Source organism: Amycolatopsis kentuckyensis (assembly GCF_002155975.1).
GTDB lineage: Bacteria > Actinomycetota > Actinomycetes > Mycobacteriales > Pseudonocardiaceae > Amycolatopsis > Amycolatopsis kentuckyensis.
Window position 1 is genome coordinate 1 of sequence record NZ_MUMI01000060.1, and the last position, 40,566, is coordinate 40,566.

The following is a 40,566-nucleotide window of genomic DNA, read 5'->3' on the forward strand; positions in this document are numbered from 1 at the left end:
CGGCGCCGGCGCCGACGTGGTCACCGGATCGTCGTAGTACGTCTCGAGGTTGTTCGGGTCCGGCCCTTCGCAGCCCGTGAGGCCGACCAACGCGACCGCGGCCAACGCGATCGCCTGCCGATGACGCACCGCGGCTCCTGTCATCCGGTTCTCGTGCTTGCGCAGAGTAGTGCAGCGCCTCAGTCCCACCGCAACGAGGACCGGTGTCGCCAGTACTGCTCCGGATCCTCCGCCAGGGCCCCGAGTGCTGCCTCCTCTTCCGCGCTCGGCGAGAGCTGGGCACCCCGCAGGTTCGCCGCCAGCTGCGCCGGGCTCGCCGGGCCGATGACCACCCGGTCCACCCAGTCGTTGGCCAGCACCGCGGCCACCGCGACCGCGTCCGGCCCGGTCCCGTGCGCGGCCGCGATCTCGCGCACCGCGGCCGGCGCTTCCACCGCCAGCCTGCCGTTGGCCAGGGTTTCCTTGACCAGCACCCGGTTCCCGGCCGCGTGCGCGGCGGCCAGGGCCGGCCCCGCGGACGGTTCCAGGACGTTCCACGTCGACTGCACCGCCGAAAACACCGGCCGCCCGGCCACTTCCAGCGCGAACGCCCGCTCGATCGCGGCCGCCTGAGCCGGCCCGGACGTCGAAAACCCGACCGCGACCCCGTTCGCGGACAGCTCCGCGAGCGCTTCGAGCAACGGCTCGTCGGTGAACAGCGGACTGTCCACAGTGAGCGAATGGACCTGGTAGAGCCCGACCCGATCCCCCAGCAGCGCCAGGGTTTCCGGCCACTGGGCCGCGAACCGCGCCGCCGAGTGCTCCTTCACCTCGTGGACGTCGGCGTCGAGCCGCCACTCCCCGACGTAGGAGTAGCCCCACTTGCTGGAGATCTCGATCCCCCGGTGGCCGCGCTCGGCGAGCCAGCCGGCCAGGAACTCCTCGGAGCGCCCGTAGGAGCGGGCGACGTCGACGTGCCGGATGCCCGCGGCGTACGCGTCGTCGAGCACCGCGAACGTCGCCGCGCGCATCGAAGCGACGTCCCGCACCGGCGGCAACGCCCCTTCGCTGCCCAGGTTGATGTACGCGGGGCGGCCCAGTGCCGCCAGGCCGAGCGCGATGCGGTCCACGCTCATGCCGTCTGCTTGTGCCGCAGGATGGCCAGCCACTGACCCGCGGTCTGCGCCTGGCGGTGCAGCTTCTCGAGGCGCGCCGCCGGGGCCCGCACGTAGCCCTTGCCGAAGACGGGCGCGATCTGACGCAGGCTCGCGCCGCCTTCGCGGGCCGCGAGCAGCAGCCAGTCCGAGGCGTCGGCGCAGGCCGCGGACGCGCGGCGCAGCTCGCCGAGCAGGTCGATGAGTTCCTGGGCGCCCACCTCCCCCGCTTCGACGGCGGCGGCCGTCGTCTCCAGCCAGGCCAGGACGTCGGCTTCGGTGATCGGTGCGCGGGGCCGGGTTTCTTCGGTCACGACCACGAGTATAGGTCGTTATACGCGCGGCGCCGGGGTGTACACGCCGGGAGCGGTTATGCTGATCTCGAAGCTCATGACCACACACACCGAACCCGGATCCGACGTCGAGCAGCTGCTCGACGTGTTCAAGGCGCTCGCGAACCCGGTGCGGCTGCAGGTGCTGCGGTGGCTGCGGGAGCCGGTGCGGCACTTCCCGGTCGAGCGGGCGATCGCCGATCCGGTCGAGGTCGGCGTGTGCGTGACGCACATCCAGGAGAAGACCGGGCTCGCACAGTCGACGGTCTCGGCGTACATGGCCGAGCTGCAGCGCGCCGGGCTGGTCCGGGCGACGCGCGTCGGCAAGTGGACGCACTACAAGCGGGACGAAGCCCGGATCGCCGAGCTCGTCGCCACCCTCGGCCACACCCTCTGACCAGCCCCTCCCCCGGCACAGCCACCCCCGCCACCCCTTCATATCGAAAATCTGCGATACTTCGATTTATGGGTATGATCGAGAACATGCGGCTCGGCCGCTACGGGATCTGGACGTTCGACTTCGAGGGCCAGCCGGCCGCCCTGATCCGGGACTCGGTGCAGGAGCTGGAAGAACTCGGCTGGCCGGCGATCTGGATCCCGGAGACCGAGGGACGGGAGGCCCTGACGCACGCCGGATTCCTGCTCTCCGCCACCGAACGCCTCACCGTCGTCAACGGCATCGCGCAGATCTGGTCCCGCGAGGCCCGGTGGACCCACGCAGCGGCCCTGCTGCTGGCCGACGCCTACCCGGACCGCCACCTGCTGGGCCTGGGGTTCGGCGCCGGAAAGCCCGGCGCGAAGCCGCTCCGGGCGATGAACGACTACCTCGACGCCCTGGACGCCGCCCCGAAGGTCGCCCCGGCACCCTCCTCACCGATGCGACGGCTGCTCGCGGCGTACGGCCCGAAGATGCTGGAGCTGGCCCGCGACCGGTCGGCGGGCGCGCACACCTACCACGTGACGCCGGAGCACACGGCCCAGGCGCGGGAAATCCTCGGAGCGGAACCGTTCCTCGGCGTCGAGCACGCGGTGCTGTTCGAGACGGACGCGGCCCAGGCGCGCGAGATCGCCCGCAAGCACCTGCACCCGTACCTCACCACGCCGTACAACATCGCGAAGTTCCTCCGGCTCGGCTATTCGCCAGAAGAGATCGACGGTGCCGGCGACCGGCTCGTCGACGACCTCGTGTTCTGGGGCGACCTCGAGACGATCACGGCGAAGCTGCAGGCGCACCTCGACGCGGGCGCCGACCACGTCGGCGTCCAGGTCATCGGCGTCGAGCCGGGCACCTCGGCCATGCCGCACTGGCGCCGGCTGGCCGAGGCGCTGCTACCCGCGTAGGCCGAACCGCGCGGTGCAGTGCCACACCCGCTTGAGCACCTGGGGGTCGTGCCGGCCGGCGCGGACGGCGTCCCCGATGACGCGGGCGTCCAGCCACCCGTCCTCGGCGATGTCTTCGCCGGCCCGCACGGCGTCCTCGCCGCGGTAGTCCGCGTGCTCGGCGAGCGTCGTCACGGAGAGCCGGAACCCGTGGTGCCAGAAGGTCGGGAAGCGGAACTCCGCGGCCGCCGCTTCGACGTCGGTGCCCCGGAAGGAGGGGTCCAGCACCAGGGCCGCGACGTCGCCCGGCAGCCGGAGCGGGCCGTGGACGTGGGCTTCGATGTAGTCGTCGAGTTCGTCGGGCGCGTCCGCTTCGACGAGGGGGATCAGCGGCATGTGCGCGAGCGTGCCGAAGTGCGCCGGCTCCGCGAAGCTGTCCGGGTAGCAGAAGGTCGTGCGGGCCAGCACCTCGCGCTTGAGCCGGAAGTGCGCCGAACCGAACCGCACCGAGCCCCCGGCCGCCCGGCGGCGGTGGTCGAGCGAGCCGTACTTCGGGCGGGCGGACGGCGGCAGCTCGTCGTAGACACCGCCGAACATCCGGTGCTCCCAGCGCCACCGGTCCCCGCCCGGGTGCGCGGTCAGGCCGCCGTTGCCCGTGCCCGTCTCGAACTGGGAGCGGTAGACCCCGTCGGTCAGCCAGTGCCGCAGCAGCGGCACCGACCCGACCAGCCGATCCGGATGGAAGTGGATCGTGACCTCCAGCCCCTCCGGCAGCGGCGGCCCCTCGGCCCGGGCCGCGACGTAGTCGACCGCTGCCTGCCATTCCCGTCCCATGGTATAGGTCGTTATACACAACACGGCGTCGGAAAACCACTGGCTTCGCGGCCCGTCCGCCGGTTTGACTGCGGCCATGCGACTGGCGGAGTTCGGGGTCACGGTGCGGTTCGCGCTGCTGGCGATCGTGTGGGGTGCGAGTTTCCTGTTCATCAAGGTGGGGCTCGGCGGGCTCTCCCCCGGCCAGGTGGCGCTCGCCCGCGTCGCGCTGGGGGCGCTGGCGCTGGCCGTGCTCCTGGTGGTGCGCCGGCGGCCGCTCCCGCGTGATCCGGTGCTGTGGGGGCACCTCGCGGTCGTGTCGGTGCTGCTGTGCGTCGTTCCGTTCCTGCTGTTCTCGTGGGCGGAACAGTACATTTCGTCCGGGCTGGCGAGCATCTTCAACGCGACGACGCCGCTGGTCACGATGCTGCTGGCGGCCGCCGCGCTGCCCGAGGAGCGGTTCACGCCGCCGCGGGTGCTCGGGCTGCTGCTCGGGTTCGCCGGGGTGCTCACGATCGTCGGGGTGTGGCACGGCATCGACGTGTCCCACCAGCTGACGGCCCAGCTCGCCTGCCTCGGCGCGACGACGTGCTACGGCGCGTGTTTCGTCTACCTGCGCCGGTTCGTCTCACCCCGTGGGACGGATCCGGTGGTCGTCGCGTTCGGGCAGACGGCGTCGGCGACGGTGATCCTCGGCCTGCTGACCCCGGTGATCGCGGCGACACCGGTGCACCTCGACCCGGCGGTGGTGGCGAGCATGGTCGCCCTCGGCGTCTTCGGCACCGGTATCGCGTACGCCTGGAACACCCGGATCATCGCGGCGTGGGGCGCGGCCAACGCCTCCGCGGTGACGTACCTGACGCCGGTGGTGGGCGTGCTGCTCGGCGTGCTCGTGCTGGGTGAGCCGGTGAGCTGGAACCAGCCGGCCGGGGCGCTGCTCGTCGTGCTGGGGATCCTCGCCGCCCACGGGCGGGTGCGCCTGCGCAGGAGAGAACCCGAGCTCGTCCGGAGCTAGACACGCCGGTGGGGCGGCCACCGAAGTGACCGCCCCACCGCGTGTTCGGGTTACAGGTACTGACCGGTGTTCGTGGCGGTGTCGATCGCCCGCCCCGAGTCCTGGTTCTTGCCGGTGACGAGCGTGCGGATGTAGACGATCCGCTCGCCCTTCTTGCCGGAGATCCGGGCCCAGTCGTCCGGGTTGGTGGTATTGGGCAGGTCCTCGTTCTCCGCGAACTCGTCGACGATCGCGTCGAGCAGGTGCTGCACGCGGAGACCCGGCTGCTTGGTCTCCAGCACCGACTTGATCGCCGACTTCTTCGCCCGGTCCACGATGTTCTGGATCATCGCGCCCGAGTTGAAGTCGCGGAAGTACAGGACTTCCTTGTCCCCGTTGGCGTAGGTCACCTCGAGGAACCGGTTCTCGTCGCTCTCCTCGTACATCCGCTCGACGGTGTGCTGGATCATCGCGTCGAACGTCGCCTTCGGGTCCCCGCCGAACTCGGCGAGGTCGTCGGCGTGGATCGGCAGGCCTTCGGCCAGGTACTTGGAGAAGATGTCCTTCGCGCCTTCGGCGTCCGGACGCTCGATCTTGATCTTGACGTCGAGCCGGCCCGGCCGCAGGATCGCCGGGTCGATCATGTCTTCGCGGTTGGAGGCGCCGATGACGATGACGTTCTCCAGGCCTTCGACACCGTCGATCTCCGACAGCAGCTGCGGCACGATCGTGGTCTCCACGTCGGACGACACGCCCGACCCACGGGTCCGGAAGATCGAGTCCATCTCGTCGAAGAACACGATCACCGGGGTGCCCTCGGAGGCCTTCTCCCGCGCCCGCTGGAAGATCAGGCGGATGTGCCGCTCGGTCTCCCCGACGAACTTGTTGAGCAGCTCGGGACCCTTGATGTTCAGGAAGTAGGACTTCCCGTCCTCGTTGTCGCCCCGTGCCGCCGCCACCTTCTTGGCCAGCGAGTTCGCCACCGCCTTGGCGATGAGCGTCTTGCCGCAGCCCGGCGGGCCGTAGAGCAGGACACCCTTGGGCGGCCGCAGCTGGTACTCCTGGTACAGGTCGGCGTGCAGGAACGGCAGCTCGACCGCGTCCCTGATCTGCTCGATCTGCCGGGTGAGGCCACCGATGTCCTCGTAGCGGACGTCGGGCACCTCCTCCAGCACCAGGTCCTCGACCTCCGCCTTCGGCACGCGCTCGTACGCGTAGCCGGCCTTGGAGTCGACCAGCAGCGAGTCGCCCGGCTTGAGCGGCTGCTCGGCCAGCAGGTCGGAGAGCAGGACCACCCGCTCTTCGTCCGCGTGCCCGACCACCAGCGCACGGGGGCTGCCGCCCTCGACGTCGGCGGCGAGCACCTCACGCAGCGCGCACACCTCACCGGTGCGTTCGAAACCGCCGCCCTCGACCACGGTGAGCGCCTCGTTGAGCCGCAGCGCCTGGCCGCGGCGCAGGGACGAGATCTCGACCGCGGGCGAAACCGACACCCGCATCTTCCGGCCGGCCGTGAAGACGTCCACCGTGTTGTCCTCGTAGGCCTCGACGAAGACGCCGTACCCGGACGGTGGCTGGGCCAGCCTGTCGACCTCTTCGCGGAGAGCGAGGAGCTGTCCTCGCGCTTCGCGCAGGGTTTCGACCAGTTTCGTGTTGCGCTCGGTGAGCTGGCTCACCCTTTCCGAGGCCTCGGCGAGCCGCTGTTCGAGAACGCGGTTCTGCCGTGGCGAGTCCGTCAGTTTGCGGCGCAGCAGCGCCACTTCTTCCTCGAGAAAACGGATCTGCCGAGCCTGCTCGTCCGCCGTCGTCCCAGCTCCGGATGTTGCTGAAGGGTCGGCCTCCTCGCGCCGACCTCCGGGAAGGTCATGATGCATCGGGCACCTCCTCGGAGTGCTTTTCATTCCACGGTACCGGCGATCACCGACAAGAAAAGGCCTTTCCGGATCACAAGATCGGCGCGTCGCGGTTCGCCCACCCCCTCCAGCACGGACATTCCCGCAGCGCAAGCGGCCATTTCGGTGCCGTGGCGCCGGTGTGTCGCGGGTTCGTCCGGGCCGGGACGAAGCAAGCACGTCGGGAGTACCCCGCCCGCGAGACGGCCAACCACCGCCCGGGATCCGGGCAATTCCGACCAGTTCCGCCCTAACCGCGCGGCGGCCCGGCCCGGTGGCTAGCATCGGGCGACGCTGTACCGGCCGCGACGGCCGGGCGCCACCGAAGACCGCTAGGGGGCACCACTCATGACCTACCCGCCGCAGCAACCGGGCGGCTACGGCCAGCAGCCCGGGCCGTACGGCCAGCCCCAGCAGGGCGGCTACCCCCAGAGCGGCCCCCAGCCCCAGCCCGGCTACGGCGGGACCCAGCAGTACGGCCAGCCCGGCGGGTACGACGGCACGCAGCAGTACGGGCAGCCCGGCGGGTACGACGGCACGCAGCAGTACGGCCAGCCCGGCGGAACCCAGCAGTACGGGCAGGGCGGCTACGACGGCACCCAGCAGTACGGGCAGGGCGGCTACCAGCCCCAGACCGGCCCTCAGCCCCAGCAGGGCTACCCGCAGTATGGCCAGCAGGACCAGTGGGGCCAGCAGCAGCCTCAGTCCTTCGGCGGCTACGACTCCTACGGCGGCTTCGGCGAAGCGCCCCCGCCCCCGAAGAAGAAAACCGGCCTGATCGTCGGCATCGCCGTGGCCGCGGTGGTGCTCGTCGGCGGCGGCGTGACCGCGGTGGTCCTCATGAACCGCGACGACCAGCAGACCGCCGCACCGCCCGCGAGCAGCAGCTCGGCGGCGCCGACCGCGCCCTCGACGGTGCCGAAGGCGTCCACCCCGAAGCCCCGGAGCACCACGCCGACGAGCCCGACGTCGAAGAGCAGCAAGCCCGCGGGCGGGCCCGCGCCCGGCGGCAAGGCCAGCTCCCAGGAGCTGTTCGACTCGACCATCTCGGCCTACAACGCCAGCGACGAGACCGCACTCGGCGACACGATCTGCCGCAGCGTCTACGAGGGCACCACGGGCGACATCCCGAAGGTCACGGTGAAGCTGACCGGCACCCCGGAGGAAACCGGCGACAAGGCCACGGTCCGCTACTCCGCCACCGACGGCAGCAAGACCAAGGTCGGCACGATGACGGCGCAGAAGGAATCCGGGCTCTGGTGCCTGTCCAACGTCAAGGCGGACGGCTCGTGAGCACCCGGCGGCGGTGAACCGCGCGTTCGCCGCCGGGCTGGTCCTGCTCGGCGTGGCCGGGGCGGGCGTGGTCCTGGGGCTGCTGCTGGTGGCCCCGGCCGGCTCCCCGCCGCCGGCTTCGGCCACGCCGTCGCCGCCGACCCGCCCGACGGTGCCTCCGGCCCCGGACGAAGGCGACACGGCAGCGGTCGCGGTCCTGGCCCGGGCGATCGTCGACGCGATCGCCCGGCACGACTCGGCGGCGTTCGGGAAGCTCACCTGCCGCCCGCAGACCGCGGAGGCCCTCGCCGGCCTCCAGCGGATGTGGGACGCGGCCGGCCCGGTCACGGCCGAGCTGATGGCGCCCCCGGAGCTGCGCGGCGAGTCGGCGACGGCGAAGGTGCACGTCGAAGCGGCGGGCGGGGTCAAGGACACGCCCTTCCCGCTGCACAAGGAGAACGGCCGGTGGTGCGTGCCGGGCTAGGCGGGCGGGGTGAAGCCACCGGGCCAGCGCGTGGCCGAGTCGGTGCGCACCCCGGTCAGGTCCGCGTCCGCCAGGTCGGCCGTGGTGAGGTCGGCCCCGCGCAGATCCGCGTCCCGGAGGAGCGCGCCGGTCAGGGTCGCGCCGTCGAGGTGCGCGTTCCGCAGCACCGCACCCTCCAGGTTCGCCCCCGCGAAACAGATCCGCGGGATGGCCAGGCCGGTCAGGTCGGCGCCCCGCAGGTCCACCCGCTCGAGCTCGGACGCCGCGCCCGGTTCGATCATCCCGCCGCGGCCCAGCGCGGCGAGCGCGGCCGCGACGTCGTCGGCCGGACCGCCTTCGCGGCGCCGGGTCCCGGGCGGCCAGGGCGCCCGGGTGCAGATGAACGACGTGAGCAGCGCGTGGACGTGCCCGCGGTACCGGGGATCGAGCTCCGCGAGCTGTTCCAGCGCGTAGACGGCGCCCTGCCGGGTGGGCTCCTGCTCCGCGCCGAGCTGGTCGATCGCCTTGGTGAACAGGTCGATCGACCGGCTCTCGCGGTTGAGCAGCAGCTGCCGGGAGGTGAGGACGGCACCCAGCCCGACCCCGGCCAGCGCCAGGAGGCCGCCGAGCGCCTGCAGCAGCGTGGCGCGGACGTCGTTCACGGCCTTCAGCCGGTCCGCCGCGCCGAGCCCGGGTGCGTGACCGACCAGCCAGGACGGCGCGAAGCCCACGCACAGCACGATCAGGACGGCGACGGCGACCGCCGCCACCGCGAAGCCGGCCTTCCGGCGCGGCGGCACTCCCTCAGCCCTTGCCCTTGGACGGCCTGCGGGACACCCGCGGGGACACGGTCCCGTCCGCCAGCCGGCGCGCCGTGAGCAGGAACGCCGTGTGCGCCACCATCCGGTGGTCGGGGCGGACCGCCAGGCCCACCACGTGCCACGGGCGCATCAGCGTCTCCCACGACTCGGGCTCGGTCCAGCACTGCTGCTCGCGCAGCGACTCCGTGACGCGCGACAGCTGGGTCACCGTCGCCACGTAGACCGTCAGCACGCCGCCCGGCACCAGGTGGGCGGCCACGTTCGGCAGCTGGTCCCAGGGCGCCAGCATGTCCAGCACGACCCGGTCGACCTCGCCCTCGTGCGAGGCCAGGTCGGCCACGGTGAGCGACCAGTTGGCCGGCTTCTCGCCGAAGAACTTCTCGACGTTGCGCTCGGCGTGCTCGGCGTGGTCGTCGCGGATCTCGTAGGAGTGCACGCGACCGGCCGGGCCGACCGCGCGCAGCAGCGAGCAGGTCAGCGCGCCGGAGCCGGCCCCCGCTTCGAGCACGCGCGCGCCGGGGAAGATGTCGCCCCACATCACGATCTGCGCGGCGTCCTTCGGGTAGATCACCTGCGCGCCGCGGGGCATCGAGAGCACGTAGTCCGGCAGCAGCGGGCGCAGCGCGAGGTAGGTCGACCCGCCCGCGGAGGTCACCACCGAGCCTTCGGGACGGCCGATCAGGTCGTCGTGGGCCAGGGCACCGCGGTGGGTGTGGTACTCACCACCGGCGGCCAGCGTCAGGGTGTAGTGCCGCCCCTTCGAGTCGGTCAACTGCACCCGATCACCCGCGCGAAACGGTCCGCTGACCGACAACACTTCCTCCTGTAACCCGTTTGGCCGACGCCAGATCTTCGCAGGCCGCGCGGGCGCGGGGCTCAGCGGGTACGGCGGTTCAGCGCGGCCCGCAGGTCGTCCCGGCGCAGCACGCCCGCCGGGCGGCCCTCGTCGTCGACGACGAGGAACTGCCACGCCGCGGTTTCGCGGACCCGCTCGACGACGTCCTCCCCCGGCTCCGAGGCCAGCAGCACGGTCTCGGCCCGGATCGGCTCGGCGGCGAACTCGGCCGGCGCGTGCGGCGAGGAGCTCGCGAGCCGCTCCGCCGCGCCCACGTCCAGGAGCCCGGCCGCCACGCCGTCGGCGCGGACCAGGACCACACCCCGGCCGGCCGACGCGGCCAGCGCGTCGGACACCGGGCTTTCCGCGGGCAGCTGCAGCACCGGCCGGACCAATTCGCCGAGGACCAGGCCTTCGGGCCAGGTGCGGCGGGCTTCGGCGGCCAGCTCGGAGCGCGCGCCGAGGATCACGAACCACGCCGTCACGACGCAGACTCCGAGCCGCAGCCAGCGGTCCGGGCTCGCGGTCGCCAGGCCCCACAGGGCCCAGACCAGCAGCCCCGCCGCGACGACCGCGCCGCCGGCGACCGCCGCGCGCGTGCCCTTGGCGCGGATGCCGGTGGCCGCCCAGACACCGGCGCGGACCAGCCGGCCGCCGTCCAGCGGCAGCCCGGGCAGCAGGTTGAAGACGCCGACGGCGAGGTTGGCCACCGCGCACTCGGCGACCAGCAGCCAGACCGCACCGTCCGGCGGGACGGCGAACATCAGCAGGCCGCAGAAGCCGCCGAGCAGCAGCGACACCGCGGGCCCGGCCGCGGCGACCAGGCCTTCGTCGCTGGGGCGCTTGGGGGTGCGGGCCACTTCGGACAGGCCGCCGAGGAGGAACAGGCGCAGCCGCCGCACCGGGATCCCCAGCCGCAGGGCGACCAGGCAGTGCCCGAGTTCGTGGGCGAGCACGGACAGGCCCAGCAGCAGCGCGAAGGCCCCGGCCAGCAGCCACGACGTCGTGGTGGAGGCATCCGGCAGCAGCCGCCCGACCAGCGGCGCGTACAGCACGACGACGATCAGCGAGCCGACCCACCAGGACGGCGCGAGCAGCACCGGCACCCCGGCGACCCGGAACAGCACGAGGCCGCCGTCCGGGAGGACGGCCTGCCGGGTGCCCCCGGTGCCCTGCTCACTGGTCGCGGCCATGCGCAGAGCCTAGAGCCCCGGGTGTGGGTACCGGGTGATCCGGCCCCCACCGGTGTGGCCGCCCGGTCGTGGCGGCCCGGCCCGGTCCGGGGCGGCGGGCGTTGCGGTCGCCGGAACTGTCGTACCCCGGCGTTACGCTCTGCCCATGCCCGACGCCGACACCGTCACCACCGACACCCCAGCCGCCGCCGTCGCCACCGAGGTGCGGCGGCGGCCCGCGCTGTCGCCGTCGAGGGCCAGCGACTTCAAGCAGTGCCCGCTGCTCTACCGGTTCCGCGCGGTCGACCGGCTGCCGGAGGTCCCGACCAAGGCCCAGCTGCGCGGCACGCTCGTCCACTCGGTCCTGGAGCGGCTCTTCGCCCTCCCGGCCGCCGAGCGCGTCCCGGCCCAGGCGCGCGAGCTCCTCGGCCCGGCGTGGACGGACCTCTCCGCGGACCGTCCGGAGTGGACCGAGCTGTTCGACGGCGAAAAACCGGAAGAACACGCGGACTGGCTCCGATCGGCCGAAAAGCTCCTCGACGCCTACTTCGAGCTGGAAGACCCGCGACGGCTCGAACCGGAGGCCTGCGAGCTGCACGTCGAGATCGAGCTCGGCTCCGGCGTCCTGCTGCGCGGCTACATCGACCGGCTCGACGTCGCGCCGACCGGCGAGATCCGGGTCGTCGACTACAAGACCGGCGCCGCGCCGCGCGAGATCGGCGAGGCCAAGGCGATGTTCCAGATGAAGTTCTACGCCGTGGTGCTGTGGCGGCTGCGCGGAATCGTCCCGCGCCAGCTGAAACTCATGTACCTCACCGACGGCCAGTCGCTCGCCTACACGCCCGACGAAGCCGAGCTGCTGCGCTTCGAGCGCACCCTGGAAGCCATCTGGCAGGCCATCCTCAAGGCGGGCAGGACCGGCGACTTCCGGGCGAACAAGAGCAAGCTGTGCAACTGGTGCGACCACCAGGCGCACTGCCCCGAGTACGGCGGCACGCCACCCGAATACCCCGGCTGGCCGGAGCCCGACGCGGGCGACGAGACACCCCTGGACCGGGCCGACTGATGGCCGACGCCTTCTACGCCCCGCTCGGCGACGGCCGGTTCTCCGCGACCGGGCACACGGCCGGCCCGTGGACCCCGGACGCCCAGCACTTCGGCCCGCCGTCGGCCTTGCTCGTCCGGGCCCTCGAAAACGTCGAATCCGCGCACCCGGCGGAGCTCGCGCGGGTGACCGTGGAAATCCTCGGCCCGGCACCGGTCGCCGAGCTCACCGTGCGAGCCCGGATCGAACGGCCCGGCCGGTCGGTCGAGCTGCTGCAGGCCGAGCTGGCCGGCGCCGAACGGGTCGTGGCGCGGGCGACGGCGTGGCGCATCGCGACCTCGGACACGGCGGAGGTCGCCACCGACGACGGCCCGCGGCTGCCCGGCCCCGGAAGCGTCGAAGAGTCGCCGTGGCCGGAGGGCTGGCAGGGCGGCTACCTGGACGCGGTCGAATGGCGGGCGGTGCGGGGCGGCATGGACGTCCCGGGGCCGGCGGCCGTGTGGGCCCGCCAGCGCGTCCCGCTGGTCGACGGCGAGGAGCCGAGCGGCCTGCAGCGGCTGTTCGCCGTCGCCGACTCCGGCAACGGCGTGTCGAACTACCTCGACCCGCGCCAGTGGTGGTTCATCAACTCCGAGCTGACCGTGCACCTGCGGCGGGTGCCGCAGGGCGAGTGGATCGGCCTCGACGCGGTGACGCTGGTGGGGCGGCACGGCGTCGGCACGGCGACGAGCATCCTGCACGACGACGGCGGCCCGGTGGCCACCGGCGCGCAGGCGCTGATGGTCCGGCCGCGACAGGCCGGGGGCGGATAGCCACCCACAACGGGCCCGCATCCAATAACCTTCGCGGAACGACCGACTTGAGGAGCGCTCCGGCATGCAGATCACCTCGGTGGTCAACCAGAAAGGCGGGGTCGGGAAGACCTCACTGAGCGTCGGCACCGCGGCCGCACTGGCCGAGCGGGGCCGCCGGGTGCTCCTGGTCGACCTCGACCCGCAGGGCCACGCGACGACCGAGATGCTCGGCTTGTCCGAGGTCCCCGCGGACCAGCCGAGCCTGGCGAAGGCGCTGGCCAAGACGTGGAAGGGCCCGATCGAGGAGCTCGTCGTCCCGCACCCGCGCAGCAACCTCGGCAAGGGTGGCGCGCTCGACGTCGTGCCGACGTCGCCGGGGATGTTCGACCTGATCCGGCGGCTCGACTCGTTCCGCGTCCCCGGCTGGCAGCTCGCGCGGGTCATCCAGTTCGCCAACTACGACCACTGCGTCATCGACTGCCCGCCGGCGCTGGACGTGCTGACGAACAACGCGCTGGCGGCCTCGCACGGCATCCTGGTCCCGGTCCAGCCGGACAAGACGAGCATCCGCGCGCTGCGGCTGCTGGCCGACCAGGTCCGGTACGTCGAGCAGACCGTCGGGCGGCAGCCGCTGTCCTGGTTCGGCCTGGTGCCGAGCCTGTACCGGCGCCCGATCTCGCACTACGCGGCCGCGGCGCTGCAGGAGATGTACGACTTCGGCATCCCGATGCTGTCGCACCTGCCGCTCGGTGTGGTGATGAACGAGGCGGCGGCGCACGGCGTCCCGGTGACGACGTACGCACCGGAGACGTTGCAGGCGCTGTCCTTCCGGGAGATCGCCGACAAGCTCGACAGCTACCTGGAGCAGAACGCGGCCCCGGCGGTGGTCCCGGCCGACGAGGAGTTCGTCTTCGAGGACTTCATCTCCGAGGTCGCGGTGGCCCGCAACGTCAACGACAACGGCGCCCGCAAGGGCCTCTACGACCTGCTGCCCAAGAAGCCCCACCGCCCACGCTGAACGGCGGTGCCCGATTCGTTCCCGGCGCCGGACGCCGGGAACGAGTTCGGGTGGGCCGTGGGTCAGAGGCGGCAGGAGCGGATGTCGGAGGCCAGGATCGCCTTCGCGCCGACCTCGGCCAGCTCGTCCATGATGAGGTTGACCTTCTTGCGCGACACCATCGCGCGCACGGCCACCCAGTCGTCGTCGGCGAGCGGCGCCACCGTCGGCGACTCCAGGCCCGGCGTGATCGCGATCGCGCGCTCCACCAGGGTCCGCGGGCAGTCGTAGTCCAGCATCATGTACTGCTGCGCGAACACGACCCCGCGCAGCCGCGCGGCCAGCTGCGACTTCGCCTTGCTCTCCTCGGTCCCGCGGCGCTGCAGCAGCACGGCTTCCGAGACGCAGATCGGGTCGCCGAAGGCCACCAGGTTGTTCTGCCGCAGCGACCGGCCCGACTCGACGACGTCCGCGATCGCGTCCGCCACGCCGAGCTGGATCGAGATCTCCACCGCGCCGTCGAGCCGGATCACCTCGGCCTCGACACCGTGGCGGGCGAGGTCGTCGCGGACCAGCCGCGGGTACGACGTCGCCAGCCGCTTGCCGTGCAGGTCCGCCGGCTTCCAGTCCCGGCCGGCCGGGGCCGCGTAGCGGAACGTCGAACCGCCGAAGCCCAGCGCCTGGATCTCCTCGACCGGGGCGCCGGAGTCGAGCGCGAGGTCGCGGCCGGTGATGCCGAGGTCGAGATCACCGGACCCGACGTAGATCGCGATGTCCTTGGGGCGGAGGAAGAAGAACTCGACCTCGTTGACCGGGTCGAGCACGGTCAGGTCGCGCTGCTCATGCCGCTTCCGGTAGCCCGCCTCGCCGAGCATCTCCGTCGCCGCGGCGGCGAGGGCTCCCTTGTTCGGCACGGCAACACGCAGCATTTCGCTCTTCTCCTCGTTCTTCGGGTTCTTCGGGGACCACCCGTCACAGGTAGCGGTAGACGTCCTCGGTCGACAGGCCGCGGCCGAGCATCAGCACCTGCACCCGGTACAGCAGCTGGGAGATCTCCTCGGCGAGGCGCTCGTCGGACTCGTGCTCGGCGGCGATCCACACCTCACCGGCTTCTTCCAGCACCTTCTTGCCCTGGGCGTGCACCCCGGCGTCGAGGGCGACAACGGTGCCGGACCCGTCGGGACGGGTACGCGCGCGCTCGGCAAGCTCCGCGAACAGCTCATCGAAGGTCTTCACGGTCCGGGATCCTTCCATCCCGGACCCCGCGGCGGCGCCCCGCCCCGCCGCGGATGCCGCCCATCTCACACGGCCGTGGACCTCCGTTCCCACGGGCTGGGATCAGAAGAGCGCGCCCTGCTCGAAGTCCAGCAGGTACCGCTTGCGCTCGAGCCCGCCGCCGTAGCCGGTGAGCGAGCCGGTCGAGCCGACCACCCGGTGGCACGGAACGATGATGCCGATGGGGTTCTTGCCGTTGGCCAGTCCGACCGCCCGCGACGCGGCGGGTTTGCCGAGCCGGTCGGCGAGCTGGCCGTAGGAGATCGTCGTGCCGTACGGGATCTTCCGCAGCTCGGCCCAGACCAGCTGCTGGAACGGCGTGCCCGCGAACTCCTGCCGCTGGCCGGCGAAGTACTCCTTCAGCTCGGTCTCGGCGCGGTCGAAGATCTCCGCGCCCGGGTCGTGCGCGCCGAAGGTCAGCTCGTGCGGGCGGTGGCGCTGGTCGACCATGTAGAGGCCGCAGAGCGCGTCACCTTCGGCGACCAGCGTCAACGGGCCGCAGGGGCTGTCGACGACGGCGTGGGTGCGCATGGGTTCTCCTGTCGGTTTCATGCCGCGGGCATCCGGTTGATCGCGTGGTCGCCGGTGGCCCACAGGTGCTGGGTGGCGTAGGCGCGCCAGGGGCGCCACGCCGCGGACCGGGCGACGACGGCCGCCTGGCCGCCGAGGCCGAGGGTTTCCGCCGCGTACTTGATGCCGAGGTCGGTGGGGAGGAAGGCGTCCGGGTCGCCGAGGGCTCGCATCGCGATGCTCTCGACCGTCCACGGCCCGAAGCCGGGCAACGCGCTCAGCGCGGCCCGCGCCGCCTCCCAGTCGCTGCCCGCGCTGAGGTCCAGCCCGTCCGTCAGCGCCGAGACCAGCCCGAGCAGCGTGCGACGGCGGCTGCGCGGCATGGCCAAGGTCTCCGGGTCCAGCGAAGCGAGCGCCGACGGCGACGGGAACAGGTGGGTCAGGCCGCCTTCGGGGTCGTCGACCGGCTCGCCGTGCGCGACCACGAGCCGGGCCGCGTGGGTGCGGGCCGCCGCCGTGGAGACCTGCTGGCCCAGCACCGCCCGCACGGCGAACTCGGCGCCGTCGGCGGTGCGCGGGACCCGGCGGCCGGGTGCCGCCGCGACGAGCGGGGCGAGCAGCGGGTCGGTGGCGAGCTGGTCGTCGACGGCGACCGGGTCGGCGTCGAGGTCCAGCAACCGGCGGCACCGGCTGGTGGCGGCCGGCAGGTCCCGGAGGTCGGCGAGGGTGAGCCGGCAGGCGATGTGGCCGTCTTCGGGCCGCAGCGCGACGACGCCGTGGCCGTGCGGCAGCCGCAGCGTCCGGCGGTACGCGCCGTCCCGCCACTCCTCCACACCCGGCACGCCGGTCGCCACGAGGTGCCCGAAGAGGTTGTCCGGGCACAGCGGCTTCCGGTAGGGCAGCCGCAGGACGAGCGCGCCGGGAGCCGCGGTGGGCCGGCCCTTCGCGCGCTGCCGCAGTTCGGTCGGCGAGAGGGCGAACACCTCGCGGACGGTGTCGTTGAACGTCCGGATGCTGCCGAACCCGGCGGCCAGGGCCAGCTCGGTCATCGGCAGCGTGGTCGTCTCGATCAGGGTGCGCGCGGTCTGCGCGCGCTGCGCCCGGGCCAGCGCCAGGGGGCCCGCGCCGAGTTCGGCGAACACCTGCCGCTCGACCTGCCGGACGCTGTAGCCGAGGCGGGCGGCGAGCCCGCGGACGCCTTCGGTGTCGACGATCCCGTCCGCGATCAGCCGCATCGCCCGCGCCACCAGGTCGGCGCGTTCGTTCCACAGCGGCGAGCCGGGACTGGCGTCGGGACGGCAGCGCTTGCAGGCCCGGAACCCGGCCTGCTGCGCGGCCGCGGCGCTCGGGTAGAAGCTCATGTTCTGCCGCTTGGGCGGCACGACCGGGCAGCTGGGCCGGCAGTAGATCCGGGTGGTCAGCACCGCGCAGTAGAACCACCCGTCGAACCGGGCGTCCTTCGCCTGCACGGCCCGCACGCACCGCTCGAAGTCCTCATGCACCGCTTCAGCATCGCGGAGCGGGCGAGCCGGATGCTAGCGGAAAAGCGACATGGTCGTGGTCAGCCGAGCAGGGCCGCCAGCGCCGGCACGTCGATGCCCACCAGGGAGTCGCGGAACACCCGCCGCTCCCCCGCCTCGACCGGGACGTCGTTCGGGATCACCAGCACCGTGCAGCCCGCCGCGACGGCGGACGCGGTGCCCGGCGGCGAATCCTCCACCGCGACACAGCGCGCCGGGTCGACACTGAGCAGCTCCGCCGCCTTGAGGTACGGGCGCGGGAGGGGCTTGTTCAGACCTTCGACCTCGTCGCCGCACACGGTGACGTCGAAGAAGTCCCGGCCGATCGTGTTCAGCGCCAGTTCGGTCAGGTCGCGTTCGGTGGAGGTCACCAGCGCCGAGCGCAGGCCCGCCTCGCGCACCGCCGTCAGCGCTTCGCGCGCGCCGGGGCGCCACGGCAGTTCGTCGTCGAACAGGCCCGCCGTGCGACGGCGGATCTCCGTACCGGTCGACGCGATCGCCTCGGGCGTCACCGGAAGACCGACCACTTCGAGCAGGTACGCCGAGGTGTCGTCCATGTTGGACCCGACGAGCGTCATCCGCTGCTGCTCGGAAAGCTTGCCGCCGAGCCACTCCGCCGTCTCGTAGAGGGCGACGTCCCACAGCTTCTCGGAATCGACCAGCGTGCCGTCCATGTCCCAGAGCACAGCGGCCAGTCCGTCCACAGTGGAGTCTCCTCAGGTGTTGAAGTACTTCGCTTCCGGGTGGTGGCAGACGATCGCGTCGGTCGACTGCTCGGGGTGCAGCTGGTACTCCTCGGACAGCTTCACGCCGATCCGGCCCGGTTCGAGGAGGGCGACGATCTTCGCCCGGTCTTCGAGGTCGGGACAGGCGCCATAGCCCAGGGAGAACCGCGCTCCACGGTAGCCGAGCTTGAAGAAGTCCTCGACGTCGTCCGGGTCCTCTGAGGCGACCGCCACACCGCCGGGGAAGGTCAGCTCCTGCCGGATGCGGCAGTGCCAGTACTCGGCCAGCGCCTCGGTCAGCTGGACGCCGAGGCCGTGGACCTCCAGGTAGTCGCGGTAGGCATTGGCCGCGAAGAGCTCGTTCGCGTAGTCGGCGATGGGCTGGCCCATGGTGACGACGGTGAACGGCACGACGTCGACCTCACCGGCCTCGCGGGGCCGGTAGAAGTCGGCCAGGCAGAGCCGCCGGTCGCGGCGCTGCCGCGGGAAGGTGAAGCGCACCCGCTCCGGCGCGCCGGGCGAAGGCTCGGTGAGCACGACCAGGTCGTCGCCCTCGGCGACGCAGGGGAAGTAGCCGTAGACGACGGCCGCGTGGGCCAGGACGCCGTCGGCGGTGAGCCGGTCGAGCCAGTACCGCAGCCGCGGCCGGCCTTCGGACTCGACCAGTTCGTCGTACGTCGGCCCGGCGCCGCCGCGGGCGCCCTTGAGCCCCCACTGGCCCATGAAGGTGGCGCGCTCGTCGAGCATCGCGGCGTAGTCGGCGAGCGTGACGCCCTTGACCACCCGCGAACCCCAGAACGGCGGGGTGGGCAGCGGCACGTCGGTGGCGACGTCCGAGCGTGCGGGCGGCGGCCCTTCGAGGGCTTCCTCTTCGGCTTTGCGGGCTTTGCGCGCCTCGGCGATCCGCAGCGAGCGTTCGCGGCGTTCCTTGCGCTCCTGACGCTTTTTCTCCGCGTCGGCGTCCGCCGGCGGCGATTCACCGCGCTTGGCCGCCATGATCGCGTCCATCAGCCGCAGGCCCTCGAACGCGTCCCGCGCGTAGCGGACGTCGCCGAGGTACAGCTCGGTCAGGTCGTTCTCCACATAGGACCGGGTGAGCGCGGCGCCGCCGAGCAGCACCGGCCAGCGCGCGGAGACGCCCCGGGAGTTCATCTCCTGGAGGTTCTCCTTCATGATCACCGTGGACTTGACCAGCAGCCCGGACATCCCGATCGCGTCGGCGCCGTGCTCGGAGGCGGCGTCGAGGATGGTCGTGATGGGCTGCTTGATGCCGAGGTTGACGACCTCGTAGCCGTTGTTGGACAGGATGATGTCGACCAGGTTCTTGCCGATGTCGTGCACGTCGCCGCGCACGGTGGCCAGCACGATCCGGCCCTTGCCCGAGTCGTCGCCGGTCTCCATGTGCGGTTCGAGGTGCGCGACGGCGGCCTTCATCACCTCGGCGGACTGGAGCACGAACGGCAGCTGCATCTGCCCGGAGCCGAACAGCTCGCCGACGGTCTTCATGCCGGACAGCAGCGTGTCGTTGATGATCTGCAGGGCGGGCCGCTGTTCCAGGGCCGCGTCGAGGTCGTCGGCGAGGCCGTTGCGCTCACCGTCGACGATCCGGCGTTCGAGGCGTTCGAACAGCGGCAGCGCGGCCAGCTCTTCGGCCCGCGACGCCTTGGACGACGCGGCGCTGACCCCCTCGAAGAGGGCCATCAGCTCCTGCAGCGGGTCGTAGCCCTCGCGGCGGCGGTCGTAGACGAGGTCGAGGGCGATCGCGCGCTGGTCGTCCGGGATGCGGGCCATCGGCAGGATCTTGGACGCGTGCACGATGGCGGTGTCGAGCCCGGCTTGGACGCACTCGTGCAGGAACACCGAGTTGAGGACCTGCCGCGCGGCCGGGTTGAGGCCGAAGGAGATGTTCGACAACCCGAGGGTGGTCTGGACCTCGGGGTGGCGGCGTTTGATCTCGCGGATGGCTTCGATCGTTTCGATGCCGTCGCGGCGTGACTCCTCCTGGCCGGTGGCGATGGTGAAGGTCAGCGCGTCGATGATGACGTCGGAGGTCCGCAGCCCCCAGTTCCCGGTGATGTCCTCGATCAGCCGCGTGGCGATGTCGGCCTTCTTCTGCGCGGTCCGCGCCTGGCCTTCCTCGTCGATCGTCAGCGCGACGACGGCGGCGCCGTACTCGCTGACCAGCTGCATGACCTGGGTGAACCGGGATTCCGGCCCGTCGCCGTCCTCGTAGTTGACGGAGTTGACCGCGCAGCGGCCGCCGAGCCGCTGCAGCCCCGCCTTCAGCACGGGAACCTCGGTGGAGTCGAGCATGATCGGCAAGGTCGACGCCGTGGCCAGGCGCCCGGCCAGCTCGGCCATGTCCGCCGTGCCGTCGCGGCCGACGTAGTCGACGCACAGGTCGAGCAGGTGGGCGCCGTCGCGGGTCTGTTCGCGGGCGATCTCGACGCAGTCGTCCCAGCGGCCTTCCAGCATCGCGGTGCGGAAGGCCTTCGAGCCGTTGGCGTTGGTCCGCTCGCCGATCATCAGCACGCTGGCGTCCTGCTTGAACGGCACCGCCTGGTAGAGCGACGACACGCCCGGCTCGGGCCGCGGGCGCCGCGGGACCGGTGCGGTGCCCGCGACGGCGGCGGCCAGCTGCCGGATGTGCTCGTCGGTGGTGCCGCAGCAGCCGCCGACCAGGCCGGCGCCGAACTCGCGGACGAACCCGGTCAGCGCCTCGACCAGGGCTTCCGGGCCGAGCGGGTAGACCGCACCGTCCGGGCCGAGCTCGGGCAGGCCGGCGTTCGGCATCACCGACAGCGGCACCCGGGCGTGCTTGGCCAGCTGCCGCAGGTGCTCGCTCATCTCGGCCGGCCCGGTGGCGCAGTTGAGCCCGATGACGTCGATGCCGAGCGGCTCGAGCGCGGCCAGCGCCGCGCCGACCTCGGTGCCGAGCAGCATGGTGCCGGTCGTTTCGACGGTGATCGAAACGAGGATCGGCACGTGCCGGCCCTCCGCGGCCATCGCCCGCTTGGCGCCGATGACCGACGCCTTCGTCTGGAGGATGTCCTGGGTGGTTTCGACGATCACCGCGTCGGCGCCGCCGGCCAGCAGGCCGCGGACCTCCTCGCGGTAGGCGTCACGCAGCGTGGTGAACGGCGCGTGCCCGAGCGTCGGGAGCTTGGTGCCCGGGCCCACCGAGCCCAGGACGAAGCGGGGGCGGTCCGGCGTCGCGAACTCGTCGGCGGTCTCCCGGGCCAGCCGGGCCCCGGCCTCGGCGAGCTCGAAGATCCGCTCGGTGATGTCGTACTCGGCGAAATTGGCGAAATTGGCCCCGAAAGTGTTGGTCTCGACGGCGTCCGCGCCCGCCTCCAGGTACCCCCGGTGCACCGAGCGGACCACGTCCGGCCGGGTGACGTTGAGAATCTCGTTGCACCCTTCGAGCCCGGCGAAGTCGTCCAGGCTGAGGTCGTGGGCCTGCAGCGCGGTGCCCATCGCCCCGTCGGCCACCAGGACGCGCGAGCGGAGGGCATCGAGAAACGGTGACGACAGGCGGTCGGACATGCTGAACAGGGTAAGGCCGGTGGTCGTAGGCTGGTCCGGTGAGTGAGCCCGTCGACGAGACCCCGCGGCCGCCTGGCGGCCGCCCCGAACCGACCCGGCCTTTGATGGTCGTCGCCTTCGAAGGCTGGAACGACGCAGGTGACGCGGCCAGCCGGGCGGTCGAGCACCTGCAGCTGAACTGGGACGCCACCCCGCTGGCGGAACTGGAGCCCGACGACTACTACGACTTCCAGGTCAGCCGCCCGACCGTCCGGATGGTGGACGGCGTCACTCGACGGGTGGACTGGCCGACGACGCGGCTGTCCGTGTGCCGCCCCGACGGCTTCGACCGGGACGTGGTCCTCGTGCAGGGACCCGAGCCGAACATGCGCTGGCGCGCGTTCTGCGCCGAGTTGCTGGAGCACATCCAGCAGCTCGACGTCGCAACGGTGGTGACGCTGGGCGCGCTGCTCGCCGACACCGCGCACACCCGGCCCGTCCCGGTCACCGGAACGGCGTACGACAAGGACACGGCGTCGCTCTACGGCCTCGACCTGAACAACTACCAGGGCCCGACCGGCATCGTCGGCATCCTGCAGGACTACTGCGTGCAGGCGGGCATCCCGGCCGTCTCGATCTGGGCCGCGGTGCCGCACTACGTCTCGCACCCGCCGTCCCCGAAGGCGACGCTGGCGCTGTTGCACAAGCTGGAGGACATCCTCGACGTCGAGATCCCGCTGGGCGCGCTGCCCGAGCAGTCCGAGGAGTGGCAGCGCACGGTCAGCGAGATGGCCGACGAGGACGAAGAGATCAGCGAGTACGTCCGCAGCCTCGAGGAGCGCGGGGACGCCCAGAGCGAGGTCGCGGAGCAGGACGTGAGCGGCGACAAGATCGCCGCCGAGTTCGAGCGCTACCTGCGCCGCCGTGGCCGCGGGGGCGGACAGGAAGGCTTCGGCCTGCGCTGAGTCGCTCTCACCCCGGCCAGCTGGTGGCGAACGCCCGTGCGGGGTTCGCCACCAGCATGGCCGTGACGACGTCGCCGCCCAGCAGCTTGGTCAGCCGCGGCGCGAGGGTGGTGAGCAGGTGGGCCGCGCCCGGCTGGTGGCGGGCGGCCGCGGTGGTCGTGTCGCCGCCGAGCAGGATCTGCCCGCCGTGGCCGGCCTCGACGAGCGCTTCGAGGCCGTCGAAGAGCCGCCAGTCGGTGGCGTGGTTGGCCCGCGACGGGCCGTCGAAACCGAGGAACACGCCGGTCTCGGCGATCTCCCGCTGCAGCTGCCGGTCCGGGTTCCGGTTGAGGTGCCCGAGGATCACCTTTTCGGGTGGAACATCGAGCTTGCCGCAGAGCAGGTCGACCGTCTCCAGGCCGGCGGTGCCGAGTTCGAGGTGCACGGCGATCGGCGCGCCGGTCTGCTCGTGGGCGACCGCGGCGGCGGTCATCGTCAGCCGGGCGTGGGAGTCGATCGTGTGGAAGGCGCCGGCCACCTTGACCAGCCCGGCGCGCGGGCCGGTCCGCGGCTCGTCGGGCAGGTCGGCGGGCTGGGTCCCCTCGGTCAGGTCGGCGACGAACTCCTTGACCAGGTCGTCGATGACCCGGCTGAGGAGCACCGGGGCGTAGTGCTCCGCGCGGTGCAGCCCGGTGGCCGCGACCACGTGCACGCCGATCTCCTCCGACAGCCAGGCCAGCTCCCGGGTCCGCCGGGTCAGCCCGTACGGCGTCCATTGGACGAAGGCCGCGCCGCCCCGCACCTTGAAGTCGAGGAGCGCTTCGCCGGCCGCGGCCGGGTCGTCCAGCTCTTGGCCGGGCAGCAGCTTCGAGGCGAAGAAGAGGTGGTCGTGCGAGTTCGTCACGCCCAGTTCGGCCGGATCGATGTCGCCCAGCACCGTGCGGACCTTGGGTTCCCCAGTCACGATCGCCAGTGTAACGCCTCAACCGTTACAATGGCGAGGTGTCCGAAGACTTCCGCCTCGACATGGGCGCACCCTGGTTGAACCTCCTGGCCACCCGCGGCCGCCACTTCGGGGCGCAGCCGGTCGAGCGGATCCCGACGGCGGAGCGGCTGCGCGACTGGCTCGCCCGGGTCGAGCTGACCCCGCTCGCCCCCGTCACCCACGCCGACGTGCGCGCGGCCCACCAGCTCCGCGAGGCGCTCCGCGAACTCGCGCTGGGCGCCCTCGACGGAGTTCCGCCTCACGCTGACCAGGTGAGCCCGCTGCGGCCCTTCCTGCAGACCGAGCCGGTCCACCTCGCCGCGCTCGACCGGCTCCGGCGGAGCGCCCCCGCGACCACCGCCGACGCGCTCGGCCGGCTCGCCCACCAGGCGGCGGACTGGCTCACCGGCCCCCTGCGGCACGACCTGCGGGCCTGCCCCGAGCAGGACTGCCGGGGAGTGTTCGCCGACCCGGGCGGCCGGCGGCGCTGGTGCCCGTCCCCGGCGTGCGCCAGCCGCGGCCGGGTCCGCGCCCTCAGGGAGCGGCGGCGCGAGGAGTCGTGACGGCCCGGCCGCCGAGCTCCCGATCGGGCGGGAGGCTCAGGACGGCCACAGGATCCGGCGCATCGGCACCGCACCCCGCGCCCGCTTCCGCCACTCGCGCGGGTAGCCCAGCGACACCTCTTCGAACCGCACCCCGTCGGCCTCCGTGCTGCGCGGGATGTGCAAGTGCCCGTACACCGCGATCTCCGCGCGGTAGCGGACGTGCCAGTCCTCGGTCTTCGTCGTCCCGCACCACAAGGCGAACTCCGGCCAGTAGAGCGGCGCCGTCGGGTGGCGGTGCAGCGGCCAGTGGGACATCAGGATCGTGCCGTGGTCCCCGGGGATCGCGTCGAGGCGTTCGGTGCTGATCTTCAGCCGGTCCTCGCACCACGCCTGGCGGCTGGGGTACGGGTCCGGGTACAGGAAGTACTCGTCCGTGCAGACCACGCCGGCCTCGCGGGCCTGGCGCAGGGCCTCCTCCAGGGACTTGCCCGCCGCCTCCGGGGTCCGCCAGCTGTAGTCGTAGAGCAGGAACAGCGGCGCGATCGTCAGCGGCCGCGGGCCGTGCCGCCAGACCGGGAACTCGTCCTCCGGCGTCAGGACGCCGATCTCGCGGCACTGCTCCACCAGGTACTCGTACCGGGCCTGGCCGCGCAGCTGGCAGTCGTCGTTCTTCGTCGTCCACAGCTCGTGGTTGCCCGGCACCCACACGACCTTCGCGAACCGGCTGCGCAGGGTCTTCAGCGTCCCGATGGTGGCTTCGGCCAGCTCGGCGACGTCGCCGGCGACGAGCAGCCAGTCTTCGGGGGTTTCCGGGACGACCGAGTCGAGGATCGGGCCGTTGCCCTCGTGGGTCACGTGGAGGTCGCTGGTGGCGAAGAGGTGCGGCACCCCTCCACCGTAGCCACCGCGGCCGGGGAAGCTTCGCGAAACCTGCGGATCGCTTCGCGCTGGGCCGGGCTCAGGCGGTCCGGTCTCGCCGTGACGGTGACCGTCCCGGCGCCGCGCAGTTCGAGGGGATCGGCGATCGCCGGACGACGCCGGAGCGCGTCCAGGGCGGCCTCCGCCCGGGCGCGGGGCCAGCCGAGCGCGGCCGCCAGTTCGTCCACGGCCGACGGCCGCCCGGCGTGGACGAGGGCCGCGACCACGGTCAGGGCGTCGCCCGCGGTGGCCTCCGCGACGGTGCTGCCGCCCATCTGCTCGCTGAGCCGCCCGAAGAACCGGCCCATCCGGGCGAGCCGGGCGCCGGCGGTGGTGTCCGGGCCGAAGAGCTCGCTGCCCTCCCGCGCGGCGGCGGCCAGCCGGCCGTGGGCGCCGGTGTCGGCCTGCCACGCCCGGAGCCAGACGTCGTCGTCGATCCGGTAGCGCTCGCTGCGGCCGCCGGGGTCCGGCCCGCGCGCGACCAGCTCCATCGCTTCGAGGGCGCCGACGGACTTGGACACCGAAGCCGGGCTGACCCGCAGCAACCGGACCAGGTCGGCCGAGGTCAGGCCGCCGGCCTCGGCGGTGAGCAGGCAGGTGAACACCCGGGCGGTCATCCGCGGCAGGCCGGTGGCGGCCAGCAGGGCCGCGAACTCGGCCACGAAGCCGCGCGCGGCGTCCGCCGGTTCGCCGCCGGGCCGGGACGGGCGGCGCCGGCGGGCGCGGTGGGTGGCGGCTTCCTGCGCGTGGCCGGGCCGGTACCGGCCGGACGCGCTGTTGCGCGCCACTTCCCGGCTGATCGTGGACGTCGGGCGGCCGAGCCGCCGTCCGATCTCGGCGTACCCGAGCCCGGCGTCGAGCCAGCCCGCGATGCGACGGCGGTCCTCGAGGCTCAGCCTGCGTGCGTTCATCGACACTCCAGTGCAACGGCTCGTTGCGTTCGTCGTCAGTACGGTCGCAACGATTTGTCGGTTTACCAGGTATTATGCACGTCCGTCCGTTGGGCCCGTTGAAAACGCAACGTAGCTTTTCCCCATGAGGAAAGCGAAGACGCACGTGCTGGCCATCTCGGCCGTCTCGGACGAAGGCGAGTTCTGGAACGGCCTGAAGAAGGCCCACGGCCGCCTTCCCGCGGGCGCGGAGTGGAAGCTGGCGGTCGCGAGCCAGGACGGCACCCGGGCGGTGAACGTCATCGCCCACGACTCCGTCGACGGGGTCCGGGAGTTCTTCGAGACCCACGCCGGCACCTACGCCACGACGGAGTACTTCGAAGCGGACGCCGCGAACGCGGTCGGGCTCCCCCGATGACGATCCAGGATCGGATCTCCGCCCTGCTGGCGGAATACGGCATCCCGAGCGCCGCGATCGGCGTGCTCTCGGGCGGCGAGATCAGCGAGTTCGCCGTCGGCGTCAAGAACGCCGAAACCGGCGAACCGGCCACGACCGACACCGTCTACCAGCTCGGTTCCATGACGAAGACGTGGACCGCGCTGGCCTTCCTGCAGCTGGTCGACGAGGGCAAGGCCGGCCTGGACGAGCCGATCCGGACCTTCTTGCCGGAGTTCGCGGTGGCCGATCCGGAGACGACCGCGAAGGTCACCGCCCGCCACCTGCTCAACCACACCAACGGCATCGAAGAAGCCTTCGGCGATCCGGGCGAAGGCGACGACATCCACGAGCGCGTGGTCGAGAACATCGCCGGTGCGCCGCAGGTCTTCCCGCTGGGCCACACCCACGGCTACAGCGCAGCGCTGGGGTACGCGCTCCTCGCGCGGATCATGGAGGTCCTGGACGGCAAGCGCTGGGACGACGTGCTGCGCGACCGGCTCTTCGTTCCGCTCGGCCTGAAGAGCACGAACAGCCGCCGCGAGCAGGTGGACGAAACCCGGGCCGCGACCGGGCACCTGATCCGCTCCCTCGCCGAAGGCCCCATCGTCACGCCGATCGACCACCTGCCGAGGGTGTTCGGCGCCGGCGGCGGCATCACGTCGACGGTCCGCGACGTGCTCACGTTCGCGCACGTCCTGCTCCGCGCCGGTCTCGCGCCCGACGGCCGGCGGATCGTGTCGGCCCGGAGCGTCCGGGAGATGATGCGGTCCCGCGTGCCGATCCCGGACCCGTACATGTTCGGGCCCGAATGGGCGCTCGGCCTGATCGTCGGCGACTGGCCCGGCCGGACCGCGTACGCGACCGACGGCAGCACGATCGGCCAGAACGCCCGGCTGCGGCTCCTGCCGGACTCGGACACCGCCGTTGTCGTGCTGACGAACGGCGGCCCGCGGGAAAGCTTCGCCCGCGAGGTGTTCCGCGAGCTCCTGGGTGCCGTCCCGGAGCTGCCGGAGCCGGACCCGGCGCTGAAGCTCGACCTGCCGAGGTACGAGGGCGTGTACGAACGGCCCGGCACCCGGTTCGAGGTGGCCGCCGACGGCGGGACCCTGCACCTGACGCTGGACCTCGACCCGGCGCACGCGGCGTTCCTGGGGAAGCCCGATCGCCTGCGGTACGAGCTGCTCCCGGTGAGCCGGACGCACTTCCTCATGCCGCCGGCGGACCCCCTGGAAGACACCCGGACGGTGGCGCTCTACGACTTCGCCGACGGGGCCGCCCGGTACCTCCACACGAACTGCCGGGTCCACCCGCGGCGCGGGAGCAGCATCAGCAGCCCGGCGAAGACGTAGACGCCGGCCTGGACGTTCAGCAGCACGGCGGGCCCGGTCGTCGCGACGAGCGTGCCCGCCAGCAGCGCGCCGGCGGTCGTGCCGGCGGCCACGGCGGCGAACGTCGTGCTCAGCACCCGCCCGGCGCGCTCGGGCGCCACCGCGCTCTGGATCTCCGACAGCACGCCGGCGCCGACGACCACGCCCGGCGCGCCGACCACGACGAACAACCCGACGTACAGCCCCAGCGCCGTCGTGACCAGCGAGAGGTTCCAGATCACCGCGGACACCAGCCCCAGCGCGAGGGACCCCCAGCCGAGCAGGGCGGCCGGCGCGACCCGCCGCGCCACGGTGGCCAGGGCGAACCCGGCGGCCAGCCCGCCGAGCGCCTGCACGCCCCGCAGCAGGCCGGCGTCGGCTTCGCTGCCGCCGAGCACGTCCAGGACGTAGACCACGAACAGCACCAAGAACATGCCCTGCGCCAGCGAGGTGAACACCAGCGCGACGCCGGTGCGCCGCAGCCGGGGGTTGCGCGTCAGCTCGCGCAGGCCGTCCAGCCAGGCGCGCACCACCGGTTCCCGCGCCGCCACCGGCGCCGGCGCGGCGACCCGGCGGAACGGCTTGGCCAGCAGGGCCGCGGCCACCACGAGAACGGCCAGGTAGCCGGTGACGACGTCGGCGAGGCCGCCGAAGCCCAGCAGGGCACCTCCGGCCCAGCCACCGGCCAGCCGGGCGACGCTGCCGTTCACGCTCATCAGCCCGTTGGCCGCGGTCACCTCCGCGACACCGACCAGCTCCGGCACGAGCGCGTTGCGCGCGGGTTCGAACACCGACGCCAGCGCCGCCTGGGCGGCCATCACCGCGTACACCACGGTGACGCCGGGCTCGGCCAGCAGCGGCAGGGCCACGACGGCGAGCCCGGCGCAGACGCCGAAGAGCACCGCGCGGCGGTTCCACCGGTCGGCGACGACGCCGGCCACCGGGCTCAGCAGCACCGCGGGCAGCAGGCCGAGCACGATGCTCAGCGCCGTCGTCGCGGCGGAGCCGGTGCGCTGGAACACGTAAACCGGCAGCGCCACCTGCAGCATCCACTCGGCCGTCTCGCCGAAGAAGGCGGCCACCCACAGCCTGGCGAACGCCGGCACCCCCAGCAGCTGCTTCACGCCTCCGCCTTCCCCGAGTGCTCGATGCGCGGGAACGCCCGCAGGCCGACGTGCACCGAGCGCGCGCCGGCGGGGGCGTCGGTCCGGATGGCGCCGACGTAGGGACGGACCAGGGCGTCGATCGCCTCGGTCAGCTCGGTCAGCTCCGCCGGTGTGACGCGCAGGGCGTAGGTCGACAGCCCGGTCGCGGCGCGCCAGGCCGGGTCGAGCTCGTCGAGGGAATCGAGGTAGCGCTGGGTCAGCTCCTGTTCGTGGGTCAGCTGCGCGCCGACCACGCCCAGCTGCGCGGCCCGGTGGGCCGGGTCGTCGGCCAGCTCCCCCATCTCGAGGCCGACCTGCCGGGCGCGCCACGGCCGTTCGCGGCCGTCCTCGGCGTCGGCCCGCTCGACCAGGCCGTACTGGGCGAGCTGCCGCAGGTGCCAGCTGCAGTTGGACGCCGTCGAGCCGACCGCCTCGGCGCACTCGCTCGCGGTGCGCGGACCGACGGCGGTGAGGTGGTTCAGCAGCGCCGACCGCAGCGGGTGCGCCAGCGCACGCAGCAGCTCGACGTCCTCGATCCGCTTGCGCGGCGGCAGCCCGGCCATCGGTCGTCCAATCTGAAAGAATCATTTCGAAAGACTTCTTTCATAGTTGGTCCCGCCTGCGGGTTTGTCAAGCGGCTCCGCTATCGTTCGCGGGGCAGTGACTGCACCGGGCAGTGACTGCGTCGTCACGGACCTGGGATGGACGTTGCCCGACCAGCGCGAACTCGCCACCGCCGCCGCCCTCGCCCTCCCCCGGTTCGTGGGGTCGACCGCGCTCTTCCACGCCGCGGTCGCCGAGCGGATGGGCGTCACACCGACCGAGCTGCACTGCCTGCACCTGCTCCACGGCGGCGTCAGCGACTCCCCGTCCGAACTCGCCCGGCTGCTCGGGATGAGCACGGGCGCGTTCACCCGGCTGCTCGACCGGATGGAACGGCACCGGCTCGCCGAGCGCGCCCCCGATCCCGCGGACCGCCGCCGGCTCGTCGTCCGGCCCCTGCCCGACCGGATGGCCGAGCTCGCCGAGCTGTACGCGCCGATGGCCCGGTTCGTCGGCGAACGCCTCGCCCGCTTCGACCGCCGTCAGCTGACCGCCCTGCTCGAATTCCTGACCGACGGCACCACGGCGGCCGAACGGTCGACCGAAGGCCTGCCCGATGTGACCCAGGTCATAACCCGTTGACTAACTCTACGGTTGTTGCGTTAACCTGGGTCCACTATGAGGAACTGAACCGCGCCCATCCCGCCTGAGGCGGCACCGGTCGAGCCGACGCTCCCGCGTGCCACGACGCCCGGCGAGGATTTCCGCTTTCTTCCCCCAGGGCTCGGTGATCGCACATGTCTCCCGTTTTTCCGTTGCAGGCCAAGGACGTCGTCTTCGGCTACGGCACCCGCGTCGTCCTCGACGGCGTTTCGCTCACCGCGTCGGCCGGGCAGCGGCTCGGCCTGGTCGGCGAGAACGGCACCGGCAAGTCCACCCTGCTGCGCCTGCTCGCCGGGCTCGAAGAACCGCGCTCCGGCGAGGTGCTGCGCGGCCCGGACGTCGGGTTCCTGCTGCAGGAACTGCCACATCCGCTGGACGCGACCTTCGCCGACGTGCTCGACGACGCGCTCGCCGAGATCCGCACCGCCGCGGCCCGGCTCGACGAGCTGACCACCGCCATGGCCGAGCGGCCCGACGACCCCGGCGTGCTCGAGGAGTACGGCCGGGTCCTGGAATGGGCCCAGGCCCACGACCTCTGGGACGCCGACCGCCGCGCCAAGCTCGTCTGCGACGGGCTCGGCCTCGGCGGCGTCGAACCGGACCGGCGGCTCGGCACGCTCTCGGGCGGGCAGCGGTCCCGGCTCGGCCTGGCCGCGCTGCTGATCCGGCAGCCGGAGACGCTGCTGCTCGACGAGCCGACCAACCACCTCGACGACACCGCGATGGCGTTCCTGGAACGGCATCTCACCGAGCTGACCGGGATCGTGGTGCTGTCCTCGCACGACCGGGTGTTCCTCGACGCCGTCTGCACCGACATCGTCGACCTCGACCCGGCGGCGGCCGACCGGCAGGCCGGTGGCGCGGTCCGCTACGGCGGCAGCTACACCGACTACCTCGGCCACAAGAAGGCCGAGCGGGCACGCTGGGAACAGCGCTACGCCGAGGAGCAGGAGGAACTGAAGGAGCTGCGGGAAACGGTCGCGGTCACGGCGCGGAACGTCGCCTACGGCCGCGGCCCGCGCGACAACGACAAGTTCATCCACGCCTTCAAGGGCGCCCGCGTCCAGAAGACGATCTCGCGGCGGGTGCGCGACGCCGAGCAGCGCCTGGAGCACCTGGAACGCGACCAGGTGCGCAAACCCCCGGCACCACTGCGGTTCCGGGCCGAGCTCACCGGCCGCGCGACCGGCGACGGCCCGGCGATCTCGGTGCGGTCACTGGAAGTCCCGGGGCGGCTGTCGCTGCCGCGGCTGGACGTCGACGGTTCGGCGCGGCTGCTCGTCACCGGCGGGAACGGCGCCGGGAAGTCGACGCTGCTGTCGGTGCTGGCCGGCCGGCTCACGCCGGCGGCCGGGACGGTCCACTCCGGACCCGGCGTCCGGGTGGGCTTGCTGGAGCAGGACGTCGTGTTCGCCGAGCCGGAACGGACCGCGGCCCGGGTGTACCGGGACGCGCTCGGCGAGGACGCTCCCCCGCTCAGCCGGCTGGGTTTGCTGGCCTCCCGGGACCTGCGGCAGCCGGTGGGCGCGCTGTCGGTCGGCCAGCGGCGACGGCTGGCGCTGGCGATCCTGCTCGCCGACCCGCCGGACGTCCTCCTGCTGGACGAGCCCACGAACCACATTTCGCTGACCCTGGCGGAAGAACTGTTCGCGGCGCTGGAAACGGCGCCGGGCGCGGTCGTCATCGCGTCCCACGACCGGTGGCTGCGCCGAGACTGGGCGGGTGACCGCCTCGAACTGGCCGACGGCCACCCCGCCGTGGGCGTCACTCTCCCGGGGAAAGTGACGCCCACCGAACTTTCCTAGGGAAAGTCCGGACCCGGAAGCCGGGTCAGAGGGTGATGCCGAGCAGGGCGTCGACGGCGTCGCGGATCAGGCCGGGCGCCGTCGGGTCGGTGCCGTCGCGGCGCAGGGCCTCGTTCGCCCACGCGTCGATCGCCGCCAGGGCCTTCGGCGTGTCGAGGTCGTCGGACAGGTGGTCGCGCAGCCGCGTGACGGTGTCCTCCGCCGCCGGTCCGGTGGACAGGGAGACGGCTTCGCGCCAGCGCGCGAGCCGGGCTTCGGCGTCGGCCAGCAGCCGGGCCGTCCACGGACGGTCTTCGCGGTAGTGGCCGGCGAACAGCGCGAGCCGGATCGCGCCCGGGTCGACCTTGTCGGCGCGCAGCCGCGAGACGAACACGAGGTTCCCGCGCGACTTCGACATCTTCTCGCCGTCGAGGCCGATCATCCCGGCGTGCACGTAGTGGCGGGCGAACGGGCCGTCCTTGGCGACCGCCTCGGCGTGCGCCGCGCTGTACTCGTGGTGCGGGAAGATCAGGTCCGACCCGCCGCCCTGGAGGTCGAACCCGAGGCCCAGCCGGTTGACCGCGATCGCGCTGCACTCGATGTGCCAGCCCGGGCGGCCGGGGCCGAGCTCGGACTCCCAGGACGGCTCGCCTTCGCGGGCCACGCGCCACAGCAGCGCGTCCAGCGGGTGGCGCTTGCCGGCGCGGTCGGGGTCGCCGCCGCGCTCGGCGAAGTACTTCGCCATGGTCTCGGCGTCGTAGTTCGACTCGTAGCCGAACTTCCCGGTCGCGGTGTGGTCGAAGTAGATGTCGGGGGACTCCGGGTCGTCCGCCCGGTACGCGGCGCCGTTGGCCAGCAGCTTCGCGATGACCTCGACGATCTCCGGGATGCTCTCGACCGCGCCGACGAACTGCTTCGGCGGCAATACACGCAGGGCAACCATGTCCTCGCGGAACAGCGCCGTCTCGCGCATGCCGAGCACGACCCAGTCGTCCTGGTCGCGCGCGGCGCGCTCCAGCAGCGGCTCGTCGATGTCGGTGACGTTCTGCACGTAGTGGACGTCGTGCCCGTTGTCCCGCCAGATGCGGTTCACCAGGTCGAAGGCGAGGTACGTCGCGGCGTGCCCCAGATGCGTCGCGTCGTAGGGCGTGATGCCGCAGACGTACATCCGGGCGGTGGCGCCGGGCGCGGTGGGGCGGATCTGCCCGGTGGCCGTGTCGTGGAGCCGCAGCGGGCGGGGGGTGCCGGCGATGCGGGGCACGTCGACCGATGACCAAGTCTGCATACCTCGACTGTAAGGGCTGGTGGGTCACCGCTTCCCGAGCGGTGGGACGAGCCTCACGCGCGCGTACGCTTCGATCGCCCGTGCCAGCCACGCCGGGAGCGCGGGATCGGCCTGCTCGGCCAGGGCCCGCTGGCGGGGATCGGTGACGTACAGCCCGCCCATCGCCGCGTAGGCCGCGGCCGTCGGCGGCCAGAAGTGGCTCACGGACGCGTGGTGCTCGGCGACGGCGTCGAGCGCGGCGGGGTCTTCCGGCGCCGCACCGGAGCGCATGACGGCGGCCAGCCGCCGGAACAGTGCCGCGCTGCGGGCGGCGGCGTGCTCGTAGTCGGCGGCGGTGAACTGCTCCTGGGCGGCCTGGGCGGTGTCGAAGGCCGCGGCGGCACCCTCGCCGAACGTCTCACGGTAGCTCTGCCGCATGGCGGCGCCGTCCTTGCGCAGCCCGGCGAAGAACCGGTCCGGGTCGCCGATCCGGGCGCGGCCGAGGTCGGTGATCGTCTCCTCGACGGTGGCGATGACCCGGTCGAGGCGGCGCCGCTCCTGTTCGAGCTGGGCCAGGTGCCCGCGCAGCGCGGCGGCCTCGTCGACCTGGTCGCCCAGCACGGCCCCGATCTCGGCCAGGCCGAGCCCGAGCCGGCGCAGCAGCAGGATGCGCTGCAGGCGCAGCAGTTCGGGCCGGCCGTACCAGCGGTAGCCGTTCGCCGCCACCGAAGCCGGGGTGAGCAGGCCGATCGCGTCGTAGTGGCGCAGCATCCGCGCCGAGACACCGGACGCCTTCGCGACCTGGCTGATCGAGTACTGCATCCCTTCAGCTTGAAGTTGACCTTGACACGATGTCAACTTTTACCGTGGCCGGGGTGACCACGACCATCACCGGCGCCCGCGTCTTCGACGGCGAGCGCCTCACCGACCACACCGCGGTCCGCATCGCGGACGGCCGCATCGCCGCGGTCGGCGCCGACACGCTGCGCCGGCCCGGCGACGAGCACGTCGACGCCCGCGGCGGCACCCTGCTGCCCGGCCTGATCGACGCCCACGTGCACCTGCTGCCCGGCGCGCTCCGGCAGGCGCTCACCTTCGGCGTCACGACCGTGCTGGACATGTTCAGCAAGCCGGACACGGTCCGGGACGCCCTGGCCCGCGCCGCGCAACCGGACTGCGCCGACGTGCGGTCCTCCAGCGTCGGGGCCACGGCGCCCGGCGGGCACCCGAGCCTGATGTACGCGCCCTTCCCGGCCGTGACCGGACCGCGGGACGCCGAGCGGTTCGTCGCCGACCGCGTCGCCGAAGGCGCGGCGCACCTCAAGGTCCTCTACGACGACGGCACCGGCGGCGGGCCGATGCCGATGCCGTCACTGGACGTGCCGACGATCGCCGCGCTGACCGAAGCCGCGCACGCGGCCGGCCTGGTCGTCGCCGCCCACGTGCCGACCGCGCGCGGGGCCCTGGACCTGCTGCCCACCGGGGTGGACGTGCTGGCCCACGTCCCGTTCGACGCGCTGGCCCCGCACCAGGTCGACGCGATCGCCGCGGCGGGTGTCGCGGTGATCTCGACGCTGTCGATCGCCGACGGCTTCCCCGGCGGTTCGCTGCTCGACGAACCCGCGCTGGTCTCCCGGCTGGGGCTCGCGTGGTGTGCCGTCCTCGAACGGCAGGCGCAGCGGTGGCTGCCGCCGCGGCTGCCGGACTTCGCGGCCGCGCGCGGCAACGCCCGGCTGCTGCACGACGCCGGCGTGCCGGTGCTGGCCGGGACGGACGCGCCGAACCCGGGCACCGTGCACGGCGCGAGCCTGCACCGGGAGCTGGGGTACCTGGTGGCCGCCGGGCTGCCCCCGGCCGCCGCGCTCGCCGCCGCGACCGCCCGCCCCGCCGCCGTGTTCGGGCTGGCCGACCGCGGCCGGATCCGGGCGGGGCTGCGCGCGGACCTCGTCCTGGTCCCGGGACGTCCCGACGAGGACATCGCCGCGACGCAGCAGGTCGCGGCCGTCTGGAAGCGAGGCGCCCGGGCGGACCCGACGGGCTACCCCGGCTCGGCCGACGAGCGAGCGGGCTTGGACGCGTTGCGGGCCCAGACCGCCAAGGTGATCGCCGCCGTCCGCGACCGGCTGGGCGTGCGGCGGTGAGCCCGATCGAGATCCGGCACGAGGAGAACGGCGAGCTCCTCGGCCACCTCCGGCGATCCCCTGGCCGGGCAGCCCGAGCACGGCCGGTGGATCGCCCCCGGCCGTGCGCATCCGGCGCCGGTGAGACCGGGCGATCAGGCTTGCGCGGCGTCGTCCTCGCCGTCGGCGGCGGCGGGTTCGGCGGCGGCAGGTTCATCTTCGGCCGATGCCCCGCCGGCCTGTTCGTACGGCGTCCAGGCGATCTGCACCTCGCTGACGCCCGCCTCGCGGACCAACGTCCCGAAACCGGTCGGCTTCGGCGCCTGGGCGACGGACCCCCAGCGGCCTTCGCCGTTCATCAGCAACGCCGCGGCACCACCTTCGGCGAGGGCGGTCAGCACGGGATCGGCGCTGTGCGGCTCGGCGGCCACCACGAGGTGCAGGCCGAGCTCGTGCGCGTCCGGGATCAGCTCGGCCAGCGGCTCGAGGAGGTTGTCCGGCCCGCGGACGAAGTCGAAGTCGTCGATGACGAGCACCAGCTCCGGGCCGGGCCAGTGCCCGCCGTGCCGCTTGCGCATCGAGAGGACCACTTCCTCCAGCATCGAGGTCACCTGCGTCGCGTTCACGCCGTAGCCGAGCAGGTGGTCCCCGGTGAGGAAGCCCAGCAGGGTCCGCCGGAAGTCGAAGAGCATGATCAGCAGCTCCTTGGCCGACCACCGCTCGGCCAGCCCGCCGACGACCGCGCGCAGCACGTTCGTCTTGCCCGCCCCGACGTCCCCGAGCACCACCAGGTGCTGGTCGGTGAAGAAGTCCAGGTACGCCGGCAGGGCGCCGTCGACGTGGTAGCCGATCGGGACCCAGCGCGGGTTGGGCTGCAGGTGCGCCGGCGGCAGGTGCCGCTTGTGCAGGTGCTTCGCCCGGGCCGTGACGGTCCGCGCCGGGGCCACCGCGACGTTCTTCGCGAGCGCCAGCTGCTCGGCGGTCTCGGTGTTGCGCTGCTGCGGTTTGGGCAGGCCCGCGGCGGTGTGGGCCTGGAGCAGGGCCCGGTAGGCCTCGCTGAGGGTGATCACGTCGCCGCCGCCGGGGATCCCGCGGCGCAGCAACGACAGCAGCTCACCGGTGAACGCCGTGTGCTCCGCGTCGGCCGGGGCGATCGACGGCCGGTTCGCCGGGGAGGACGTCATCGTGTACGTCCCGGCGATCGCGATCTGGGACGCGCCGACCGACGACGGGTCGGCCATCGTTTCGATGGCCAAGCCGGAGAAGCAGCAATCGAGCAGCAGCACGCGGTTGCGCGCCGGGCTGCCGGCGATGGCCCGGCGGACCCACTCGAACGGCAACGACGTGAACACCGGGTGGTCCGGGTTCGTCCCGCCCAGCCCGAGGTGCAGTTCGCCGCGCTCGTCGACCAGGCCGTGCCCGGCGTAGTAGACGATCAGGGTGTCTTCCGCCGCCGCGGCCTCCTCGGCGAGGGTGACACCCACCCGGCTCGGGTCGGCGGAGTCGGCGATGGTGGTGCTGTGCTCCGGCAGGCACACGCCGATCGCCGGGTCGGTCAGCACGGACCGCAGCGCGGCCAGGTTGTTGCCCACCGCGGGCAGGTCGTGCAGCCGCGGGTCGGCGTAGGCGGCCGTGCCGATCAGGATGAGCCGGGTCCCGGCCGGGTCCGGCAGCCGGGGTCCGTCGATCATGCCGGGACCGGTGTCGACCCGCATCGCCCGTCCTCCCCTCGGCCGCGGCCGATCCTACCGCCGGGTGCGCAGGTAGTCCCCCACCACCGCCGCGCCCAGGCCGTCCAGGTCCGGCGCGATCACCCGGCCGCCGGAGCGGCGGGCGATCAGGTCGACGAAGGACGTCAGCCGCGGGTCGTCGCCGAGGCGGAACACCGAGATCGACGCGCCGAGCTTGGCCAGGCGGTCCACTTCGGACAGTGTCTTGAGGAGGGTCCGGGGCTGCGGCGGGTAGTCGAAGACCGCCTCGCCGTCGGGTTCCAGGTGGGCCGTCGGCTCGCCGTCGGTGACCATCAGGACCACCGGCTGGGCGTCCGGGTGCCGCCGCAGGTGCTGCCCGGCGAGCAGCAGCCCGTGGTGGGCGTTCGTGCCCTGTTCCCACGCTCCCTCCAGGCCGACCAGCTCCGGCAGCTCCACCGACTGGGCGTAGCGGCCGAACGTGATCAGCTGCAGGGCGTCGTTGCGGAAGCGGGTGCTGATCAGCTGGTGCAGCGCGAGCGCCGTGCGCTTCATCGGCAGCCAGCGGTTTTCCTGCACCATCGACCACGACGTGTCGACGAGCAGCGCCACCGCCGCGCGCGTCCGGTGCTCGGTCTCGACCACTTCGACGTCCTCGACGTCGAGCCGCACCTGCCGCTCCCCCACCGAAACCGACCGGAGCACGGCGTTGCGGATGGTCCGCGGCACGTCCCAGGGCTGCATGTCCCCGAACCGCCACGGCCGGGACGCGCCGGTGGGCTCGCCGGCCGCGCCGGCCGACTCCGTTTCGCGCTCGCCGGTCTTGCCGCGCAGGGCGTTCACGATGTCGGACAGCGCCGTCTCGCCGAGGCGCCGCAACGCCTTGGGCGACAACCGGAGCGAGCCGTCGGCGGCGCGTTCGAACAGGCCCTGGCGGCGCAGTTCGCGCTCCAGCTCGGCCAGCCGCCGGGCGTCGACGCCGGCGTCCTTGCCGAGCTGGCGTTCGAGCGATTCCAGGTCGATGTCCTCCAGCCGCGCGCCCGGGTAGGACTGGCTGAGCTGCTCGGCCAGCGCGTCGAGCTCGGCGAGGTCCGCCATCGCCTGGGCGCCTTCCCCCATGCCCAGGGGGTTCTTGCCGCGGAAGCGCGCCGACCCCGTCCAGTCCTCGCCCGGCCGCGCCGCCTGCAGCTGACCGTCCAACCGGGACAGTTGCTGGGCCAGGCGCGGGTCGCCGAAGGCCTGCTGGGTCAGCTCCGCGAGTTCCGCGCGCTGCTCGGCGGACATCGAGTTGAGCATCCGCTGCGCGGCCGCCGACCGCTCGGCCAGCGCGTCGATCAGCTCTTCGACGTTGCGCGGGTTCTCCGGGAAGAACTCGCCGTGCTTGCCCATGAAGTCTTCGAAACGCTGCTGGATGTCCTCCGCGCCCTGGGCGTGCGCGGCGAGCAGGTCGTTGAGGTCGGAGAGCATCTCGTTGATCCGCTCGACGTCCTCCGGCCCGGCGTTCTGCAGCGCCTGCTTCATGCCCTGGAACCGGGACTCCATCAGCTCCTGGCCCAGCAGGTCCCGGATCTGCTGGTAGTTCTCCCGGCCCTGCTCGGACCGCCAGTCGTAGTTCGCGAGCTCGGTGACGGCCGCGGCCGTGCCCGGTGGCAGCGCGTCGAGCTGGGCCTCCCGGAACCGGGCGTCGTCGTCCGGGTCCGGGAACAGCTCGCGGCGTTCGGCGTCGAGGGCCTCCTGCAGCAGGCGCTGGACCTCCTGCAGGGTGCCGTCGAGGTTGTTGCGCCGCTGGATCTGCGACCGGCGCTGCCAGAGCCGCCGGGTCAGCTCGTCGAGGCCCGCGGTGCGGTGCGTGCCGCGCCGCAGCATTTCCTCCAGCGCGGCCCTCGGCGAGGCCCCGGCCATGACGTCCTGGCCGATCTCGTCGAGCGCGTCGCGCAGGTCGGCCGGCGGCGCGAGGGGATCCGGCCCGTCGTGCCACGGGCCGTAGGAGTAGCCGTCGGGAAGCGGGATGGCGGTCATCGGCCGTAGACGGTCGTCGCGTCGTCGGAGTCCTTGGCGAGCCTTCGCGACAGGAACAGCGATTCGAGGGCGAGTTCGACGGCGGCCGCGATCCGCCCGGCGGGCTCGTCGGCGGCGACACCGGCGCGCCGGGCGACCTCGTGCAGCACCGGCAGTTCGGGCAGGGCTTCGAGGACGTCCTTGCCCGGGACGCGCTCGCCGGTGGCGACCAGGTGGCCGTCGGCGACCGCGTCGGCCAGTGGCCGCAGGTCGAGGCCGGCGAACCGGTCGCGCGCGGTCTCGGCGATCGCGAGGCGCAGCAGGTGCACGAGGTGCTCGATCTCGCGGCCTTCTTCGCCGGGTTCGAACTCGATCTTGCCGCGCAGCACCGACGGGACGGCGTCGAGGTCGACCGGGCGCGCCACGGCGGGCTCCTCCCCGGTCAGCGCCGAGCGCCGCAGGGCCGCGGCCGCCACGGTTTCCGCCGCGGCGACGGCGAACCGCGCCGAGACGCCGGAGCGCTGGTCGATCACCGTGGACTCGCGGAGGTTCCGGACGAACCGGGCGAGGACTTCGAGCAGCGGCTCGCCGACTTCGGCGACGAGGTTCGCCTCCTGCCGGACGACGGCGACCTCCGACTCGACGTCGAGGGGGTAGTGGGTGCGGATCTCGGCGCCGAAGCGGTCCTTCAGCGGGGTGATGATCCGGCCGCGGTTGGTGTAGTCCTCGGGGTTCGCGGTGGCGACGAGCAGGACGTCGAGGGGCAGCCGCAGCGTGTAGCCGCGGACCTGGATGTCGCGCTCCTCCATCACGTTGAGCAGCGCGACCTGGATGCGCTCGGCGAGGTCGGGCAGCTCGTTGATGGCGACGATGCCGCGGTGGGCACGCGGGACGAGACCGAAGTGGATGGTCTCGGGGTCGCCCAGGCTGCGGCCTTCGGCGACCTTCACCGGGTCGACGTCGCCGATCAGGTCACCGACCGAGGTGTCCGGCGTGGCGAGCTTTTCGGTGTAGCGCTCGGAGCGGTGGCGCCAGGCCACCGGCAGGTCGTCGCCGAGTTCGGCGGCGCGCCGGATCGACGCGGGCGTGATCGGCTGCAGCGGGTGTTCGCCCAGCTCGGAGCCCTCGATGACGGGTGTCCACTCGTCGAGCAGGCCGGCCAGGGTGCGCAGCAGGCGCGTCTTGCCCTGGCCGCGTTCGCCGAGCAGGACGACGTCGTGCCCGGCCAGCAGCGCGCGTTCCAGCTGCGGCAGCACGGTGCGGGAGAACCCGACGATGCCGGGCCAGGCGTCCTCGCCGTTCTTGAGGGCGGTCAGCAGGTTGTCGTGGATCTCTCGGGCGATCGTGCGCGGCTCGTACCCGGCCGCGCGCAGGGCCCCGGCGGTGCGGGGAAGAGCGTCTGGAACAGCGTTCACCTCCTCGACGCTACTGCCGGATCGGCGGTGCGTCGATGTGGAGCGGCTCCAGCGTGGGCGCGCTCCCGGCACCGCGAGCGAGCCGGTAAAATAGGGCGTCGTGTGCCGTCCCAGTGCGACTTTCGCCGTCTGGTCGAGCGCGTGGCTCAACGGGGCCGCCGCGTCCGACGATGTCCTCGATGCCCTGCTCGCGTGGGGTGAGGCCCATGACGTCGTGGCCGCCGACGCGGCCGCGGCCGAGGCGTTCGCGCTCCCGCTGGCGTTCAACCGGGCGGCCACCCCGGTGCAGCTGCTGATGGCGCTGCGTTCGCAGGGAGCGAAATCGCTGCACCTGGTGCTCCCGGTCCCGGGCGACGTCCGCGGCCTGGGTGGCGGCGGCCCGTTCACCGAAGCGGCCCTGCGCTCGGGCGACGCGCTGGT

39 protein-coding genes are annotated in these 40,566 nt (G+C 72.8%); 16 read left to right on the forward strand and 23 right to left on the reverse strand.

Annotated features, from left to right (window positions below; genetic code table 11):
• Positions 1-179: 179 nt before the first annotated feature.
• Both CCN39_RS06115 and CCN39_RS06120 read right to left on the reverse strand, forming a co-directional pair.
• Complete coding sequence (locus CCN39_RS06115) at positions 180-1,115, reverse strand: aldo/keto reductase (protein WP_086839208.1); 936 nt, start codon at positions 1,113-1,115, stop codon at positions 180-182.
• Positions 1,112-1,447: a hypothetical protein gene (locus CCN39_RS06120; RefSeq protein WP_086839277.1), complete on the reverse strand. Its 336-nt coding sequence runs from the start codon at positions 1,445-1,447 to the stop codon at positions 1,112-1,114. Before CCN39_RS06120 ends, CCN39_RS06115 begins: the two co-directional genes overlap by 4 nt.
• 76 nt (positions 1,448-1,523) lie before the next feature.
• Between CCN39_RS06120 and CCN39_RS06125 the strand changes: the two genes are divergently transcribed.
• Together CCN39_RS06125 and CCN39_RS06130 are read left to right on the forward strand one after the other, a co-directional pair.
• On the forward strand, positions 1,524-1,862 hold the full coding sequence (locus tag CCN39_RS06125; RefSeq protein ID WP_086839280.1) for an ArsR/SmtB family transcription factor: 339 nt from the start codon (positions 1,524-1,526) through the stop codon (positions 1,860-1,862).
• A 68-nt stretch (positions 1,863-1,930) separates the two neighbouring features.
• Positions 1,931-2,806, forward strand: a complete 876-nt coding sequence (locus CCN39_RS06130) for a TIGR03620 family F420-dependent LLM class oxidoreductase (protein ID WP_434781086.1) — start codon at positions 1,931-1,933, stop codon at positions 2,804-2,806.
• Here the strand turns inward: CCN39_RS06130 and CCN39_RS06135 are convergent.
• Positions 2,795-3,619: a DUF3626 domain-containing protein gene (locus tag CCN39_RS06135; RefSeq protein ID WP_086839209.1), complete on the reverse strand. Its 825-nt coding sequence runs from the start codon at positions 3,617-3,619 to the stop codon at positions 2,795-2,797. The genes CCN39_RS06130 and CCN39_RS06135 overlap by 12 nt on opposite strands.
• Before the next feature lie 76 nt (positions 3,620-3,695).
• Between CCN39_RS06135 and CCN39_RS06140 the strand changes: the two genes are divergently transcribed.
• Entirely contained in the window at positions 3,696-4,613 is a 918-nt protein-coding gene (locus CCN39_RS06140) for a DMT family transporter (RefSeq protein WP_086839211.1), read from the forward strand.
• A gap of 50 nt (positions 4,614-4,663) precedes the next feature.
• Here CCN39_RS06140 and arc read toward each other — a convergent pair whose 3' ends face one another.
• Entirely contained in the window at positions 4,664-6,466 is a 1,803-nt protein-coding gene (gene arc / locus CCN39_RS06145; protein WP_086839213.1) for a proteasome ATPase, read from the reverse strand.
• Positions 6,467-6,832: 366 nt separating this feature from the next.
• Here arc and CCN39_RS06150 point away from each other — a divergent pair, with 366 nt between their 5' ends.
• Both CCN39_RS06150 and CCN39_RS06155 read left to right on the forward strand, forming a co-directional pair.
• On the forward strand, positions 6,833-7,777 hold the full coding sequence (locus CCN39_RS06150) for a flagellar basal body-associated FliL family protein (RefSeq protein WP_086839215.1): 945 nt from the start codon (positions 6,833-6,835) through the stop codon (positions 7,775-7,777).
• A gap of 13 nt (positions 7,778-7,790) precedes the next feature.
• The gene (locus CCN39_RS06155) at positions 7,791-8,240 is read left to right on the forward strand and encodes a hypothetical protein (protein ID WP_086839217.1); all 450 of its coding nucleotides are present in this window, start codon (positions 7,791-7,793) and stop codon (positions 8,238-8,240) included.
• Here the strand turns inward: CCN39_RS06155 and CCN39_RS06160 are convergent.
• The 3 genes from CCN39_RS06160 to CCN39_RS06170 form a co-directional block, all read right to left on the reverse strand.
• A complete protein-coding gene (locus tag CCN39_RS06160; RefSeq protein ID WP_086839219.1) occupies positions 8,237-9,019 on the reverse strand; it encodes a pentapeptide repeat-containing protein in 783 nt (260 codons plus the stop codon). The genes CCN39_RS06155 and CCN39_RS06160 overlap by 4 nt on opposite strands.
• Before the next feature lie 4 nt (positions 9,020-9,023).
• Positions 9,024-9,854 carry a tRNA (adenine-N1)-methyltransferase gene (locus CCN39_RS06165; RefSeq protein ID WP_086839221.1) on the reverse strand — a complete coding sequence of 277 codons (831 nt, stop codon included), beginning with the start codon at positions 9,852-9,854 and terminating at the stop codon, positions 9,024-9,026.
• A gap of 62 nt (positions 9,855-9,916) precedes the next feature.
• Positions 9,917-11,068 (reverse strand): M50 family metallopeptidase, encoded by a 1,152-nt coding sequence (locus tag CCN39_RS06170; RefSeq protein WP_086839223.1) that lies wholly within the window; start codon positions 11,066-11,068, stop codon positions 9,917-9,919.
• Positions 11,069-11,213: 145 nt separating this feature from the next.
• Here CCN39_RS06170 and CCN39_RS06175 point away from each other — a divergent pair, with 145 nt between their 5' ends.
• The 3 genes from CCN39_RS06175 to CCN39_RS06185 all read left to right on the forward strand — a co-directional run bounded on the left by CCN39_RS06175 (position 11,214) and on the right by CCN39_RS06185 (position 13,904).
• Positions 11,214-12,113 carry a RecB family exonuclease gene (locus tag CCN39_RS06175; RefSeq protein WP_086839225.1) on the forward strand — a complete coding sequence of 300 codons (900 nt, stop codon included), beginning with the start codon at positions 11,214-11,216 and terminating at the stop codon, positions 12,111-12,113.
• Complete coding sequence (locus CCN39_RS06180; RefSeq protein ID WP_086839227.1) at positions 12,113-12,904, forward strand: thioesterase family protein; 792 nt, start codon at positions 12,113-12,115, stop codon at positions 12,902-12,904. The genes CCN39_RS06175 and CCN39_RS06180 overlap by 1 nt, the downstream gene beginning before the upstream one ends.
• A 64-nt stretch (positions 12,905-12,968) precedes the next feature.
• On the forward strand, positions 12,969-13,904 hold the full coding sequence (locus CCN39_RS06185; RefSeq protein WP_086839229.1) for a ParA family protein: 936 nt from the start codon (positions 12,969-12,971) through the stop codon (positions 13,902-13,904).
• 62 nt (positions 13,905-13,966) lie between these two features.
• On the opposite strand, the gene hisG is transcribed toward CCN39_RS06185, so the two are convergent.
• The 6 genes from hisG to metH all read right to left on the reverse strand — a co-directional run bounded on the left by hisG (position 13,967) and on the right by metH (position 21,459).
• On the reverse strand, positions 13,967-14,812 hold the full coding sequence (hisG, locus tag CCN39_RS06190; RefSeq protein ID WP_086839231.1) for an ATP phosphoribosyltransferase: 846 nt from the start codon (positions 14,810-14,812) through the stop codon (positions 13,967-13,969).
• Between the two features lie 43 nt (positions 14,813-14,855).
• Entirely contained in the window at positions 14,856-15,119 is a 264-nt protein-coding gene (locus CCN39_RS06195; RefSeq protein ID WP_013226745.1) for a phosphoribosyl-ATP diphosphatase, read from the reverse strand.
• A 102-nt stretch (positions 15,120-15,221) separates the two neighbouring features.
• Entirely contained in the window at positions 15,222-15,689 is a 468-nt protein-coding gene (locus CCN39_RS06200; protein ID WP_086839233.1) for a methylated-DNA--[protein]-cysteine S-methyltransferase, read from the reverse strand.
• Between the two features lie 17 nt (positions 15,690-15,706).
• A complete protein-coding gene (locus tag CCN39_RS06205) occupies positions 15,707-17,170 on the reverse strand; it encodes an AlkA N-terminal domain-containing protein (protein ID WP_086839235.1) in 1,464 nt (487 codons plus the stop codon).
• Positions 17,171-17,229: 59 nt separating this feature from the next.
• Complete coding sequence (locus CCN39_RS06210) at positions 17,230-17,862, reverse strand: HAD family hydrolase (RefSeq protein ID WP_244210641.1); 633 nt, start codon at positions 17,860-17,862, stop codon at positions 17,230-17,232.
• Between the two features lie 42 nt (positions 17,863-17,904).
• Positions 17,905-21,459: a methionine synthase gene (gene metH, locus CCN39_RS06215; protein ID WP_086839239.1), complete on the reverse strand. Its 3,555-nt coding sequence runs from the start codon at positions 21,457-21,459 to the stop codon at positions 17,905-17,907.
• A gap of 38 nt (positions 21,460-21,497) precedes the next feature.
• Here metH and CCN39_RS06220 point away from each other — a divergent pair, with 38 nt between their 5' ends.
• Positions 21,498-22,403, forward strand: a complete 906-nt coding sequence (locus CCN39_RS06220) for a PAC2 family protein (protein WP_086839241.1) — start codon at positions 21,498-21,500, stop codon at positions 22,401-22,403.
• Between the two features lie 7 nt (positions 22,404-22,410).
• Here the strand turns inward: CCN39_RS06220 and CCN39_RS06225 are convergent, their stop codons facing one another.
• Positions 22,411-23,346 (reverse strand): phosphotriesterase family protein, encoded by a 936-nt coding sequence (locus CCN39_RS06225; protein WP_244210639.1) that lies wholly within the window; start codon positions 23,344-23,346, stop codon positions 22,411-22,413.
• A gap of 38 nt (positions 23,347-23,384) precedes the next feature.
• On the opposite strand from CCN39_RS06225, the gene CCN39_RS06230 reads away from it, so the two are divergent.
• Positions 23,385-23,930 (forward strand): CGNR zinc finger domain-containing protein, encoded by a 546-nt coding sequence (locus CCN39_RS06230; protein ID WP_086839245.1) that lies wholly within the window; start codon positions 23,385-23,387, stop codon positions 23,928-23,930.
• A 36-nt stretch (positions 23,931-23,966) separates the two neighbouring features.
• On the opposite strand, the gene CCN39_RS06235 is transcribed toward CCN39_RS06230, so the two are convergent.
• Complete coding sequence (locus CCN39_RS06235; protein ID WP_086839248.1) at positions 23,967-24,800, reverse strand: metallophosphoesterase family protein; 834 nt, start codon at positions 24,798-24,800, stop codon at positions 23,967-23,969.
• Positions 24,764-25,741 (reverse strand): GbsR/MarR family transcriptional regulator, encoded by a 978-nt coding sequence (locus tag CCN39_RS06240; protein WP_086839251.1) that lies wholly within the window; start codon positions 25,739-25,741, stop codon positions 24,764-24,766. Before CCN39_RS06240 ends, CCN39_RS06235 begins: the two co-directional genes overlap by 37 nt.
• A gap of 124 nt (positions 25,742-25,865) precedes the next feature.
• Here CCN39_RS06240 and CCN39_RS06245 point away from each other — a divergent pair, with 124 nt between their 5' ends.
• Positions 25,866-26,138: a hypothetical protein gene (locus CCN39_RS06245; RefSeq protein WP_086839253.1), complete on the forward strand. Its 273-nt coding sequence runs from the start codon at positions 25,866-25,868 to the stop codon at positions 26,136-26,138.
• Positions 26,135-27,508 (forward strand): serine hydrolase domain-containing protein, encoded by a 1,374-nt coding sequence (locus tag CCN39_RS06250; protein ID WP_086839256.1) that lies wholly within the window; start codon positions 26,135-26,137, stop codon positions 27,506-27,508. Before CCN39_RS06245 ends, CCN39_RS06250 begins: the two co-directional genes overlap by 4 nt.
• On the opposite strand, the gene CCN39_RS06255 is transcribed toward CCN39_RS06250, so the two are convergent.
• A complete protein-coding gene (locus CCN39_RS06255; protein ID WP_086839258.1) occupies positions 27,412-28,650 on the reverse strand; it encodes an MFS transporter in 1,239 nt (412 codons plus the stop codon). The genes CCN39_RS06250 and CCN39_RS06255 overlap by 97 nt on opposite strands.
• Positions 28,647-29,234, reverse strand: a complete 588-nt coding sequence (locus CCN39_RS06260) for an ArsR/SmtB family transcription factor (protein WP_086839260.1) — start codon at positions 29,232-29,234, stop codon at positions 28,647-28,649. The genes CCN39_RS06255 and CCN39_RS06260 overlap by 4 nt, the downstream gene beginning before the upstream one ends.
• Before the next feature lie 145 nt (positions 29,235-29,379).
• On the opposite strand from CCN39_RS06260, the gene CCN39_RS06265 reads away from it, so the two are divergent.
• Both CCN39_RS06265 and CCN39_RS06270 read left to right on the forward strand, forming a co-directional pair.
• Complete coding sequence (locus CCN39_RS06265) at positions 29,380-29,856, forward strand: MarR family winged helix-turn-helix transcriptional regulator (protein WP_086839262.1); 477 nt, start codon at positions 29,380-29,382, stop codon at positions 29,854-29,856.
• Positions 29,857-30,011: 155 nt separating this feature from the next.
• Positions 30,012-31,682: an ABC-F family ATP-binding cassette domain-containing protein gene (locus CCN39_RS06270; RefSeq protein WP_086839264.1), complete on the forward strand. Its 1,671-nt coding sequence runs from the start codon at positions 30,012-30,014 to the stop codon at positions 31,680-31,682.
• A gap of 25 nt (positions 31,683-31,707) precedes the next feature.
• Here CCN39_RS06270 and mshC read toward each other — a convergent pair whose 3' ends face one another.
• Positions 31,708-32,946 (reverse strand): cysteine--1-D-myo-inosityl 2-amino-2-deoxy-alpha-D-glucopyranoside ligase, encoded by a 1,239-nt coding sequence (gene mshC, locus CCN39_RS06275; RefSeq protein ID WP_086839266.1) that lies wholly within the window; start codon positions 32,944-32,946, stop codon positions 31,708-31,710.
• Between the two features lie 24 nt (positions 32,947-32,970).
• Positions 32,971-33,747, reverse strand: a complete 777-nt coding sequence (locus tag CCN39_RS06280) for a MerR family transcriptional regulator (protein ID WP_086839268.1) — start codon at positions 33,745-33,747, stop codon at positions 32,971-32,973.
• 53 nt (positions 33,748-33,800) lie between these two features.
• Between CCN39_RS06280 and CCN39_RS06285 the strand changes: the two genes are divergently transcribed.
• Complete coding sequence (locus CCN39_RS06285) at positions 33,801-35,066, forward strand: amidohydrolase family protein (RefSeq protein ID WP_244210640.1); 1,266 nt, start codon at positions 33,801-33,803, stop codon at positions 35,064-35,066.
• A 134-nt stretch (positions 35,067-35,200) separates the two neighbouring features.
• Here the strand turns inward: CCN39_RS06285 and CCN39_RS06290 are convergent, their stop codons facing one another.
• From CCN39_RS06290 to CCN39_RS06300, 3 genes are read right to left on the reverse strand one after another with little or no spacing between them, the layout of a single operon-like run.
• Entirely contained in the window at positions 35,201-36,760 is a 1,560-nt protein-coding gene (locus CCN39_RS06290; protein WP_086839272.1) for a caspase, EACC1-associated type, read from the reverse strand.
• Between the two features lie 30 nt (positions 36,761-36,790).
• Complete coding sequence (locus tag CCN39_RS06295; protein WP_086839274.1) at positions 36,791-38,752, reverse strand: vWA domain-containing protein; 1,962 nt, start codon at positions 38,750-38,752, stop codon at positions 36,791-36,793.
• A complete protein-coding gene (locus tag CCN39_RS06300) occupies positions 38,749-40,146 on the reverse strand; it encodes an ATP-binding protein (RefSeq protein ID WP_086839276.1) in 1,398 nt (465 codons plus the stop codon). The genes CCN39_RS06295 and CCN39_RS06300 overlap by 4 nt, the downstream gene beginning before the upstream one ends.
• Positions 40,147-40,246: 100 nt before the next feature.
• On the opposite strand from CCN39_RS06300, the gene CCN39_RS06305 reads away from it, so the two are divergent.
• Positions 40,247-40,566 (forward strand): Rv1486c family protein (locus CCN39_RS06305; RefSeq protein WP_491844418.1); only part of this gene is annotated, 320 nt, incomplete at its 3' end.

Bases quoted from the DNA above. Each gene is read 5' to 3' on its own strand.
- CCN39_RS06260 (WP_086839260.1), bottom strand. From the start codon at position 29,234: ATGGCCGGGCTGCCGCCGCGCAAGCGGATCGAGGACGTCGAGCTGCTG.
- CCN39_RS06115 (WP_086839208.1), bottom strand. From the start codon at position 1,115: ATGAGCGTGGACCGCATCGCGCTCGGCCTGGCGGCACTGGGCCGCCCC.
- CCN39_RS06150 (WP_086839215.1), top strand. From the start codon at position 6,833: ATGACCTACCCGCCGCAGCAACCGGGCGGCTACGGCCAGCAGCCCGGG.
- CCN39_RS06280 (WP_086839268.1), bottom strand. From the start codon at position 33,747: ATGCAGTACTCGATCAGCCAGGTCGCGAAGGCGTCCGGTGTCTCGGCG.
- CCN39_RS06135 (WP_086839209.1), bottom strand. From the start codon at position 3,619: ATGGGACGGGAATGGCAGGCAGCGGTCGACTACGTCGCGGCCCGGGCC.
- CCN39_RS06295 (WP_086839274.1), bottom strand. From the start codon at position 38,752: ATGACCGCCATCCCGCTTCCCGACGGCTACTCCTACGGCCCGTGGCAC.
- CCN39_RS06170 (WP_086839223.1), bottom strand. From the start codon at position 11,068: ATGGCCGCGACCAGTGAGCAGGGCACCGGGGGCACCCGGCAGGCCGTC.
- CCN39_RS06270 (WP_086839264.1), top strand. From the start codon at position 30,012: ATGTCTCCCGTTTTTCCGTTGCAGGCCAAGGACGTCGTCTTCGGCTAC.
- CCN39_RS06140 (WP_086839211.1), top strand. From the start codon at position 3,696: ATGCGACTGGCGGAGTTCGGGGTCACGGTGCGGTTCGCGCTGCTGGCG.
- CCN39_RS06245 (WP_086839253.1), top strand. From the start codon at position 25,866: ATGAGGAAAGCGAAGACGCACGTGCTGGCCATCTCGGCCGTCTCGGAC.
- CCN39_RS06290 (WP_086839272.1), bottom strand. From the start codon at position 36,760: ATGCGGGTCGACACCGGTCCCGGCATGATCGACGGACCCCGGCTGCCG.
- CCN39_RS06175 (WP_086839225.1), top strand. From the start codon at position 11,214: ATGCCCGACGCCGACACCGTCACCACCGACACCCCAGCCGCCGCCGTC.
- CCN39_RS06210 (WP_244210641.1), bottom strand. From the start codon at position 17,862: ATGGACGGCACGCTGGTCGATTCCGAGAAGCTGTGGGACGTCGCCCTC.
- CCN39_RS06180 (WP_086839227.1), top strand. From the start codon at position 12,113: ATGGCCGACGCCTTCTACGCCCCGCTCGGCGACGGCCGGTTCTCCGCG.
- metH (WP_086839239.1), bottom strand. From the start codon at position 21,459: ATGTCCGACCGCCTGTCGTCACCGTTTCTCGATGCCCTCCGCTCGCGC.
- arc (WP_086839213.1), bottom strand. From the start codon at position 6,466: ATGCATCATGACCTTCCCGGAGGTCGGCGCGAGGAGGCCGACCCTTCA.
- CCN39_RS06185 (WP_086839229.1), top strand. From the start codon at position 12,969: ATGCAGATCACCTCGGTGGTCAACCAGAAAGGCGGGGTCGGGAAGACC.
- hisG (WP_086839231.1), bottom strand. From the start codon at position 14,812: ATGCTGCGTGTTGCCGTGCCGAACAAGGGAGCCCTCGCCGCCGCGGCG.
- CCN39_RS06200 (WP_086839233.1), bottom strand. From the start codon at position 15,689: ATGCGCACCCACGCCGTCGTCGACAGCCCCTGCGGCCCGTTGACGCTG.
- CCN39_RS06130 (WP_434781086.1), top strand. From the start codon at position 1,931: ATGGGTATGATCGAGAACATGCGGCTCGGCCGCTACGGGATCTGGACG.
- CCN39_RS06240 (WP_086839251.1), bottom strand. From the start codon at position 25,741: ATGAACGCACGCAGGCTGAGCCTCGAGGACCGCCGTCGCATCGCGGGC.
- CCN39_RS06125 (WP_086839280.1), top strand. From the start codon at position 1,524: ATGACCACACACACCGAACCCGGATCCGACGTCGAGCAGCTGCTCGAC.
- mshC (WP_086839266.1), bottom strand. From the start codon at position 32,946: ATGCAGACTTGGTCATCGGTCGACGTGCCCCGCATCGCCGGCACCCCC.
- CCN39_RS06250 (WP_086839256.1), top strand. From the start codon at position 26,135: ATGACGATCCAGGATCGGATCTCCGCCCTGCTGGCGGAATACGGCATC.